The sequence below is a fragment of the Porcipelethomonas ammoniilytica genome (assembly GCF_025567485.1).
In the GTDB taxonomy this organism is placed as follows: Bacteria; Bacillota; Clostridia; order Oscillospirales; family Ruminococcaceae; genus Porcipelethomonas; species Porcipelethomonas ammoniilytica.
Map to the genome: position 1 here is coordinate 1 of NZ_JAOQKH010000001.1, position 57671 is coordinate 57671.

The window sequence follows — 57671 nt, forward strand, 5'->3', positions numbered from 1 at the left end:
AAACAACAGGAATCCATTCTTTGTATAGTATTCGGAATAGAAATATATGTTAAATTACTGCATTTATAAAAACACATTTGACCAATGTTTTGAATTCCTGAAGAAATATAAACTCGTTTAATTGTACTATTCTCTCTGAAAGCATTTTGACCTAAACTTGTAACGGTATATGTTACACCATTGTTAGTGATCGTAGATGGAATAGTAAGATATTCTGATGAGCCTGTGTAACCTGTTATTGTTGCAGTTGTTCCTGAAACAGTGTAAACAAATCCTGAACTGGTCGTTTCCGCACTGGCTGATATTGATAGATTCTTAAATACAAGAATACTATCATTTGATGTAATTGAAAATGCAGCAATAAAAACAATGGAAAGCAAAGCGGATATAATTTTTTTCGTTTTTTTCATAATGATTCTCCTTAAATTAATTTTTTTAAGCATGCTTATAAACACATTATATACCAATAATTTACAAAAATCAACATATAAATATAAAATTAATCAAATATTTACATTATGTCTATATTTTGTATAAATATAAAGTGTAAAATATAAATGTAGTTTATGACTGTTTACCATCTTCTCATTATAAGTCCCCACTTGACTTATTAAGTTCAAGTGGGGATTTTAATTTTTAAGACTTTATGTTGTATATCTGACAGAGCGATAAAGGTCACATTTGAAATGTTACCTTTTGTAAAAACATCAAAAGCCCGGTTATTCACCGAGCTTTAATGTGTGGTAGGTAAAGTGTAAATTTGTTTTTAGGTACACATGGAACAGTGTGAAAGCCTAATTGAAAAAATTATAGTAAAGAATCAAACAAAGTTTGAATTTAACTTAATTGGTGGTATAAATTTTACGGAGAAAATAATTAAGTGAAGAATGGAATTGAAAAAATGAAGAAAAACCGAAATATTCCCTTTGGATATACCATGCAAAAGGGGGAAATAATAGCAGAACCTACAGAGAGTCAAGCGGTTAAGGATATATTTATCCTTATTTTTGACGAAAAGAAAGTATGATAAAAATGAATAAGCCGAAATAGCGGTATAACCGCTGTCTGCCGGAGATGGTTTACCGGGACTGAAGAGTTAGACCGAAAAGAAGGTGAATGTAATGGAACTGGAAAAATTCAAGTATGAAGTGAGGCTTCAGGTTTTAAGATTGAGCAAAGCTTATGACGGAAACTGCTGAGGACGAGAGTATAAAAAAGAGCCGCAGATTCAACATAAAATTGTTTCTACGGCACTCACACTGTTGATCTACGTATAATCTTTTTTGCAGTTAATGACCATCTGTGCAAAATCTTCTAATGAATCACCATTTCGTTTCTCTGCATTCGAGGTGAGATTAAAAAAGCAATTTGGTATTTCTTTCAAACGCAGATTTTTGCTAATACATGGGGCGCAACCCTTGTTATGCTTTGTAGGGTGTAAGGGGCAATTCAAATTTTCGCATGTGCAAAACGGACTGATATTCCCCATTAATACTGCCTCTATTTTAAGCGGTCAACTTTTCAAAGACAGATACAACATACTCGGCAATATCGCAATCTTGTGTCTCTGAACCACCGCCGACACCGATCCCGCCGACAATTTTACCATTCACAAACAAAGGATAGCCACCGGCAACGAGAGTGATTCGTGGGTCATTTGTTTGAATTGCCATAAGCGGAGCGCCCTCTGCGGCAGCACCGGCTACATCTTTTGTTTTACATTGTGTTACAGCGGCGGTATAAGCCTTGCCCGGTACGAGTGTGATACTCAGCACCAGAGCCTCGCCGTATCTACGATATGCCCTCGGAAGTCCGTTTTCATCGCTGATTGCAAAGCTAATGTCAATACCTAACTCTTTGCTTTTTTCCCTCGCAGAAGCACACAGCTTATCGCACAATTCGTCTGTTAAAATCATTTGAGATTCCTCCATACTTTTAGATTGATACGAGAAATAATATTTCTCTATACCAATTATAGTATATCAGAACACTATGTACGATTGCTTGCCTGCTTCTATGAAAAACTTGCCTATTTCTTTAAATGCTTTTGAATATTCAAAATATCCTCTTTCGGTGCAGCCCTGAAAATTCTTCGATAGTCCCGGATAAATTGTGATAAACTTTCGTAGCCGACTTCAACGGACGCTTCCGTAACATTCTTGCTTTCGTCCAGCATAAGCCGCCTTGCTTCTGTAAGTCGCAGCCGTTTTTGACATTGCAGCGGACCCATGCCAACTGCACTTTTGAACTTTTGGTGAAATAACGATACGCTCATATTCTGCCTCTTCGCTAAATCTTCTACTGCGAAAGAGTTATGAAAATTTTTCTTGATCCAACTGTTCGCCTGATAGATTTTCTCTGCCTGTCCGATACCTGCAATACTTTGAATAAACTGCTTTCCACAGGAGCCGCAAAGGACATAATAGGTAATTTCCTGCATGATATTCTTTCGGATAAATTCTGAGGGAAAGGTTTGGTGGTTCATTACAGAAAAAAGTCTGCTGACAGATTGAAGTACCTCGCTGTCTGATAAAGTCATTTCTTGTTCTGATAACTGTTCAGACATAATTCGTTCCGTAAGTTCGTTTTCTAACTGTAAAATTGTATGAATGATATCACTCGGAAAAAACTCAATAGAAATTGCCAAAAAATCCTGCTGCTCTGAAAAAGCAAGCACTGTCCCGGATAAGGGGGTATCAATTTTCGATACAGAATACTGTCCGGCCATATAATCCATAATTCCTGATGGGGTGTAAAGTCTTAACATTCCATCAAGCACAATGTAAAGATACGGATTATCCGTTTGGGGCATTTCTATTCTTTCGTCAGTGAAACGGTAAACTTTTACGGCTGATATCTTTGGATGATTTTCACCATCCATAAAGAAACGAGTGCGCAACTCGTTTTGTAATTCTTTAATAATATTCTCCATATTTCCTCCGTTCAGTTTTAAGTCTGCTGATTTAATTTTAGCTGCTTTCTTGTATCTAACGGCTTTTCTTCCTTTGGGAATCAGTCAATCGAATCAACCTTATATCTATATTATACTTCGTTTTTACGTAGGATACAAGCGTGCGGAGTTTTTTGTGGTTTAAGCCTTTGCAAGTAATGAGTATTTTACCGCCGTGCTATCCTGAAAATCGTGATAACAATAGCCTGAAATTAACAAAACGGCAGGGATTTTGTTCCTGCCGTAAAACTTGTTAGGGTATGGAAAAACCGCATAAACACTGTGTCTATGCGGTTTCTCAACGAGGAATGCATTTAATGTGTAAAATGAGAATAATATTTCAAAAATTATCCCTGTAAACCACATGATATAATTTCTCCTGAAATATTTGCAGTGATTCCTAAGCCATGATCAGTAAACATTTCGTCTAAATTATAATCAAAGTAAACTTCTCCGTCTGGGTATATCCACATAAATCCAAGTGATATTCGATTGATAAATTCGTCTTTGGTGATGGTTTGAGGTAAACTATCATTGTTATTTTCGTCATTTCCCCATATCTCGATCATTCCGTTATCATCAGAAAACTCATCTGCACCATATTGTCTAAGCTTTTTATCCCACTCAGTGGCATTTTCAGCAATTTTGCAGAGAATTTCTAATGACTTGTCAGCCATAAGTGACTCTGTGCTGCTTGTATGCAATGAAACGTCAACAATATCATCAAGCCAATTTATTTTGCCATCAAAAACTACTCCATTTTTTCCGAATTTATGTGATGTGAATATACCATACTTGCTCTCTATAACAATTGATTTATGCTTTGTCTTTGATCTAGACTTAAATAAACTGAATATTGACATAAAAGTTCCTCCAATTAAATTTTTTTGTAGTTCAAGTTTGCAATGTATCATAATACGGGAATTTTGTTACTGCTGTAAAACTTGTTAAGGTATGAAAAATCCGTATAAACACTGCGTCTATGCGGTTTTCCGATGTTAGAAGCACATGAAAAAGATATTTTAGCGTTTTTAGCGGAGAGATTTAAACCCTAAGTAACACGCAAAAAAAATTGGCAGTGGCAGAGAGCCGCTGAGGTGTACACGAGCGATGATACTAGGCAATTTATTGACTTACTAACAGCCGAGGCATCGAAGCAAACGCCGAATCTCCAGCACCCCTTTTTCCTGCGACGTAATAATGGCTTGCAGAATAGAGTCAAGTTCCGGGCAGATGGGATACTGAAGCACATTCTTTGACATCTTAATAGCGCCTTGATGGTGTGGGATCATTTCCCTCATAAAGTCCGCATTTATATTATTGTCGGAGCAGGCATTGCACATTTGTGAAAACATTGTTTGCGTAATTTGGCGGAACCGTCTGTCATATAGGCACAGATCCTGTTCCGAGTTTGAAAGCCGTGCACAATGAGACAAGACTTTTTGCATGTTTTCAATACTTTTGGTTTGTTCATTTATGATATTTTGCGCGATATGCTGCAAAGGGACAAAGGTAGTAAACTGCAGAAGATTTTCCGACATTTCGATAGCTGCCCGGTGATGCGGGATCATCTGCACGATAAAATTATGGGATAAGCTGTTTGTAAGTTCCGCATTGGTCATCCCTTCGATCATTTCATCGAGTATTTTATAGAAACGGCATAAATAATTTTTGGTAACATCGCTAAACTGTTGAATGCAACTCATTCAGTATTCCTCCTATTCTTTCATAGTTTATGCACTGAATGTAAAATATGTGATTCTGAAAATATGCCGCCTATGGTTAAACAGCAACAAAGGCGTGGTGTAATCTTTTTCTAAAAAGAAGACGCTGAGGAATAAGCATGCCGGTGACTTTGGTAAAAAAAGTCGGAGCAAACGATATAAAACTTGCTCCGACATGGCGGAAGCGGTGGGATTCGAACCCACGAGCCCGTGAGGACTACCTGATTTCGAGTCAGGCCCGTTATGACCACTTCGATACGCTTCCATATTAAATTTTAAGTAAGGAGAGTAAGAATAATTCAATGTCGCTCCGCAATAAAAATATTATAACATAAAATGAAAAAAAAATCAAGAATTTTTTTCTGAACTCTTGACTATAACTGTACTACATGATACAATACAATATAGGAATATAATTGAGTATAAAAGAGGCAAGAAATGAAAAAGGAAACAAAAAGAGCAAATAGTACTATATTTTGGCTTTTAATAATGATCGTATTGCTGCTTATTATAGCTTTCGGCATAACTTTACTTACTAAAAACACTGAAACTTCTGCCGGAAGTAATAATATTGAAGCTTCTGACAATAACAGTGAATCGATAGCAGAATCGGAAACATATGAAACTGAACCGTCTGCTGAACCGGAAACAGAACCTTTAGCTGAACTTAATATATATGATTCTGAAATTTACAGTGATACTGCGTTGCTTATAAATCTGAACGGTGAAATTCTATACAGTAAAAATGGAAGCAAACAAATATATCCGGCATCTTTAACAAAAATTATGACTGTGATTGTAGCGTTGGAAAATATAAATTATCTTGATGAAAGCGTTGTGATCCCGGGAGATATATTTGATTATCTGTCCTCTGAAGGAGCGTCGACTGCCGGATTTTCCGCATATGAAAGCGTTACATACAGAGATTTGCTTTATGGTGCTCTGTTATCCTCAGGAGCTGAATGCTGTTTGACTTTGTCTTCTTACCTTGGGGGTTCTGAAGAAATGTATGTACAGATGATGAACGAAAAAGCAGTGGAATTGGAAATGAATAATACGCATTTTACAAATTCCATAGGTCTTCATAATTACAATCACTATTCTACTGCTGAAGATATTGCAAAGCTTTTAATTTATGCACTTGATAATGAAGAATTTCGTGAGATTTTTACAAGTCAGAGTTACTATACCGAAACAGATTATCAGCCTTATGGCATAACGCTCAGTAGTACAATGTTTTCAGAACTGGATTCAGAATACTTTACTGGCGGAGTTTTCCTGGGAGGTAAAACCGGATATACAAGTGAAGCCGGAAATTGTCTTGCTTCACTGGCAAGAGTAAACGGAAAGGAATATATACTGATTACAACAGGGGCAGAAAGTTCTGATTACATGGGTTCGCTGCGTATTGCCGATGCGGTAAATATTTATGAAACACTTGCAAAAAATACATAAATAAAAAAGCGGTTTTTACCGCTTTTTTATTTTTATTCATACAGTAGACAGGCAGTGAGAATTAGGTCAACACACCTTAGTACCGTCATTATCAATATGAAATTCTCTTACTTCCCATCCGGTCAATCCTGCATTATCGAGAGAAAACTTCATTTTTCCGGCAAAATATGTATTATTTTCATCTACAATTGCCACAATTGTCGGTCCGGCGCCGCTTATATATGAAGCATATGCTCCATGATTATACGCAATATCAAATACTTCTCTTGCATTCGGAATAAGCTCCATTCTATAGGGCTGATGCAGCTTATCATGCACACCGGTTCTCAGATTTTCAAATTTACCTGTCAGCAGCGATGCTGAAAACAATGCGGCTCGGGACAGATTATAAACAGCGTCTTTATGTGAAACCTCTGTTGGAAGGCATGCCCTTGCTTTTTCAGTTTTCAGTTCAAAATCCGGTATAATTGCCGCAAATTTAAGCTTGGTATAAACTTCCTGTTTGACCCAATGTACTTTTTTACCGTCAAATACAGCAGTTACAATACCGCCTAGCAAAGCGGGAGCCGTATTATCAGGATGTCCTTCAATTTGCGCTGCAAGATCAACAAGATCGTCCGCTGTAAGCGGATTTCCAAGCAATGTGTTTGCACCCACAAGTCCTGCAACAATACATGCTGAGCTTGAACCAAGTCCTCTTGCCATAGGTATATTATTTGTCTGGCGGATTTTTAATCCGTTTATTTTTTTGCCGCATACATTAAACAGATCCTTAGCGGAAATATATATCAGATTATTTTCATCAACAGGAACTTCTACATCATCAAGAGAAGAAATGTCAATTTTATCAGATTCTTCCATTTCTACGTAATTATAATAAGTTAATGCAAGACCAAGTGCGTCAAATCCTGCACCAAGATTTGCTGATGTTGCAGGAATTTGTATTTTAATCATATTATTTTGACTCCATTCGTGTAATATATAATAATATTCTATCATATTTCAATATTTTTTTCAATATAAAAAGTGTCCGTTATAACGGACACTAATTTTATTAGATCTTTGGAAGCTTGTTAATACTATCTTCCAGTTCCTTATCAGTCGGAATATAATCTGACATAGCTCCGTCATTATACTTCTGATAAGCAACCATATCAAAATAACCAGTACCGGTAAGTCCGAACAGAATAGTTTTTTCCTCTCCGGTTTCTTTACATTTCAGCGCTTCATCAATCGCTACTCTTATAGCATGACTGCTTTCCGGTGCAGGAAGAGTTCCTTCAATTCTAGCAAACATAGTTGCTGCATCAAATACAGAAGTTTGTTCAACTGATCTTGCTTCTATCAAACCTTCATCGTATAATTCAGAAACAACACTGCTCATGCCGTGATAACGCAATCCGCCTGCATGATTAGCTGACGGAATAAAACCGCTGCCAAGAGTATACATCTTTGAAAGCGGACATACCATTCCCGTATCGCAGAAGTCATAGGCATATTTGCCTCTTGTCATTGAGGGGCATGAAGCAGGTTCAACAGCAATAAATTTATAATCTGCCTCGCCTCTGAGTTTACGTCCCATAAATGGTGAGATCAGACCGCCGAGATTTGAGCCGCCACCTGCACAGCCGATAATAACGTCAGGTTTAATATCATACTTATCACATGCTGCCATTGATTCAAGTCCTATAATTGATTGATGAAGCAGAACCTGAGATAATACTGAACCCAGTACATATCTGTAACCCTCGCTGGAAACGGCAGTCTCTACAGCTTCTGAAATTGCACAGCCCAGTGAACCTGTTGTACCTGGGAATTGTTCAAGAATTTTTCTTCCTACATTTGTAGTATTTGAAGGCGACGGTGTAACAGAAGCTCCATAGGTTCTCATTACTTCACGTCTGAAAGGTTTCTGTTCATAAGATACTTTAACCATGTAAACCTTACAGTCAAGGTCAAAATATGAACAAGCCATCGACAAAGCAGTACCCCATTGTCCTGCGCCTGTTTCAGTAGTTACACCTTTAAGTCCCTGCTTTTTTGCATAATATGCCTGAGCGATAGCGCTGTTAAGCTTATGACTTCCGGAAGTATTGTTACCCTCAAATTTATAATAAATTTTTGCCGGTGTATCTAAGGCCTTTTCAAGAAAATATGCACGTACCAACGGTGACGGACGGTACATTTTATAAAAGTCACATATTTCTTCCGGAATGTCAAAATAAGGAGTTTCGTTATCAAGCTCCTGTTTTGCCAGTTCTGTACAGAAAACTCCACTCAGTTCCTCAAGGGTCATTGGTTGTAACGTACCGGGATTTAAAAGTGGTGCAGGTTTAGTTTTCATATCTGCTCTGACATTATACCATTGCTTTGGCATTTCATTTTCATCAAGATAAATTTTATATGGGATTTTATTTTCCATTAATTTCATACCTCGCAATCAAATTTTTATATCTAATTTTAACACTATTTGTGCATTTTGTCAATAAGTAAAAATCGGCGAATTATTCCGCCGATTTCATAATATTACTTCATTGATGAAATTTTAATTCTATTCAATGCACGTTTTAGCTTTAATTCCGCCAAACGATGTTCAAAATCACTCTTGCTTTCATTAAGCCTTTTCAATGCATTTTCCTGAGAACGCTTAGCCCAATCCGGATCAATATCTTCTGCCCATTCAGCAGCCATTGCCAGAATAGTTACAGCTTCCTTTGAAACCTTGAGCGCTCCTCCTGAAATTGCCGCAACTTTAAATTTGCCGTCTATTTTTACACGAAAAGGTCCGGCTGGCAAATCTGCAACATAATTTTCATGACCTGCCAAAATACCGATATCGCCCTCAGTAGTACGGACAATAATCTGTTCTGTTTCTTCATCAAAAAAAACTTTTTCAGGTGTAATAATTTTTAATTTAAAAGACTTCATCAGCTTTCACCTTTTTTAGCCTTTTCAATTGCTTCGTCAATAGTACCTACAAACAGGAATGCAGATTCCGGAAGATCGTCATGCTTTCCTTCGATAATTTCTTTAAATCCTCTTATAGTTTCCTTGATAGGTACATATTTACCCTTCATACCCGTAAACTGTTCTGCAACAGTAAACGGCTGTGACAGGAATCTCTGAATTTTTCTTGCACGGTTAACCGTCAGCTTATCCTCATCGGAAAGCTCGTCCATACCCATAATCGCAATAATATCCTGAAGCTCCGTATAACGCTGAAGAATTGTCTGAACAGATCTGGCAACTTCATAATGCTCATATCCGACTATTTCAGGAGACAGAATTCTTGAATTACTCTCCAGCGGATCAACTGCCGGATAAATACCCAAAGACGAAATTTGTCTGGAAAGTACAGTTGTTGCATCCAGATGAGCAAAAGTCGTTGCAGGGGCAGGGTCAGTGAGGTCGTCAGCCGGCACATATACTGCCTGAACTGATGTAATTGAACCCTTATTTGTTGATGTAATACGTTCCTGTAATGCACCCATCTCCGTAGCCAGCGTCGGTTGATAACCAACGGCGGAAGGCATACGTCCCAGAAGTGCTGAAACCTCTGAACCTGCCTGAGTAAAACGGAAAATATTATCAATAAATAATAATACGTCCTGACCTTCAACGTCACGGAAATATTCTGCCATAGTAAGTCCCGAAAGACCGACTCTCATTCTGGCGCCCGGCGGTTCGTTCATCTGACCGTAAACCAGAACAGTTTTATCAATAACTCCGCTTTCTTTCATTTCATTGTAAAGATCGTTACCCTCTCTTGTACGCTCACCAACACCGGTAAAAACGGAAATACCGCCGTGCTGATTTGCAACGTTGTTAATAAGTTCCTGAATAAGTACTGTTTTACCTACTCCGGCGCCTCCGAAAAGACCGATTTTACCGCCTTTAAGGTAAGGGGCGATAAGATCTATAACCTTAATCCCTGTTTCAAGTACTTCACTTGAAGCTGTTTGTTCTTCATAACTCGGAGCTTCTCTGTGAATGCTCCATTTTTCCTTTGTTTCAACAGGAGCCCCTTCGTCAACAGGTTCTCCAAGCAGATTAAAAATTCTGCCCAAAGTTTCCTTACCGACCGGTACTTTAATCGGCGAACCGGTATCAATTGCCTCCATACCTCTGACCAGTCCGTCAGTACTGCTCATAGCGATACATCTTACAATATCGTCGCCTATGTGCTGTGCTACTTCAAGTACCAGCTTTTTTCCCTGATTATCAACTTCTATAGCGTTAAGCAAATTCGGAAGACAATCCTTAGAGAACTGAATGTCAACGACAGCACCGATTATCTGTACTATTTTTCCGGTATTCTGCATAATTTCCTCCGTATAAAAGCGATTTAAACCGCATTAATATTTGCACTATTCCTGTGCATTTGCACCACTTACAATCTCAGTAATTTCCTGAGTAATTGCAGCCTGACGAGCCCTGTTATACACAAGTGAAAGATTGCTTATCATTTCATTTGCATTATCAGTTGCATTTTCCATTGCTGTTCGTCTTGCTGCCTGTTCAGCCGCAAATGAATCTACAATCGCTCCAAACAGAACGCCTGCTATATATCTGGGGATAAGAGAATCGAACACCGCTTCCGGCGACGGTTCATAATTTGTCAGACTGACATTGCTTCTGTCCACTTCAATATCAAGAGGAATAATAGGAATATGTTTTTCTTCCTGTACAAGAGGAGAAATACAGTCTGTATAGAACAGCTCTACTCTGTCTATTTTATCCTTATTGTAAACATCAATTATTTTATCCGCAATACTCATTGCACCGTAGATAGAAATGCTTTCAGATATATTTTCATATCTGGTCATAATTCTGAAATTTCTCTTTTCAAAATACTCAACTGCTTTTCTTCCGATCGGCAGTATTACAACTTCCGAATTCACAGAAAGCTCATCGTATCTGCTCTGAGCAAGCTTTAAAACATTTGCGTTAAAGCCTCCGGCAAGACCTCTGTCACCGCCTATAACAATCAGCAATGTGACATTATTTTTTCTTTTCCTGGTATAAATAGAATTAAATGTTGCGTCTTCTTTTACAATTTCGCACATTGTATCATACAAGGTATTGAAAAACGGTTTTGCATTATCTGCTTTTTCTTTTGCTTTTCTCAGCTTTGATGAAGCAACGAGTTCCATAGCTTTGGTGATCTGCTTGGTGCTTTCAACACTTTTTATGCGGCGCTTTATATCTTTCATGTTTGATGAAGCCATATATATCTCCATTCATGCCGCCTAGCCTGCGGGCGGCACGCCGTATTTTATCAGTGTAAACGCTTTACAGCGTATAACTATTATTTATTTGACATATATTTTTCAGTGAAATCTGAAAGCACTTCTTTTAAAGCATTTTCATTATCACTGGTTAAGTCTTTAGTTTCAGAAATTGATTTGATAATATCAGGATACGAATTATCAATATGATCAAATAATTCCTCCTGAAATTCAGATATAAGATCTACAGGAACATCTTTAAGATAATTATTTACAACTGCATATATTATAATAACCTGATGCTCTACTGTCAAAGGTGAATTTCTGTTTTGTTTTAAAACCTCCACAACTCGTTCACCTTTAGCAAGTCTTGCTTTTGTATCTGCGTCAAGATCCGAACCGAACTGCGAGAAGGACTGAAGTTCACGGTACTGTGAATACGTCAGCTTAAGCGAGGACGAAACCTTTTTCATAGCTTTGATCTGTGCAGCGCTTCCCACTCGTGATACAGAGATACCGGGGTTTACTGCCGGACGTACGCCTGAATTGAACAGGTCTGTTTCAAGGAATATCTGACCGTCAGTAATTGAAATTACATTAGTCGGAATGTAAGCGGAAACATCGCCTGCCTGAGTCTCAATAATTGGGAGAGCTGTAAGACTTCCGCCTCCGTAATTTTCATTCAGACTGCATGCTCTTTCAAGGAGTCTTGAGTGCAGATAGAATACATCGCCCGGGTAAGCCTCACGTCCCGGGGGACGTTTAAGCAGCAACGACAAAGCACGGTAAGCAACCGCATGCTTTGAAAGATCGTCATAAATGCAAAGTACATCCTTGCCTTGGTTCAGAAAGTATTCACCCATAGCGCATCCCGAATAAGGAGCGATATACTGTAACGGTGCAAGCTCCGAAGCACTGGCTGACACTACAATCGTATATCTCATAGCTCCTGCTTTTTCAAGGGTTTCAACAACGTTTGCAACAGTTGAACGTTTCTGACCGATTGCAACGTAAATACATATTACGTCCTGATCCTTCTGATTAATAATGGTATCAAGCGCAATAGCCGTTTTACCTGTTTGTCTGTCGCCTATAATCAACTCACGCTGACCTCTTCCGATAGGAATCATTGAGTCAATAGCCTTGATACCAGTCTGAAGCGGCTTATGAACAGATTTTCTTGTAATAATACCAGGGGCTATTTTTTCAATCGGTTCAGTTTTATCTGTAACGATTGTACCTTTACCGTCGATAGGCTGTCCCAAAGCGTTAACGACTCTTCCGAGAAGTTCTTCACCTACAGGAACTGATACGATTCTATTAGTTCTTTTGACGGAATCGCCTTCTTTAATTGCAGAGTCGGAGTCCAGCATAACCGCACCGACAAAATCCTGTTCCAGGTTCAGCGCCATACCGTAAATACCGCCTTCAAATTCAAGAAGCTCACCGGACATACAGTTTTCAAGACCGTGTACTGTTGCGATACCGTCGCCGACGGTAACAACTGTACCGATATCTTTAAGTTCCAGCTTGGAACTGTAATTTTTTATTTGTTCTTTAATTATACCAGTTATTTCATCCGGGCGTAAATTCATTAATACACCTTCTTCTAATTATTGTATTTTAAGCTGCTGTGCAACAGCTTCAAGTCTGCCTTTAATACTGTTATCAATCTGAGAATTACCCATTCTGAGTATAATTCCTCCGATTATAGACGGATCAACCTTTTCGTTAAGTTTAACAGTCTTTCCGGACTTCTGTTCAAGCTTTTTTATCAGTCTGGCTTTAAGATCCGGTTTTAGTGGTATGCTTGTAATTACGGTCATTTCAGTAATATTATTATGCTGATTGTAATGTTCAATAAAAGCGTCTGTTATCTTGTCGAAGTAAGATATTCTGTTTTTATCCGTAACCAGACAAATAAAGTCGTGAACCATTCCGCTTTCACCGAAGATCTTATTAATTACCTCATGCTTTTCCGTTTTCAGGATTACAGGAGAACTAAGAAGCTTGACAAGCTGCGGATTTTCATCAAAAATTTCACGGCACTGTTTCAGCTCAGAGCAGACATTTTCTAAACTTTCCGATTCAAGACTTAGTTCAAAAAGCGCCTGAGCATATAATTTTCCTACGTCGCCCGTCATTTCAAATCACCCACATTTTCAATAAAGTCATTGATAAATCGTTCGTGATCAGCTTCGGTAATTTCCTTTTCAACAACTTGCTGTGCCACTAAAACTGCAAGCTCAGAGATTTCTCCCCTTAGATCATTCTGCGCACGTTTCTTTTCTCTTTCAACATCTTCACCGGCTTTTGCCAATATTGCGGACGCTTCGCTTTTTGCATCGGAAATGATCTCATCTGAACGCTGCTGCGCTTTTTTGGATGCTGCTTTGATCATTTCAGCGGATTCTTCTTTTGCACCTTCCATTAATCCGGTATACTCAGATTCTAAAGATTTAGCATGCTCCATAGCTTCATCAGCCTTTGCGTATGTTTCAGATACGTCGTTTTGACGCTCGTCTAAAATCTTATACACTCTTCCGAACAGAAAATGCTTAAACACCCAGACAAGAATCAGCAAATTGCATATTGTAAAAAGTATCGTGCCGATGTCGATGGATAAAAATTCCAGCATTTATATTCCTCCAGCTTTATTATTTTATTTTTCAGCTTAGAGTTTACCCAAAAACGGATTGATGAACATAAGTATAAGCGCTACAACGAAAGCATAAATACCTGTAGATTCTGCAACCGCACAGCCTATAAACATTGTTCTTGTTACTGCTCCTGAAGATTCAGGCTGTCTGCCGATAGCTTCACAGGCTTTACCTACTGCAAAACCTTCGCCTATACCAGGACCAATACCGGCAATCATAGCCAGTCCTGCGCCGATAGCCGATGCTGCTAATACTATTGCTTTTTCCATAATTTACTCCATTTCTCCTCCGGATTGAATTAAACTAAATAAATTCACCTCTTCCGGGGCAGAGGCAATTAATCTTCTGTTGTTTTTGCACTTGCAATATAAATCATTGTAAGCATAATAAAAATAAATGCCTGCATAAATCCTGAAAACAAATCAAAATACAGTGACAGTACTGCCGGAAGTCCAATTGTAAAAATCGGAATATCACAGTAAAGCGCAGTTGAAAGTCCTGTAAGAGCAAAATAAATAAGGGTAGTAATAATCATACCTCCGGCAATGTTTCCGAAATGACGGAATGACATAGACACCGGCGTTGAGATCTCGCTTACAATATTCAGCGGATTAATAAAGCTTTTTAAATATCCGCCAACTCCGTTCGCCTTGATTTTAGCTGCTTCAATCATTACAAAGCTCATCAAAGCCCAGCTCAGCGTAGTACTGTAATCAGCCGTTGTAGATCTCAGACCTATCAGGCTTACCAGACTGCCGAATATTGATGAAGCAAACAGTGCGGCAATATACGGTCCAAACGATTTATAACCTTTACCCATTGTATCTTTAACAAGATTATCTACAGTTTCAACAATAAATTCCGCTATTACCTGTCGTTTCTTTTCAGGTTTTTTCTTCATGTTATGAGTCAAGAAAAGTACAAGGAGCGTTAATCCAATAACAATACCCCAGCTTATAATTATTGTTTCAGTAATATTAATGTTAATACCAAACAATTTGAAAGAACAAGCTATTTTAGGACCGCCTACTTCAACTTCTTTTACACCCTGAAAAAAATCAGACACTTTCATTAAGTCTTTCCCCCTTTCCCGAATAATGTTTTTCCCGCATAAATCAGTTTAGGATAAAAATAAGGAATAACCGCACCGATGGTGCAAGACAGTTCAAAAAACATCGTAACGGAAATTAATGCCATAATTATAAACATTCTGGCAATGTATCCGCCGAACATTCTGCTGCTGCTCTTTATTCCTCCGCTTTTTACAATTTTGTTTACTGACATATTCAGCAGAAAAAGATTAAAAAGCATACCGGATGTTCCCAGAAGTAATCCGGCTGCCATTGAAAAGGTAAAACCAATAAATACAACTGAAATCAGGTATGCCGCTAAATTCAAAAATAACGATCTAATAAAAATAAATAATAATTCTTTTTTCAAATCCTCTTTTTCCAAAAGCGTCCTCCGATTTATAATTTTACCCTTTTTATTTACAATTATTATTATAACATATTTTTTTTAAAAATCAATAAATTTTTTTCTTGTATTTACTTTTTATTATGTTCAAACTACATATTTAACAATCGTAATTTTCATTAAAACTCTTACATTTTTCACGAAATTTGCAATGAAAATGGCTGCTAATTTAATTTCATAAAGTATTTGATTGTAAATATTATTAATTTTTATTTAGTATATCAGTTAAAATTTGTGTAAAATAAGAAAATTTATTTAAATGTAGAAATTTAATTGAATTTTTCATTATTATAGTATAAAATAATATTATAAAACGAACCGCAGTATGTTACATACGCTTTAAGGATGTAATATGCATTTTTATTTATTTTTGGACAGAATGGAGAAAGTAATGAATACTTTTGACAGATTTTATAAAAAAACAGTAATACCAATTCTTTTTATATATGTTTTATCATATATTGTCTGCTATAATGTCATCGCTTACGATACTTCGATTGAAAATGGAATATATATTATTTCTGATGCAAACGACCTGCAAAGCTTTGCTGAATATGTGTCAGACGGACATGCCGGTAGTAATGCAAAATTAATTGATGATATTGATTTATCAGATATATGCAGTCAGACGACTGAAGGCTGGATTCCTATAGGTTCCGAATCTGAGCCGTATACGGGTACATTTGACGGTCAGGGTTACTCAATAAGCGGTCTTTACATTAATTGCTCGCTTAATTACTGCGGATTATTTGGAAGTCTTGAAGGAACGGTCAAAAATCTTTCAGTTGAAGGCGAAATAAAAACATCATCAGGCAGTGCCGGAGGTATTGCAGGATATAACGGAAATGCGGGAATAATTGAAAATTGTATATTTATCGGAAGTACCTGCGGCAGCATTTATTCATGCGGTATTGCAGGAAGCAACTATTCAAACGGTCTGATATCAAATTGCTGTGTGAAAATGCAGGCAAACGCAACGATAAATCAATACCCTATATCAAGTCCGGATGGCGGCGGACGTTTTAAAAACTGTTATTATAATGATGAACTGAACGACGATGGCATATCAAGAACCACTTCAGTATCCTCATATGCTTTTTCATCCGGAGAGCTTTGCTGGCTTTTAAATAACAGTATCGGTAAAACAATATGGTATCAGGATATAGACTGCGGAACAGAAAATGATTATCCGATTCCGTCACCGAGATTCCATGAAGTTTATAAAACAACGTATTGCACATCTGAAGACACTTATTATTCAAATTATAATATGATTCACCATAATTTTTTGTCGGACAAATGCAGTGAATGCGGATTATCCGGTATAACCACTGAAAGCGCCAGCATAATTTTAAATGATTCTATAGATATGAAGTACTATTTAACGGTAAATAATCCTGATTATTTAGACAATAACATTGCTTTATGCTACTCATACGATAATGATAATACTGACTTGTCAGTATTATGCAAAAATGAATATAATAACATTTTCTCAGCTGTTATACCGTGTAAAACAGATAAAATGAACAGTAATATTTATACTCAAGCTAAAGTATTAGAAAACAATCAAATAATATATAAGGATAATTTCTCAACCGAATATTCCATACTCAAATATGCCGATAATATACTGGAAGATACAGACGGCATATACAGCAATGACTGCAAAGTGCTGATTCTTAACATACTTCGATACGGAAGTGAGATACAAAAGTATTTTTCAAATGATAATACTATGGAAAATATTATAAATGATGAATACATACGCTTTTTTGAACAATATGATGTAACTTGTGCCGATGCTGATAATCCTGATTTATCTTACCTTTTTCAGTCTGCCGATTCTCCGCATACGTCTATTGATTCAGTATATCTTACGGTTGATTCAAAAATTACTATAAATATAAAGGTAAAGGCAGAGTCTACAGGATATTTTCTTCAATTTACTGATACAATAACAGGTGAAAGCAGAACAATACCTCTTGTTCAGACAAGCGAATCAGGTAAATACCTTGCTAAAATTAAAGATGTATCTGCTGAAAGTCTTTTGCATGACTTTACATTAGCTGTTATAGATGAAAATAATAATGTTTTAAGCCATACTTTAGGATATAATATTGAAAAATATATTTATGCAGTAGAAAATTCAAGTAATGAACAGATAAACAAAGCTTCAGACGTATGTCTTGCTTTGCTGGGATATGCACGGTCAGTAAAAAATTACTGTGAAAATTTAAACAGTTAAAACGGAGAAAAAACTATGAAATCAAGAATAAAAAAAGAATCACCGCTTTTGATAGGATACATGATAAAAGAAAACAAAATCGAAGTGCTTTCTAAAATAGCATACGCTGTGAAAGCAACTTTAAAGCTATACTCAAGAGAGTCTGCCGGGGAAAAAATTGGATTTCTTGCAGGTTTTACCGGATTTGAAAAATCTGGTAAAATCCCTCAAAGCATTAATGAAGACGAATGTCTTATAATATCTGGATTTAATAATAAAAGTATTGATAAGCTTTTATATGAACTGAGATTGAATAATATTACTTTTCCGCTTAAATGTATTGTAACTCAGCATAATCAAAGCTGGACGCTTAACAATTTAATTGAAGAACTGAAAAAAGAACATAAACAAATGAATAGGTAAGTTGTTTAAAAGTAAAATATAAGAAAAAAAGTAAAGCCCGGTAAATAACCGGGCTTTTGATATATAATTTTGCAGTAAAGATAAGCGGAAACTGTGTACAGTTTATTCTGTACACAGTTTTCTTAGCTCATTAGATTTAATTTTTTAGAGTTTTTATTTATTATGCAGTTAATCAGTCAAAATCTTCGTCACCGCTTGGAAGCTTTGCGCCGCAAACACCACAGAACTGGAACTTTTCCTGTACTTCTGCCTGACAATTCGGGCATATTTTAAAGCCCTTCATTGTTTGAAGTTCAAAACGCATTTTCTTGATTCTTTTTTTTCTTGTTTCGATATCATCACAGTAGGCTTTAAGTTCATCAACTTTATCAGGTGTTTTATAGTATGTTTTACCAATGTCAGTAAATATTTCCACGATTCTTTCTTCCTCGTACAGAATCTTTCTTTTCAGATTACTCGTGTCTGACATGTTTTTTGTTTTTTCATTTACATTTCTGCTGGCGCTGCTTGCTGCTTCTCCGATTTTATTTAAGATTCCCATGATCTTCCTCCATTACATATCATAAATTTCTTTGCTAGTAAGTAATTTGATACCTGCTGATGTCAGTACATCTGCCGCCCTTTGATTATCTGCAACTCTTAGTATAACATAAGCAATGTCTTCAGATTTACTTACAAAAGCATACATATATTCAACACTTATAGCATTATTGTAAAGTGTATTCATAACAACTGAGAGTCCGCCCGGTTCGTCTGATATTCCAACTGCCAGAACATCTGTTATTGTAACTGTACATTCTGCTCCTTTGAGTACGTTACACGCTTTATCCGGGTCATTGACAATAAGTCTGAGTATACCGAAATCTTTAGTATCAGCAATGGAAAGCGCTCTGATATCAATATCGTTTTGTTTAAGAATATTGGTAATATTACTAAGTCTGCCGGGTTTGTTCTCAACAAAAATTGAAATTTGTTTAATTAACATAAAATCATCTCCCTTTATTTACGTTTATCAATAACTCTTATTGCCTTACCTTCGGTACGTTGAATTGTTTTAGGTTCAACCAAACGGATTTTTGCTGCAATACCCAGAGTAGACTCAACTGCTGATTTAATAATTTTTTCCTGATCCTCAAGACTTTTTACAGTATCAGAGAACATTTCCGGAGAAATTTCCACTTGAATTTCGAGGGTATCGGTATTATTAACTCTGTCGACAATCAATTGATAATATGGAGCTGTATTACCTAATTGTAAAAGGACACTTTCAACCTGTGACGGGAATACATTTACGCCTCTGATGATGAGCATATCATCGGATCTTCCGGCAGGCTTCATCATTTTAATAAGTGTTCTGCCGCATGAGCATTTTTCACGCTTTAGTATTCCTATATCTCTTGTTCGATATCTCAGAAGCGGAAATGCTTCCTTGCTGATACAGGTAAATACTATTTCGCCCTGTGTGCCTTCAGGCAGTACTTCTCCAGTATCTGGGTCAATAGTTTCTGCTATAAAGTGGTCTTCGTTTATATGCATACCGCTTTGTTCGCTGCACTCAAAAGCAACGCCGGGACCAATAATTTCAGTAAGACCATAAATGTCCAGTGCTTTTAATCCCAGTTTTTCTTCAATTTCATGACGCATTTCTTCTGTCCATGGTTCAGCACCGAATAATCCTGCTTTAAGCTTTATATCGTCTTTGGTAATGCCCATTTCTTCCATTGTTTCGGCAAGGTACAGTGCATATGACGGAGTACAGCAAATATATGTAGAACCAAAGTCTTTTATAATATTTATCTGTCTGTTTGTATTGCCTGTAGAAACAGGAATGACGGTCATTCCTACCTTTTCAGCTCCTCCATGAAGTCCCAGACCGCCGGTAAAAAGTCCATATCCGTAAGAAACATGCATAAAATCTTTATTTGTTGCGCCTGCTGCCGTCAGTGCTCTTGCGCAGCATTCCGACCACACGTCAAGGTCATTCTGAGTATATCCTACAACAATTTGCTTTCCTGTAGTACCGCTTGAAGCATGAACTCTTACAACGTCTTCCATAGGAACGGCAAATAAACCGTACGGGTAGGTATCTCTCAGATCCTGTTTCATAGTAAATGGTAATTTTTTCAAGTCCTCAACACTGTGAATATCATCGGGCGTTACTCCTGCTTTTTCCATTCTTTCACGGTAATAGGGGACATTATTGTAAACCTTTCTCACTGTCTGAGAAAGTCTGAAGCTTTGCAGTGCTTTCATTTCATCTTTTGTAGCGCACTCCATGTTTTCATTCCAGTATCTTTCCATTGGTAAAGCTCCTTATATATTTTTTCCTAGATCAAATGCTTTTAGATTGAGTTCAAGAAACCTTTCGGGAACACAGTTTTTTATTGCTTCTTTCCATACACTTTCATCAAAACTCATCTTTGATGCAATGAGTCCCATAAGAACAACGTTTGAAGTCTTAGCATTACCTGCTTCTTCAGCAAGAGCCAATGCGTCTGCGGCTATAATATCAATGCCCAGATTTTTTATTTTTTCTATAATATTTTCAGGATACTTTGCTGCTCCAGTAATTACTGGCATAGGGTCGAGAGTTTGTGTAGAAGTAATCAAATGGCCTCCTTTTTTTAGATATGAGATCCATCTTGCTGCTTCCAGCAGTTCAAATGAAACTATAATATCAGCTTCACCTTTTTCAATTACAGGAGAATAAACCTTATCGCCGTACTTTACGTATGTAACAACAGAACCTCCTCTTTGAGACATTCCGTGAACCTCGCTGACCTTCACATCAAATCCCTGTGACAGCAGAACATTTCCGATAATTCTTGATGCAAGCAGACTTCCCTGACCGCCGACTCCGACAATCATAATTGATTTTGTTTCCATTTATTTTAAAACCTCCCTGAAGTTAATCTGTGATAGCGTCACATTTACACATTTCTGTACAGATTCCACAGCCTACGCATAAAGTTTTGTCAATTTCCGCACCATTATTTTTTATTGAAATGGCAGGACATCCAATTTTCAGGCACATCTTACATGATTTACATTTATCTGGATCTACTTTCAGAGCTGGTTTGTGTTTTACATATTTAAGCAATGCGCATGGACGTCTGGATATTACTACCGACGGTTCTTCAGCTGAAAGCTCTTCCAGTACTGCTTCTTCTGTTTCCTTCATATTATAAGGATCAACAACTCTTACCCTGTTAATGCCGACAGCCTTACAAAGAGCTTCAAGGGATACCTTTGAGGCGGGATCACCTTTTAAGTTGTAACCTGTTGTAGGATTTTGCTGGTGACCTGTCATACCTGTTATGGAATTATCCAGAATAATAACAGTTGAATTAGTTGCATTGTAAGCAATGTTTATCAGACCTGTAACGCCGCTGTGAATAAATGTAGAGTCACCGATTACAGCTACATTTTTCTTTTCGCCGTCAGACCCCATTATCTTGTTCATACCATGCAGAGCGGAAATAGAAGCACCCATACAAATAGTAGAATCCATAGAATTAAGCGGTGCAGCAGCTCCTAAAGTATAGCAGCCGATATCGCCTGAAACTGTAATTTTATTTTTTGCCAGCACATAAAACAAACCTCTGTGAGGACATCCTGCACACATAACAGGAGGTCTTACAGGTACAGATTCTGAAAAATCAATATAGTCGTTTTTCTTGCCGATTATTTTTTCAGCAATAATTGACTGTGAAAGCTCTCCGATAAATCCGAAAAGTTCTTTTCCGATAACATTGATACCAAGTTTTTTGCAGTGAGTTTCAATAATATCGTCAAGTTCTTCAATTACGTAAACAGTTTCGCATTTTGCTGCAAAATCCTTAATAAGATCAACAGGAAGAGGATTTACAACACCAAGCTTGAGATATGAAACATCATCGCCCAGTGCTTCTTTTGCATACTGGTAGGCAATACCGCTTGTAATAACGCCGATTTTTCCGCCGTTTAATTCTATTTTATTTAAAGTAGAAGTTTCAGCATATTCAATAAGTTTTTTTGTTCTTTCTTCAACAAATACATGTCTTGCCTTTGCAAATGCCGGCATCATAACATATTTCTGAGGATTTTTTACATAAGGTTTTGTTTCAGCATTTTCTCTTTCACATAATTCAACAGAACTTTGTGAATGAGAAACTCTTGTAGAAAGTCTTACGATAACAGGAGTATCATATTTTTCAGAAAGCTTGAATGATTCCTTTACAAAATCCTTACACTCAGCCGAGTCGGAAGGCTCTACCATAAGAACCTTTGACGCAATAGCGTGATGGCGACTATCCTGTTCGTTTTGCGAGGAATGCATGCCCGGATCGTCTGCCACGGCGATGACCATACCGCCTGTAACCCCTGTATATGCAGCAGTATAAAGGGGATCTGCCGCAACGTTAAGTCCTACATGCTTCATTCCGCAGAAACTTCTTGCGCCTGCAATTGATGCTCCAAGTGCGGTTTCCATTGCCACTTTTTCATTAGGCGCCCATTCTGCGTACATTTCTTCGTATTTTGCACCGAATTCTGTAATTTCTGTTGAAGGAGTACCAGGATAGCTGGAAATCAACTGACATCCTCCTTCATACAAACCTCTTGCAAAGGCTTCATTGCCAAGCATTAATTTGTTCATTTATTCAAATCCTTTCATATAATTTTTCTTTATCCAGAAAGCCACTGAATCCGCATTATTACAGTCTATAACTTCATCAGCAGCAGATTTTACTTCTTCCTTTGCATTTCCTACCGCTATGCATTTATCGCATATGTGAAACATAGGAAGATCATTTAGATTGTCTCCAAAGCATGTCACATAATCAAATGTGCCGTATTTCTTTAAAAACTTTATGCCATTTGATTTTGAGGCACGGTTTGAGAAAACTTCCAGAAACCATAGTCCTTTATTGTAAACGTCCTTGTAAAATGCACTACTAATATTATTAATTTTATCAAGGCGGTTTTTTACTGGTGCAAGACTTTCATACTCTCCCAGAGTTGTAAAATAAACAACGCTTTCATCAGCTTCACATGCTAAATCAGAACATTTTATAAAGGGCTTGTCATATTTGTCACGTCTTAAAAGAAAAAATTCATACATTTGCTTGTTTTCAAATCCCGTATATAATGCAAAAAGTCTGTTGTTTTTAATTTTATACATAAACGGCTTTATATTACACTGCTTAAAAATAGCAGCCACAGTTACAGCAGTGCCGTTATTTATATACTCATTTTTTATATATTTTTTCTTTTGTATATCGTAAATGCTGACGCCGTTCATAAGTACGCATGGAGTATTTATGTTTATTTTTTCAGTTATTTTTACTGCCGATGAAGCAGTGCGGGCAGTAGCAAATGTAAACGCTCCGCCTGTTGAAATAAATTGATTTATTATTTCTGCGGAAATATCAGATAGTTTGCCGTTTGAGTCGAGCAGTGTTCCGTCCAGATCGGTAATAAGAAGTTCTTTCATTATTGTTTTCTCAGATCAATTATTCTTTTTGCCTTGCCCTGGAATCTTTCCAGCGACTTATGTTCTACCAGTGAAACCTTAGTATCAATTCCGAGAACTGTTTTAAGATTATGGTGAATTAAATTACGCAGCTGTTCAAGTCCGGCATAATTTTCGAGGAGCGATCCATCAGCTAGTTCAACCTTGACCTCAAGACGGTCAGAGAAATTTTCTCTTGTAATCACTAGCTGATAATGGGGAGCGATCTGATCAAATCCCATAAGTACGCTTTCAATCTGAGATGGAAAGACATTTACGCCTCTGATCTTAAGCATATCATCGGTTCTGCCCATAATTTTAGCCATCCTTGCAAAAGTTCTGCCGCATTTACACGGTTCATAGTCAATTTTAGTAATATCCTTAGTACGGTATCTGAGCATAGGAATGCCTTCTTTTGTAAGGGTTGTTACAACAAGTTCTCCCTGCGAACCCCTTGGCAGAACTTCAAGAGTGGTCGGATCAATAATTTCGGCAATGAAATGATCTTCATTAATATGCATACCGCATCTTAAATGACATTCACCTGAGACCCCGGGACCCATAAGTTCGCTCATGCCGTAATTGTCTGTAGCGAACAGTCCGAGAGTTTTTTCCACCTGATTTCTCATTTCTTCCGTACAGCCTTCTGAACCAAACAAACCGAGCTTTAAATTCAGATTGTCTATTACACCCATTTCTTTTGCTGTTTCACCGATAAACTGTGCATATGAAGGCGTAGCGACCAGTGCGGTAGTCTGAAAATCCTGCATCAGCATAATTTGTTTTTCAGTATTGCCGCTTGATGTGGGGACAACTGTGGCTCCAATTTTTTCAAGTCCGTAATGAAGACCCAGAGCACCCGTAAAAAGTCCATATCCAAAGGCAATCTGAACTATATCTTCATCAGTTGCGCCTGCTGCCATGCAAAGTCTTGCCATACAGTCGCTCCAGTTGTCAAGATCGTTTTTTGTATATCCGACTACAGTCGGTTTTCCTGTAGTACCGCTTGAAGCATGAATTCTTACGATATTTTTTATTGGCTGTCCAAAGAGACCAAAAGGATAATTATCACGTATATCGTCCTTGGTTGTGTATGGTATGTACTGTATATCGTCCAGAGTTTTTATTTTTTCAGCAGTTACTCCTGCTTTTTCAAGTCTGTCGTGATAAAACGGTATGTTTTTACAGCAATAATCCACCAGCCATTTTAGTCTGTTAAGCTGAATTTCTTCAATTTGTTTTCTTGACATTGTTTCAGCGTCTTTTTGAAAAAACATTTTATACATCCTTTCCGAGTAAACGAATGAATAATCATTCTAAAAACTTATTATATCATTTTTTTTGACAAAAGTACATAGTTTAATAGATTACATTTATTTATTTGTGAAATTCCTTGTAAATCCAAGGCTAAGTTTTGTACATATTTAACAAAAAGAGGGAAGTGTTTTTTATTATATAGAACATTGATAAATTTTTCCGAATATAGTATAATATAAATACTTTAAATTTATGAAAGGTTTATGATATGAAATACGTTAAAACAGATTCTCTCAATAGGATTATAACTGAAAATCCACGTAAGCTTGTAAATGATTCGGAGGGAAATTATTATTGTCAGCTTAATAATGTGTGTGGAGAAATATCGAAAAAACGCAATACTCATCCTGTTATTTTAATTTCCGGTCCTTCGGGTTCGGGAAAAACTTCAGCTGCAAATGAAATGTCCAGAATTTTAAAAAAGAATTATAACTGTGACAGCAATGTTATTTCACTTGATAATTACTTTCGCTCAAATACTTCGCCGGATATGCCAAGAGATAAAAATGGCAATATAGATCTGGAGTCTCCGTTATGTACAGATTTAAAACTGCTTCAAGAGCATCTGGTGCTTATGAATGAAGGCAAAGAATTTATGATGCCGGTATTCGATTTTAAAAAACAGTCGCGCAGCAGTTATGTTCCGTTTAAAAGAGAGGCGGATTCTTTAGTAATCATGGAAGGGATTCATGCGCTGAACCCTCTTGTGACCGGTGAAAACAATTTTGCGACCTGTATTTATATAAGCGTACGTACAAGACTGAAAGACCGTAACAACAAGATTCTTCATCCTCGCATCATACGGCTTATAAGGCGGCTTTGCAGAGACAGTCTTTTCAGAGGAAGGAATCTGGAATCAATTTTTTCTTATTTTGAAAGCGTATCGGAGGGAGAAGATAAATATATTTTTCCGTTTAAACGTCGTGCTGATTTTCAGATAGATACGTTTATGTCTTATGAAGTGTCGGTTTATAAAAGCTTTCTTTATAGAAAGCTGTCAGAGGCAGAGCAGATATTACGCAATAATCATTATTATAATAATATTATTGAATTTTTTAATATATTACTTCCTGTCAGTGAAAAGGAAGTACCGTCAGATTCTTTGATTCGTGAATTTATAGGGTGAGATCTAATATTACTTTTATACGTATATTTTAAATTATATTCGGCGGAACTAATTTATTATAACATTTTTATATTATGCATGTAAACATAAAAACGGCTGTACAGAATTTCTGTACAGCCGTAAATTTTAATTATTTAAAGTATCTTACACCGTTTTCAAAAATTCCCTGATCCTTGATGCCTGTAACATTTTTGCATACATCAAATCCGATACGTTCACTGTGTCCCATTTTACCGAGTACACGTCCGTCAGGGGAGGTTATGCCTTCGATGGCTTCCATAGAAGTATTAGGATTAAATCTGATATCCATTGACGGTTTTCCGTTCAGATCAACATATTGTGTTGCTATTTGACCGTTGTTTGCAAGCTGTACTATTAAAGATTGAGGAGCTACAAATCTTCCTTCGCCGTGTGAGATCGGGATAGCATGAATATCGCCTACATTACTGTTTGCAAGCCATGGAGATTTGTTAGACGCAATTCTGGTATTTACCATCATTGACTGGTGTCTTGCAATGGTATTGAAAGTAAGGGTAGGGGATTCGTTGGTCATATCGGTAATTTCACCGTAAGGAACAAGACCTAGCTTGATAAGAGCCTGGAATCCGTTACAGATACCCAACATAAGACCGTCTCTTTTTTTGAGAAGTTCATGTACGGCGTCCTTAACCTTTGGATTTCTGAAAAATGCAGTAATAAATTTACCGCTTCCGTCAGGTTCGTCGCCGCCGCTGAATCCTCCGGGAATCATAATAATTTGTGACTGTTTAATGATTTTTGCAGCTTCTTCAATTGAATCTTCAATATCAGAAGCGCTGAGATTCTTGACTACCATTATCTGTGCTTCAGCTCCGGCACGTTCAAATGCTCTTGCGGTATCGTATTCACAGTTAGTACCCGGGAAAACCGGAATAAATACCTTAGGAACAGCAGCTTTAATTGATGGGAATGCACGTTTAGCAGCATTGAACTCATAAGCTTCAACTGCCGAAAGAGTAGTTTTTATTCTGCAAGGGAATACAGGTTCAAGTTTGTTTTCCCATGTTTTCTGGAGCGAGTCAAGAGAAAGAGTATAGCTCTTTGTAAAGATATTATATTCTTGTTTTGTTTTACCCAGAACAATTTCATTTTCCAGTGCTTCGCCGTCAATTTCAATAATGAATGAGCCGTAGTGAGGCAGGAACAGTTCTTCTTCGGAAAGTTTGTTTTCAAATGCGAAACCGATCCTGTTACCGAAACACATTTTAGCGATACCTTCGGCAACACCGCCGCCTGAAACAGTCCAGACTGCTTTTGCTCTGCCGTTTTCAATCATGTCTTCTACATAAGCAAAGCAGTTCTTTACGCTTTCAAATACCGGCAGACTGTTTTCGTCGTAATCAGGCTTGATCATGATTACTGTACTGTCAGTGTCCTTAAATTCAGGTGAAACGATTTTTCTGCTTGAAGCAGTGGAAACAGCAAAGGAAACCAGAGTAGGAGGAACGTCTATGTTTTCAAATGTACCGGACATGGAATCCTTACCGCCGATAGCTCCGCATCCCATTTCCAGCTGAGCCTTGAATGCGCCGAGAAGGGCTGCCATAGGCTTGCCCCAGCGTTCCGGATTGTTCTGAGTTCTTTCAAAATATTCTTGGAATGTCAGCCAACAGTGTTCATATTTACCGCCTGCGGCAACGACTTTGGCAATTGATTCAACAACAGCAAGCATTGCTCCGTGATATGGACTTTTTTCACTGATAAATGGGTTGTATCCCCAGCCCATAATCGAACATGTATCTGTCTGACCCTTGAGTACAGGAATTTTTGCAGCCATAGCCTGAGTTGGTGTAAGCTGATATTTTCCGCCAAAAGGCATAAGCACAGTTGAAGCGCCGATTGTAGAGTCGAACTTTTCAACCAATCCTTTCTGTGAGCACACATTAAGGTTAGCCATAAGAGCGTCCCAGCCTTCAGGATTGTCCGTATAAGTATTGAGAACTTTGATGTCAGGCTTTTTGATTTTAATATCTGTATATTTAGGTGCACCGTTGGAGTTTAAAAATTCTCTTGAAAGATCAACGATTGTAACGCCGTTCCAGTTCATTTTAAGACGTGGTTCTTCCATAACATCTGCAACGACTGTAGCTTCAAGATTTTCTTTGTGTGCTTCATTTAAGAATCTTTCCACATCTTCCTTAGCGATCACAACAGCCATTCTTTCCTGTGATTCGCTGATTGCAATTTCTGTACCGTCCAGTCCCTCATACTTTTTCGGAACGGCATTGAGGTCGATTACAAGACCGTCGGTCAGCTCGCCTATTGCCACAGATACACCGCCTGCACCGAAATCGTTACAGCGTTTGATCATTTTTGTAACGTCAGGATTTCTGAAGAGTCTCTGTAATTTTCTTTCCTCAGGAGGATTACCTTTTTGTACTTCAGCTCCGCAGTGTTCAAGAGATTCAAGAGTATGAGATTTTGAAGAGCCTGTTGCGCCTCCGCAGCCGTCACGACCTGTTTTACCGCCCAGCAGAACTACAACATCTCCCGGAGCAGGCGCTTCACGTCTGATATTTTCAGCAGGAGCCGCACCTACAACAGCGCCGATCTCAAGTCTTTTGGCAACATATCCCGGGTGATAGATTTCAGATACATGTCCTGTAGCAAGACCGATCTGATTACCGTATGAACTATAACCGTTTGCAGCGCCCAAAGTGATTTTTCTCTGAGGAAGCTTACCGGAAATAGTGTCTTCAACGGGAACAAGAGGATTTGCCGCACCTGTTACTCTCATTGCCTGATATACGTAAGAACGTCCTGACAGCGGATCACGGATCGCTCCGCCCAAGCAAGTAGCTGCACCGCCGAACGGTTCGATTTCTGTAGGGTGATTATGAGTTTCATTTTTGAACATCAGAATCCAGTCTTCTTCACCGTTTTCAGTATTTACTTTTATTTTAACGGAGCATGCATTGATTTCTTCACTTTCGTCAAGATCGTTTAGCTTACCGTCAGCCTTAAGCTTTTTAACGGCAAGAGTAGCCATGTCCATAAGTGTTACAGGTTTTTCTTCTCTTCCAAGCTCAGAACGAATTTCGAGATATTCATCATAAGTTTCCTTAATATAAGGAGTTTCAATATCCACGTTTTCAATATTTGTAGAAAAAGTTGTATGACGGCAGTGATCAGACCAGTAGGTATCGATCATTCTGATTTCCGTAATTGTAGGATCACGCTTTTCAGTATCCTTGAAATATGACTGACAGAACTTAATATCATCAAAATCCATTGCCAGACCGAATTCCTTGATAAATGCATTCAGTCCTTTGTCATTAAGTCTGATAAAGTTTTCAAGGACTTCGACCTTTTCAGGAATCTCATAATCTGTATCAAGTGTTTTTACGATATTCAGCGAAGCTTCACGGCTTTCAACTGGGTTGATAAGATAGGATTTAAGTCTGGTGAATTCATCGTCTGTAAGACTGCCTTCAATAATATATATTTTTGTGTTTTTGACACGGCAGCGGTCTTTCTGTGTAAGTATCTGTATGCACTGCTCACAGCTGTCTGCACGTTGATCAAACTGTCCCGGCAGAAATTCAACTGCAAATATTCTTTCATTATTTATAAGAACAGGCAGTTCAGAATAAGTAACGTCTACGGCAGGCTCTGAAAATACAGTGTTTACGGACATTTCAAAGTCCTCACGGCTGAGTTTGTCAGCATCGTAACGGTTTAAAATCCTGACTCCTGAAATATTCAGACGAAGAGCTGTCTGAATATCGTTTAAAACAGATTTTGCTTCAACAGCATATTCAGGTTTCTTTTCAACATAAATTCGGAATACAGACATATTATGCTCCATTCTCCGCAATTAAAGTGTATTGTATATATTTAAACGGTATACTTGCGGAAAATACCGTTTCAGACTGTCGGTAGATTTAATTAAACCAATTCACCTATACAACAGTCTTTTTTACTTTCTACTATTTTAACATAAAAAATCATTCTGCGCAAACTTTTTTCGGATTTTTTTGCCGGAATTTTTATTAATGTGTAATTTGGTGTAAATCCTTGGTGAAATTCAGGAGAGCTTTCACGCTCAAAAAGTACCGGAACTGTCATTCCGACTTGCGTTTTCATAAATCTTTCCGTTAGCTGTGATCCGGCTGATTTCATTATTTTAGCTCTTTGAGCTTTGATATTTTCGGAAACCTGATTTTTCATTTCTGCGGCTTTTGTGCCCGGTCTTACAGAATATGGAAAAACATGTATTTTTGAAAATCCTATTTTTTCTGCAAATTTCAAAGATTCTTCAAAATCTTTATCGGTTTCGTCCGGAAAACCGACCATTATATCGGTGGTAAATGACGCATTGCTAAAATATTTTCTTATTCTGCATACAAGGTCGTAGTATTGTTCACAATTATAATGACGGTTCATATTTTTCAGCGTTTTGTCACAGCCGCTTTGTAGAGATAAATGAAAATGAGGACAGAATTGAGGAAGCTTTGACAGACGTTCAAGGTCGCTGTCAGTAATGATTTCCGGTTCAAGAGAGCCGAGCCTTACACGTTCTACGCCTTTTATTTTACAGCATACTTCAACTGCATCTGCTAGGCAGAGGTCAAATTCTTTTCCGTAAAAGGCAAGATTTATCCCTACAAGAACAATTTCCTTATGACCGTTTGCAGCTAGTTCTTTTATTTCTTCTTTTAAGGTTTCAATAGGTTTAGAACGGCATCTTCCTCGTGCATAAGGAATAATGCAGTAGCTGCAAAATTGATTACAGCCGTCCTGTATTTTGACAAATGCTCTTGTTTTATTTTTAAATTCGCTGCATTTGATATTTTCAAAATCATCGCATTTTTCGTATGATGTAATGTGAATGATCTGCTCTTTTTTTTCAATGTGCCGTTTTACAAGCTCCGGAATTTTATTTCTGTTTCTTGTTCCGGTTACTATATCTGCTTCCGGAAGCTTGTCTGCTATATCCGGAGAAGCCTGAGGGAGACAGCCGGTAAGAACTATAACGGCATCCGGATTCAATTTTCTTATACGTTTTAAAGTATGAATCGTTTTGCTGTCTCCCGAGGAGGTTACAGTACAGGAATTAATTATGATTACGTCGGCATCGGCAGGAGTATCCGAAATATCGTAATTTTCCGATATAAAGATTTCTTTAATGCTTTCGGTTTCATATTGATTTACTTTACAGCCGAAGCTGATAAAATGAGCATTCATATTTTTTACCTTTCGTTAAATAATGTGTTTATGTTTAACAAATTTAAACAATGTATATTGTGCAGACATTACAAAATAATCAAGGTGAATAAAAACAGACTGAATGTCAGCTTATTCATTATACTAAATTTACGAAAATATTTCAATTGTATTGACTTTATTTTTTAAGAGTGGTATTATTTATACAGCGGAAAGAAATTATAAAAATTCCGCATGAAGTAATTGCTTGTAATTTAGGAGGTATAATTATGGTAACTTATAAGATTTCTCTGGCAGCAATCAATGATGTAAAAGATTTTGTGAACATGGTAATGAGATATGACTTTGACGTTGATTTGATTTCAGGCAGATATGCTGTAGATGCAAAGTCAATTATGGGTATTTTCAGTCTTGATCTTTCAAAGCCTATCGAACTTAAGGCTCATACAGATGAACCCGGTGATTTTGCAAAGGATATTGAAAAATATATTGTAAAATAATAGTAAAGTAATATTGTGGAATTTGCTTTTAAGCGCAGATAGTAAAAGCCGTCGGTAAAAGAACTGACGGCTTTAATTTTTTTTAAAATATTTGCATATAATTTCCATAATAATACTTTTTTGGGAGAGTTGTTATGAAAAAAATCATATCATTGTGTATATCTGCGCTTTTATTTATTATTACTCCCTGTACTTGCTTTGCGGAGGAAGAAACCAAGAACTATGTACAGTGTACTCTGCTTATGGAAGCTTCCACAGGGACTGTAATAAGTGAGGAAAATGGCTATAAACGTGTTCCTCAGGGTACGCTTAACAAGCTTATGACTGTTCTTCTTACAGCTGAGGAAATTGAATGCGGTAAGATATCGGTTGATACGAAGCTTACAGCCAGCGCTAATGCAAATCAACAGCAGGGAGCGGTAGTATGGCTTATGCAAGGAGAAACAATAACTGTTGACGAATTGCTTAAAGCCGTTATAATCGGAAATGCAAATGATGCGTCAATGGTGCTGGCGGAAGAGATCGGCGGAGATGAAAATGAATTTGTCGGCATGATGAATGCCAGAGCATTTGAACTGGGGATGAGAGATACTGTATTTAAAAACTGTGCCGGATATGATGCGCAGGGGCAGTATTCTACCGCCTATGACACAGCTTTGCTTACACGTGAACTTTTAAAGTATGATTTTCTTAAAAATTATATGACTTCCTGGATGGATAGTGTACGAAACGGTCAGACAGAACTTGTAAATGAAAACAGACTGGTGAGAACATATGAAGGTATTCTGGGAGTTAAGGCGGGGCATTCTGAGGAATCAGGATATACTTTATCACTTGCGGCAGAAAGGGACGGTCAGGTATATATATCAGTTGTTATGGGATGTTCGGACAAGGATGAAAGATTTGCTGTGGGGAAATCGCTTTTAGCGGCAGGATTTTCTTCGTATAAGGTAACTACTCCGGCGTTCTCAAATGAATTTTTAAAGCCGCTTTCAGTTCATCACGGCGTTGACGATGCTGTTGAAATTGAAGCAGAGGATCTGACGGGATTGGTCGTTCCTAAAAGCGGCGATGAGCTAAGTTCTGTTATTTTTATACCGGAATATGTTGAAGCACCTGTAAAAAAAGGTCAGAAAATTGGTACGGTAGGCTTTTACAACGGAGACGCATTGCTTTATGAAACCAATCTTATTGCTTCGGAATCAGTTGAATGTATGACCTTTTCAATAGCATTGAAAAAATATTTGTACATTATGTATAAATAAATCGCTTGATAATTGTAAGTAATAAACAATAATGAAGTTATGTCTTGAAAATAAAAAGGAAATATAGTAAAATGATAAGGGTAAGAATATATTGAGAAAAATTTTAATTATGCTTATTATTGACTGGAGGAAACTGAAATGTCTTTGAAGTTGAACGGCAAATATGTTCAGAAATTTGTTAACGAAGATGAAATGAGCGGTATCAAGGCTCAGGTGGAAACTGCGGCTAAGGTTCTGCATGACAGAACAGGTCTTGGCAATGATTTTCTTGGCTGGCTTGATCTGCCGGTAGATTACGATAAGGAAGAATTTTCCAGAATTAAGGCTGCCGCTGAAAAGATTAATAAAACAGCCGATGTTCTTATTGTAATCGGTATCGGCGGTTCTTATCTTGGAGCCAGAGCAGCTATTGAACTGCTGAAATCTCCATTCTATAATAATATGAAAAAAGATACTCCTGATATTTATTATGTCGGCAACAATATTAATCCGACATACCTTCAGGAAATTCTTTCTATTTGTGAGGGTAGGGATATTGCGGTAAATGTTATATCAAAATCCGGTACAACTACCGAACCTGCACTTGCTTTCAGAATCTTCAAAAAGCTTGTTGAAGATAAGTATGGACGTGATGAAGCAAAGGAAAGAATTTTCTGTACCACAGACAAGGCGAGGGGAACACTTAAAAATCTTGCCGATGCCGAAGGATATGAAACATTTGTTATTCCTGATGATGTAGGCGGACGTTATTCAGTGCTTACAGCAGTAGGACTTCTTCCAATTGCAGTGGCAGGCTGTGACATTGACGGACTTATGAAGGGTGCAGCACAGGCAAGAGAAGATTTTTCAGCTGATTTTGACAATAACGACTGTTATAAATATGCGGCTCTTAGAAATATTCTTTATCGTAAGGGTAAAGCAGTTGAGCTTATGGTTTCATATGATCCTGCATTCTGCATGATGTTAGAATGGTATAAGCAGCTCTTTGGTGAAAGTGAAGGTAAGGATAACAAGGGTATTTTACCGGATTCAGTTGTATTCTCAACAGATTTGCATTCAATGGGTCAGTTTATTCAGGACGGTTCCAGAATTATGTTTGAAACTGTTATTGATATTAAAAATCCTAAGCAGGATCTTTTCCTTGAAGACGATGCTGAAAATATTGACGGTTTGAATTTCCTGACAAATCAGAATATGTCAGTAGTAAACAGAAAGGCTTTTGAAGGTACTGTATTAGCTCATACAGAAGGCGGCGTTCCTAATATTATTCTGGAGCTTGACAAGATAGATGAAGAAAATCTCGGATATATGATTTATTTCTTTGAAAAGGCTTGTGCAGTATCAGGATATGTTATGGGGGTAAATCCGTTTAATCAGCCGGGCGTTGAAAGCTATAAATCCAATATGTTTGCACTTCTCGGCAAGCCGGGTTATGAAGATCAGAAAGAGGCACTGGAGGCTAAGCTGAGATAATTAAAAAACACTTATATGAGTGTCCTTGAGGATATTCATTTAAGAATGCTGTGACCTGATTTAAGGTCCTGCAATAAAACGCATTATACAATGCAGCAATATTTATGTCATGCGTATGACGGAAGGAGTTTATAAATGATTAAGTTAATAACAGGCAAAAAGGGTACAGGTAAAACAAAAGTTCTTATCGATATGATCAATGATGCAGTTAAGTCAACAAACGGCGATCTAATCTGTATTGAAAAGGGAGCTAAGCTTACTTATGACATCAGCTATAAGGTAAGACTTGTTGATGCAGAACGTTTTAATGTTTCAGGTTACGATTCATTCTATGGTTTTGTTGCCGGAATGCTCGCAGGAAATTACGATATCAAGGAAATCTTTGTTGATTCAATTCTTAAAATCGGCGGTACTGATTTTGATGAATTCGGCATTATGCTTGATAAGCTGGACAAGCTTACAGGCGATGACACACAGGTTATTTTCACAGTTTCAGCTGATAATGAAGAACTGCCTGCAAGTGTTACAAAATTTGCCGATTAATAAAAAAAGTATTGACAATAAGCGACGTTTTGTATATAATAGAATTTGTGATGCTTGTAAGGGAGTAAATTTATGACAGCGGATTTACGTCAGGTTTTTAATATAATCGGAGAGCGTAAGGAATTTGAGTTTGAAATTCCTCTTGCCGAATTGGAACAGTCATGCGGCTATGATTTTGCAGGATCTGTAACAGTTTCCGGAAGCTTTTATAATCGTGCTGACGTTGTTCATATGGATTATTCCGTAAAGTTTACATTAAATATCGTCTGTGACAGATGCTTGAAAGAATTGAAAAGGGATTATTTCTATGAATTTAAGCATGTAATTGTCAGTGCCTTAAATTCTGACAACGATGAATATATTGTTGCGGAAAATTATAGGGTCGATGTAAATGAGATTGCTCTTTCGGACTTGCTTCTTGAACTGCCAACCAAACTGCTTTGCAGTGATGATTGCATGGGACTTTGCCCTGTGTGCGGCTGTGACTTGAACGAATCCGAGTGTAATTGCCAAAAAAACTGAGCTTTGTTGAAGCAAAGCTGTAAGGAGGTGCCGGAATGGCTGTACCAAAGAGAAAAACTTCCAAGGCTAGACGTGATAAAAGACGTTCTGCTGTTTGGAAGCTGGATGCACCTGCGTTCAGCAGATGCGATAACTGCGGTGAATTAAAGGCTCCGCATAAGGTTTGTAAGAATTGTGGATTCTACAAGGGCGTTGAGGTTATCAAAATGGATGCCGAATAATGCTTGAGAGGAGGAGAGGAGGAGCAATCTTCCTCTCCTTTCCGTTTATATAAGATTTTTTATGTTAAAACTAAATAAAGAAAGGGGATGTTTAAATGTCATTGCCTGTAGTTGCAGTGGTTGGACGTCCAAATGTCGGAAAATCAACACTGTTTAATAAATTGGTAGGTCAGCGGATTTCTATAGTTGAGGATACTCCCGGCGTTACCAGAGATAGAATTTATTCAAAATGCGAGTGGCGTGCCAGAGAATTTATGGTAGTCGATACCGGAGGTATTGAACCGGCGTCCGACGATATTATCCTGTCCCAGATGAGACGTCAGGCAGAGCTTGCTATTGAAAGAGCTGATGTTATTGTTCTGGTAACGGATGTCAGGTGCGGAGTGACTTCAACTGATCATGAGGTTGCTTTAATGCTTCAAAAAAGCGGGAAACCTGTGGTGCTTGCAGTAAACAAATGTGATACTATCGGTGAAACTCCTGTTGAAATATATGAATTTTATAATCTTGGTCTGGGAGATCCTTTTCCGATCTCTTCTCAGCATGGTCATGGAACAGGAGATCTGCTTGATGAAATATTTAAATATTTTCCTGATGATAAAACAGAGGATTACGAAGAGGATTACATTAAGGTTGCTATTATAGGAAAACCGAATGTGGGTAAGTCTTCTTTGATAAATAAAATAGCAGGTGAAGAACGGGTAATCGTTTCAAATATTGCCGGTACTACCCGTGACGCAACGGATACTGTCATTGAAAATGATGAAGGTAAATTTGTATTTATTGATACGGCAGGAATCAGAAAAAAATCAAAGGTAAATGAAAGAATAGAACATTACAGTGTGCTGCGTGCATATATGGCTGTTGACAGAGCTGACGTATGCGTTATCGTCATTGATGCTGAAGTGGGATTTACTGAACAGGATTCAAAAATTGCCGGTTATGCTCATGAACAGGGAAAAGCGTCAATAATTGCTGTAAATAAATGGGATGCAATTGAAAAAGGCGATAATACAATGAAGGAATTTCAGACGAAATTGGAAAATGACTTTAGCTTTATGTCATATGTTCCTTTTATTTTCATATCTGCTAAGACCGGACAAAGAGTGAATAAGCTGTTTGAGATGATAAAATATGTCAATGAGCAGAATTGTATGAGAATTTCAACAGGTATGCTAAACGATGTTCTTGCATATGCTACTACAAGAGTACAGCCGCCTTCGGATAAAGGCAGAAGACTGAAAATTTATTATATGACGCAGGCGTCTACTAAACCGCCTACATTTGTAACTTTTGTAAATCGTTCTGATTTATTCCACTTTTCATATCAGCGTTATCTTGAAAATCAGATAAGAGGCACATTCGGACTTTCCGGTACGCCTGTAAGATTTGTAGTAAGGGAACGAGGAGACAAATAATGGTTTTACAGATTCTTATGGCAGTTGTATTTTCAGCAGTAGTTTCATATCTTTTGGGCAGCTGTAATTCTTCGATTATAGTAGTAAAGCTTTTGAAGGGTGAGGATATCAGAAAGTTCGGCAGCTTTAATGCCGGACTTACCAATACACTAAGATGCTTTGGCAAGCTTCCGGCAGCGTTTACTCTTATAGGAGATCTGCTTAAAGGTATTATAGCTGTTATTATCTGTAAGCTTATATGCGGCTTGTTAGGAGTGGGACTTGGACCTGATAATGACGTGCATTTTATCGGTTATATTGCCGGCTTTTTTGCGGTTATCGGTCATATTTTTCCGCTTTATTACGGATTTAAGGGCGGTAAAGGCGTACTTGTAGGAGTTTCAGTATTTTTAGTAATAGATCCGATTGTATTCGGAATATTAATTTTGATTTTTGCAGTTATTCTGGCATTTAGTAAATATGTTTCTTTATCGTCAATTATTGCTACGATTTGCTGTCCGTTTATTACTTTTTTAATGCAATATTTTGCTGAGGGTACTGCTTTAAAATTGTCTGTTGTTTATGCAGTATTAACGCTGCCTATATGTATACTGGTAATATTTATGCACAGAACCAATATTACCAGACTGAAAAATGGAACTGAAAATAGATTTTCATTTCATAAAAAGGAGGAATAAATATGGCAAAGATAACAATACTGGGTTCCGGAGGATTCGGAATGTCTCTTGCTGTTATGCTGAACCGTATAGGTCATAAGGTTACAGTCTGGTCGGCATTTCAGAAAGAACTTGATAATATAAAAGCCGACGGAGAACATAAGTCAAAGCTGCCGGGAGTAAAGATTCCTGAATCAATTGAGCTTAATGCAGATATTTCATGCGTAATAGGCAGCGACATTGTTCTTCTTGGAATACCGTCTCCTTATGTGAGAGACGTGGTCAGAAAAGCATCACCTTTTATAACTGAAGAAATGGTAGTTGTCAATACCAGCAAAGGACTGGAAAACGGTACTCATAAGCTTATCAGCGATGTTATCCGAGAAGAAGTAAAGAAATCGCCTATTGTAATTCTCTCCGGACCGTCTCATGCCGAGGAGGTTGCTCTTGGTATTCCAACAACCGTGGTGGCAGCTTCGGAAGATATGGAAGCGGCGGCTTATATTCAGGATACGATGAGCAGTAATGTTTTCAGAATTTATATAAATAGTGATGTGGTAGGCTGTGAAATAGGCGGAGCTCTAAAAAATATAATTGCGGTCTGCGCCGGAATATGCGACGGTTTAAATTACGGCGACAATACCAAAGCTGCTCTCATGACAAGAGGTATCACTGAAATCGGAAGACTTGGCGTAGCCCTTGGAGCGTCTGCCTCAACCTTTGCAGGACTTACCGGAATAGGCGACCTTATTGTTACATGTACCAGTATGCACAGCAGAAACAGACGTGCGGGGATTCTTATCGGTCAGGGAGTAAGCCCCGAAGAGGCGGTAAAGCTTGTAGGTACGGTTGAAGGCTATAACTGCTGTAAAGTGGCTCTTGAGCTTGCAAATAAAGTAGGAGTTTCCATGCCGATTACCGAGCAGCTCAATAACGTACTTTTTAATAAAGGCAATGTTAAAGAAGCTTTGGGAAAACTTATGTCAAGACCTAAAAAATGTGAAACAGAGGAAATTATTTAATTTAATCCCTTTCAGAAAGTAATTTTCTGGAAGGGATTTTTTTGTGTTGAAAAATTAATAAAAAAATGTTAAAATTATAATATACTTTTTTGAAAGGCAGTAAATTATGGACATTAATAAAAAATTAGCGGAAGAATTCAAATTAAGACAGGAACAGGTTGACAATACTGTAACACTTATTGATGAAGGTAAAACGATACCTTTTATTGCAAGATACAGAAAAGAGCTTACAGGTTCGCTTGACGATCAGATTCTCAGGGAACTGAATGACAGACTTTCATATCTGCGTAATCTGGAAAACAGAAAAAATGAAGTAAGTTCGTCAATTGAAGAACAGGGTAAGCTGACTGAAGAAATTTCAGAGGCACTTGAAAAAGCTATAACGCTTGTTGAAGTTGAGGATATATATAGACCATTCAAGCCCAAAAGAAAAACCAGAGCAAGCGTAGCCCGTGACAAGGGACTTGAACCTCTTGCAGAATTTATTATTGAACAGAATATCGACAGCGATCCGGAATCAGAAGCTGAAAAGTATATAAATTCTGAAAAGGAAATTGAAACGGCAGACGCCGCATTGCAGGGCGCAATGGATATAATTGCGGAGGACATTTCAGATAATGCGGAACTCAGAAAGAAAATCAGAGCGCTTTATGAAAAAGCGGCAAAAATAGAATCCAGGGCAACAGATGAGGAAGCAGAAACAGTATATCAGAATTATTATGAATTCAGCGAGGGCGTATCCAGAGTTGCCGGACACAGAATCCTTGCCCTTGACAGAGGTGAAAAAGAGGGAGCATTAAAGGTTTCTGTAGTAATTGACGAGGAATTTTGTTTTTCTGTTGCTGAAAAAATGTTTGTTAAAAATAACAGCAGGTGCGGAGAACTTGTTAAAACTGCCGCACAGGATAGCTGTAAGCGTCTTATAATGCCGTCTGTGGAACGTGAGATCAGGTCGGAATTGACTGCTAAAGCCGCTGAGGGAGCAATAAAAGTATTTTCTTCTAATCTGAGACAGCTGCTTTTACAGCCGCCTGTTAAAAATCAGATTACTCTGGGCTTTGACCCGGGTTATTCTCATGGATGTAAGATGGCAGTTGTTGACAGTACTGGTAAGGTTCTTGATTCGGCGATAGTATATCCTACGTTCCGTAAGGATAAGGACAATGCTGCAAAAGCCAAAATAAAAGCTATTATTGAGAAAAACGGCGTAACTGCTATTGCTATCGGTAATGGTACGGCTTCAAGGGAAAGCGAAGCTCTTATCGCTGAAATTCTTCATGAAATACCGCAGAAGGTAAGTTATATGGTTGTCAGTGAAGCAGGAGCTTCTGTTTACTCCGCTTCTAAGCTTGCAGCGGAGGAATTTCCGGAATTTGACGTATCTATTAGGGGTGCAATTTCAATTGCAAGACGTTTACAGGATCCTTTAGCAGAACTTGTAAAAATTGATCCCAAGGCTATCGGCGTAGGGCAGTATCAGCACGATATGCCCAAAGCAAGGATGAACGAGGCTCTTTGCGGTGTTGTTGAGGATTGTGTGAATTCCGTAGGCGTTGATCTTAATACCGCTTCTCATTCTCTGCTTTCATATATATCGGGAATCAATGGAACAGTGGCTAAAAATATTGTGTCATACCGTGAAGAAAACGGTGCATTTACCGATAGAAAACAGCTTTTGAAAGTGCCTAAGCTGGGTAAAAAGGCATTTGAGCAGTGCGCCGGATTTTTAAGGGTAAGGGACGGAAAAAATCCGCTGGACAATACAGCTGTTCATCCAGAGAGCTATGAGGCTGCAAAAGGACTTATGGAACAGTGCGGATTTAAGCTTACTGATATTGGTACATCCGAAATGGGAAAAATCAAAGATACAGTTAATCAAAGGGGCAGAAAATCAGTATGTGAAAAACTTGGAATCGGTGTGCCGACTCTTACGGACATAATTGAAGAATTGCAGAAACCGGGACGGGATCCCCGTGACGAGTTGCCTACACCGCTTATGAGAAGCGGCGATATTATGGAAATTAAGGATTTGAAGCCTGGTATGGAGCTTGTGGGAACGGTTAGAAATGTTATAGACTTTGGAGCGTTTGTTGATATCGGAGTGCACGAAGACGGTCTTGTGCACATTTCACAGATATGCGACCGCTTTATAAAGCATCCGCTGGAGGCTGTCAAGGTAGGAGAAATCGTAAAGGTCAGGGTTATGGATGTTGACGTTAAAAGAAAAAGAATTTCTCTGACAATGAAAATATAGGAGGGTATTTTGAAGAAAATTGACAATGGAAATGCTTTTGATTTTGGACTTGCTGCCGAAGATTATGCAAAGTACAGAGATATTTATCCTGAGGAATTTTATAATAAAATATATGAATTAGGTTTTTATCGTAAATTCCAAAGGGTTTTGGATATGGGAACTGGTTCAGGTGTTCTGCCGAGAAACATGTATAAATACGGTTCTGATATAACTGCTGCTGATATCTCAGAAAATCAAATTAAATATGCTGAAATTTTATCAGAAAATATGGGTATTAAATATTTGACAGGTTCTGATTTGAATCTGAAATTTGATGACAATACTTTTGACTGTATTACTGCTTGTCAGTGTTATTTTTATTTTAATCATGATATCTTTGCTGAAAAAGCGTCACGATGGCTGAACCCAAATGGTAAATTAGGTATGTTTTACATGGGTTGGCTGCCGGAAGAAGACCGTATTGCGCAGATGAGTGAAAATTTAATCAGGAAATATAATCCGGACTGGAGTGGATACGGTGACTACAGACACAAAATAAAACTTCCGGAAATTTATGATGATTATTTCAAGACTGAATGCAGTGAAATTTTTGATGTAAGAGTACCCTTTACAAGAGAAAGCTGGAATGGAAGAATTAAAGCATGCCGTGGAATAGGTGCATCACTTTCCAAAAACCTGATTAAAGAATTTGAAAATGAGCATATGGAGATGCTTAGAAAAAATGCAGAAGAAAAATTTAGTGTCCTTCATTATTGTGCGGTATTATCGCTTAAAAATAGAAAATAGGAGATTTATATGAAAATAACAAAAGGAAAGCTTATAAAAAGGATAGTTATTATTTTTATTTGTGCTGTTATTCTGATTTTCTGTATAGGTTCATTTTTTGCAGTAAAATCAGTTTTCAGGAAAAACTTTGAACGGAGAGATATTTCGTATTTTACTGCATTTTTAAGATTTGATGATATTGAGGATATATATAAAAAAGTTGTACAGTTTGATTCAGGAGAAAATACTTTGGTCGGATATGTTTTCGGCAGTGAAAACAGTCATGGATTGGTTGTAATGTCTCATGGAATGGGCGGAGGAGCGGAAAGCTATACTTCTGAAATAGTGTATTTTGTTGAAAATGGATATCGTGTATTTGCTTTTGACAATACAGGCTGTTATAACAGTGAGGGAGAAAGTATGATGGGTATGGCACAGTCTGCTATAGATCTTGATGCTGCACTTACATATATTGAATCAAATGATGAACTGAACGGGCTTCCGGTATTGCTTTACGGTCATAGCTGGGGAGGATATGCCGCAGCGGCGGTTCTTGGATCTGATCATGATATTAAAGCTTCGGTCAGTATTTCCGGATATGACACTCCTATGGGAATAACGGCAGAGTTTTCTGAAAATATGATGGGAAAACCTCTTACCTATATTGAATATCCTTTTATTTGGCTTAATAATAAGCTTACCTTTGGAAGTAAAGCTAATATTTCAGCGGTAGATTCTATAAATTCTTCAGACGCTCATGTAATGATTATTCATGGTACGGGGGATGAAGTGGTAAAATTTGACGGCGCTTCAATTATTTCACATAAAGATGAAATTACAAATCCGAATGTTGTATATAAGGAAATTGACGGTAAATTAAACGGTCATAGTAATATTTTTATGACGGAAGAAGGTGAGGAATATTTAGAGGAATTGAATGAGGAGTATGATGAGCTGGATAAGCAGTATAACGGTGAAATCCCTCATGATATTGAAAAGGATTTTTATGATAAAATTGATAAAAATTTGACAAGTCAGCTTTCAAGGCAGTTTATGAACGATGTAAATGATTTTTATATGAATGCTTTGGAATTATCTAACTGAAATATTATAAAATTTCTTTTTTCCCCTTTACATTTTTGAAAAAATGTATTAAAGTAATATTATTGAAACAGGAGGGAATACAATGACCAAAAATAAAATAAAAAAATCACTTTCATTAATAGCGGTTTCTGCTGCAACAGCTTTAAGCTTAGTCGGTATGTCGATTACACCGTCAACATTTGTGTCTGCCGGTCAGCAGCTGGGACAGACTGATTTTGAAAATGGCGTCGGACTTCCATGGCACGTATGTGAGTCTGCTCCGGGAAAAATGGAATTTGAAATTTCCGGAGGCGTTTATAAAATAACAATTGTAAATCCGGGCGGAGCTTCAAAAGGCGGTGAGGACAGATGGGACTGTCAATTTCGTCACAGAGGACTTACGATTGTAAGCGGCAATACATATAAGGTTTCTTTTGAAATAACTGCAAGCAACGATTGTACTTATTATACAAAAATAGGAGATATGGCAGAGCCTTTTGCCGAGGACTGGCACGGCGAACCTGATCCGTCTCAGCACGAAGCGTTTTGGAATGTTCAGCAGCTTCAGGCAAATCAGACCAAAAAAGTAGAGGGAACATTTACCGCCAACAGAACTGCTGAAGTGGAATGGGCATTCCATATCGGCGGAGATACTGTTTCGGAGGGAACGGTTTTTACATTTGATAATATGTCATTGGAATGTACTACAAGTGATGAATATGATTATCAGCCGGAAGAAGAATGGGTAAGATCTGATATTCTTACAAATCAGTTGGGGTATTTTCCGCAGATGAATAAAAAGGCTACGCTCCTTTCAGATTCAACATCTCCTGTAAAATTTGAATTGAAGGATTCCGGCGGTCAGACTGTTTATGAGGGTGAGTCAGAGCCTAAAGGACTAGATGCCGATTCAATAGATAATGTTCATGAACTGGATTTTTCTGATTATGATCAGCAAGGTACTTACTACATTGAAGCTGAAGATGGCGCTAAAAGCCGTGAATTTCAGATAGGAAACGGCGAGATGTATTCTTATATGCTTTACGACTCTCTCAACTATTTTTATCAAAACAGAAGCGGTATTGATATAGAGAGTCAATATATAATTTCCGGAGACAGTTCTTCTCTGGCACGAGCAGCAGGGCATCCGTCCGATGTTGCAACAATTGAACAGACATGGGGTTATTCCGGCAGCAGCGGAACTCAGGACGTGACCGGAGGCTGGTATGATGCCGGAGATCACGGCAAATATGTTGTAAATGGTGGTATTTCACTCTGGACAATGCAAAATCAATATGAGATGGCTCTGAAAAACGGAAGTGAAGCTGTTTATGCGGACGGAACTATGAGTATACCGGAAAATGCAAATGGTTATCCTGATCTTCTTGATGAAGCAAGATATGAGATGGAATGGATGTTCAAAATGATGGTTACAAGCGGAGATTATGCTGGAATGGTATATCATAAGGTACATGATGCAAAATGGACTGCCCTTGCTCTTGCACCTGCCGATGATCCGGAAGAGCGTATTATTAAACCGCCCACGACTGCTGCAACACTTAATATGGCGGCATGTGCGGCACAGGCTTACCGTCTCTGGAAGAATATTGATCCTCAGTTTGCAGAACAGTGTCTCACAAATGCTGAAACTGCTTATGAGGCTGCAAAAAAGCATCCTGATATGTATGCTCCTCTTGACGAATCAGTCGGCGGCGGTCCTTATGGTGATGACGATGCAACAGATGAGTTTTACTGGGCAGCATGTGAGCTTTTTCTTGCTACAGGTGATCTTGCATATCAGAAAGATATTGAATCGTCGCCTCATTATCTGAAAATGGAAGTAAAGCTATCCGGCGGAGAAGATGTTGACAGTTCAGGCAGCTTTAACTGGGCTCATGTTGCCGCACTGGGTAATCTTTCAATGGCTTTGAATACAGATAAGATGGGTACTCAGGCGAAGGAACAGCTTACTAAAAGTATTTCTGACGCAGCCGATTATTATGAAGAACTTACTGAAAAGCAGGGGTATGGTCAGCCGTATGAACCGGGAACTATTAACTATAAAATTGACAAACATGGTTATATCTGGGGTTCAAATTCATTTATCATGAATAATAATATAGTAATGGCTTATGCTTATGAGCTTACCGGAGATGATGATTATCTTGACGGAGTGGTAAGCGGTATGGATTATATTCTCGGTAGAAATCCAATGGACTATTCCTATGTTACAGGTTATGGAACTCATGCTGTTGAGAATCCTCATCATAGATGGTGGTCATATCAGGCTGATTCAACTTTTCCGAAAGCGCCTAACGGTGTGCTTGTAGGCGGACCTAATTCGGGTATGCAGGATCCGTGGGTGAGGGGATCAGGCTGGAAGTTGGGAGAAAGAGCGCCGGCAAAGTGCTATATGGATAATATTGAAGCATGGTCTGTAAATGAATGTACTATTAACTGGAATACTCCGCTTGCATGGGTCAGTGCTTACCTTGCTGATAAAAACGGCGGTGTTATTGTAACAAAAGGAAGCAGCGATGCTAATGCTAACAAGTCTGATAATGAGATCGTTCAAAATTCCGCAGCAGGAAAAAATCAGCAGAACAGTAATAACGATCTCGGAAAAAAAGCTGATACGCTAAGAAGTGAAAGCAGCGGCGGTTGGGGATTAGTTCCGTTTTTCATTGCAATAACCTCAGCAGTTTTGGTAATAGAGTGTGTAATTTATTTTGTAAAGCGTTCAAGGAAGGAGAAAATTTCGATGAAATAATTGCAGTAAGGTATGCGTTAAATCAAAAATTATTAAAAATGGTTGTATTTATGCAGCCATTTTTTTATTTTTTATGTAATCTTTTTGTAATATATAGCTGCTTTAATGTAATTTTGTTATATTATTAGTAAAATGTTACAAAAAGCAGAGTGAAATATGGACAATATTATGGATTGAAAAACCATTAAAGTCATGTTATAATAAATAAGTAATTATAAAAGTTACATTTTGGTTAAACGTAACGATTTTGGATGAAAATAAGATTACATTTTAATTAAGAAAAAGAGGAACGGTTATGGTCAGAAAATTTAATAAAATAATTGCATCATTTATAGCCGTAATTTTTATGTTTTGCACGTCTTTTACAGTTTTTGCTGCTGACGGCTATAAGGATTGGACTCAAGGCGATTCCAGATGGGGAAATAAAACGTTAGGCTCATGCGGCGACACAATGGCGGAAATCGGATGTGCAGTTACTTCAATTGCAATTTTAGTTGTTCATTCAGGTTCAAAGAGTGAAAGTTCCTTTAATCCGGGAACCTTGTGTGATTATCTCAGTAAAAACGGAGGATTTGATAATTATGGAAATGTATATTGGGGCGCAGTTTCAGGATTAGTGCCGAATTTTACTTTTGAAAAGAAAGCGTCATTTTCTTCTAATACTAAATCAAGCATAACAAATGAACTGAAAAATTACATAAATCAAGGGTATTATATTGTTATGTCTGTTAAATATGACGGACATTGGATTGCTATAGATACTATTAAAAACGGTGAAGTTTATATGATAGATCCGGCGCAGAATAAAACGGACAAGCTGTTTGATTATTATGATGCTGCCGGAATGCTTCAGGTAAGGCTTTACAAGGGTAAAAACCTTCCTTCAAAGATTGACGATACATCGGTTACGACACCTAAATACTTGACCGGACATTATATAACTACTGACGCACTTAATTTAAGGCAGTCTTATAGTACTTCTTCAAATGTACTTTTAACGATTCCAAAGAGTACTACTGTTGTAGTAACACGCGTTTATAATAACGAATGGGGACAGGTTGAGTATAAAGATAAAACAGGCTGGATTTATTTGGAATACACTAAGTATACAGAGAGCTCGTATAGCTATAAGACAGGTAATTATAAAGTGAATTCATCAACCGGAGTCTATATGCGTTCGGGAATAGGAGGACAAAATTCTACGGTATGCCTTGTTCCATATAATGCTGTTGTAAATATAAGCTCTGTAAGCGCTAACTGGGGAAAAGCGGCATATAACAGTAAAAGCGGCTGGATTTGTATGGAATATCTTAATTATTCGGGACCAGCTTCAACTCAGGCTACTACGACTCAAAAAGTTACTACGACTACTACTGTTAAAACTACAGTCAAAACTACAACTACAACCAAACCGGTAACTACTGCTGTTACAACTACAACAAATCCGCTAAAGAAAGGTGATGTAAATCTGGACGGTAAAATTAATAAGACAGATTTAATATGCCTGAACAGATATCTTGCTAAGCCTTATGAAACAGATTTTCCAACAAGTTATAATATGGATGTAAATAATGATAAGATTATAGATGAACGTGACGCAGTGTATTTGTTTAAAAAAATAAATAAAGGAAATTAGAAAATGAACTGGACAGAAGTTAATATATATACGGAAACCGAAGGTATTGATATATTGTGTGCTTCCTTAATGGATATTGGAATAAAGGGATTTGTTATTAAGGATTCAAATGATTTTAAAGAGTTTCTGGAAAATAAGAATGGTAAATGGGATTATATTGACGATGATCTTATGAATCTTAGTAACTGTGAAACATGCCTTACAGTTTATCTTCCTGACAATTCTCAGGGAATGGAAATGATGATATCCTTGAAAACATTGCTTAAGCAAATGAAAAGTAATGATAAAAATAATATTTTCGGACGTCTTGAATTGGAATTGTTACAGGTTAAAGAGGAAGACTGGGCAAATAACTGGAAACAGTATTTTAAACCGTTGAAGGTCGGTAAAAAATTGCTTGTAAAACCGTCATGGGAAGAATGCAGTAACACTGACGGAAGAGTGATATTGGATATTGATCCGGCGTCAAGCTTTGGAACAGGGCAGCACAATACGACAAAGCTTTGTCTTGAGCTTCTTGAAGAATCATTGAATTCCGGAGATAGAGTACTGGATCTTGGTTGCGGCAGCGGGATACTTTCAATAGGTGCAATGCTTCTTGGTGCAAGTGAAGTAACAGCCGTTGATATTGAACAGAATGCCGTTGAAACTGCTATTGAAAATGCCGCAAAAAATAATATTACCAAGGATAAGTATATGGTATATTGCGGAGATGTTATCAGTAATAAGGAACTGTGTGAAAAAATCGGAGGCGGATATGATTTAATTACTGCTAATATTGTTGCGGACGTTTTAATTGCAATGAAGGATATTTTTCATCAAAAGCTTAAAAATAATGGAATCTTGATTATATCTGGTATTATAACCGAGCGTAAGGACGAGGTAGTTAATGCCGTAGTTCACGCTGGATTTGAAGTTATAGATACTGCTGAAGGAGAAGGCTGGGCAGCAGTAAAGCTTAAGGCAATATAAATAAAAAAGCAGGTTTTAAACCCTGCTTTTTTTAATTGCACAAATGTAGTATGAGTGTTATAATATAAATGGAGGCGATAAAATGAAATTAGCAATTTTTGATCTGGACGGAACATTAGTAAATTCACTGGCAGATATTGCCGAGGCAACTAACTATGCAATGCGTATTCTTGGTTTTCCTGAGCATGAGCTTTCGGAATTTAATTATCTGGTAGGAGACGGGGTTGCAAAACTTATTGAACGTGCGCTTCCCGTAGAAAATCAGGATAAATTTGATGAAGCATTGTCATTATATAATAATTATTATAATAAGAATTATACTGTAAAAACATATATCTATGACGGTATTGAAAAAATGCTGAATACGTTGAAAGAAAAAGGTTTTGAACTGGCAGTAGCTTCAAATAAAACTCATGAATTTACAGAAAACGTTATTTCATATTATTTTGGCGATGAACTTTTTTCAGAGGTTTTTGGAAAATCTGAAGGAAATCCTGTAAAGCCCAGTCCGGCAATAGTTGATAATATAATGGATAAGCTCAATATTTCCAAGGAAAATACTGTCATGATCGGTGATACATGTATTGATATAAAAACCGGAAAAAATGCCGGAATTAAAACTATTGGCTGCCTTTGGGGATTCAGGACTCTTGAAGAATTAGTAAATGCAGGAGCAGATTATATTGCTGATAAACCTTTAGACATTGTGAAATATTTATGTGAATAAATAAAAGCGTGCTTTTAAATGAAAAAAGCACGCTTATTAATTTGAATTAACCAACAATACTTCCCATATCGTAAAGACCAGGTTTTTGTGATTTAACAAAAATTGCAGCATTTATAGAACCTTCAGCAAAAACGGTTTTTGATGCGGCAGAATGAGAAATTGTGACAGTTTCATCATTTCCTGCAAACAAAACTTCATGTACACCAACAATAGTACCGCCTCTTACAGCGTGAATACCGATTTCATTCGGTTCACGTTTTTTGCGCTGTGAGTGTCTGTCATAAGTATATTTCATGTCATCGTTTCTGGTCTCATTTATAGCGTTAGCGATCATTAAAGCAGTACCGCTGGGCGCGTCAATTTTTTGATTATGATGCTTTTCAATAATTTCAATATCAAACTGATCTCCTAAAATTGCAGTTGCTTTTTTAGCAAGCTGAACCAGCAGATTAATACCTAATGACATATTCCATGAGAAAAATACCGGAATCTGAGCAGAAGCCTTTTTAATTTCAGAAATTTGTTCGTCACTGTAGCCTGTTGTTGCTAAAACTATAGGAGTTCCTGTTGTCATGCAATATTCCAGAAGAGGTGTAAGGCAGGAAGGATGAGAATAGTCGATAATAGCGTCAGGCTTTTCGGGCAGTTCATTAACAGAACTGTAAATAGGAAAATCAGCATACTGATGAGTATTAATATCAATACCGCCTATAACTTTACAGTCCTTGCGCTCTTTAATACAGCGGTAAATTGTCTGTCCCATTTTGCCGTTTGCACCGCAAATTACAATCTTAGTCATTTTATGATCCTTTCCGTATATATTAAATCAAACCGATTTTTTTCATAGAATTTTTCAATGTTTCGATGTGTTCGTCGGTCATTTCACATAGAGGAAGTCTGCAAGGTCCCGACGGCATTTTCATTTGATTCATAGCTTCCTTTATAGGAATAGGATTGACTTCAATAAACAGGTTATTGATAAGTTCAAGATACTTCATTTGAAGCTTTGCTGCTTCTTCACAGTTGTTTGCAAGACAAAGCTGAGTGATTTCATGTGTTTCCTTTGGCATAATATTTGAAATAACAGATATAACTCCCTTAGCGCCGATAGACATCATAGGAACAATGATATCATCATTACCGCTGTAAACGTCCAGTAGATCGCCGCATTGTGCAATAAGCTTTGAAGTATAGCTTATGTTTCCGCTGGCTTCCTTGACAGCAACGATATTTTTGTGCTGGCCAAGAATTTTATAAGTATTCATGTCAATGCTGACGCCTGTACGGCCTGGAATATTATACAAAATAATTGGAATGTCAACAGCGTCTGCTATTGCTGTAAAATGTGCTACTAGACCTTTTTGCGATGCCTTATTATAATAAGGAGTTACAAGCAGAAGTCCGTCTGCACCCTTTTCCTGAGCAATCTTTGAAAGCTCTACCGCATATTTTGTATCATTGCTGCCTGTTCCGGCAATAACTGGTATTCTTCCGGCAGTTTTTTCAACAGCAAATCTGATGCATTCAATATGTTCGTCATCAGTCATTGTCGATGCTTCGCCGGTTGTACCGCATACGATTATAGCATCAGTGCCGTTAGCAATCTGGTATTCAATATTTTCAGCAAATCCGTCATAATTAATTGAACCGTCTGCATTCATCGGTGTTATAATTGCAACGCCGGCACCGGTAAAAATTGTATTTTTCATTTACTTTGACCTCCTTAATAAAGTCAATCGTATAGTAAGCCATTTATATCAACAGCTAACTTTTAATTATATAATAATGTAAATTAATCAAAATAACCATTAGCAGCCAACAGCTCAGCCAGGAGTACGCCGCCGCCTGCCGCACCTCTAAGCGTATTGTGAGACAGGCATACGAATTTGTAATCATACTGAGTGTCTTCTCTGAGTCTTCCTACAGAAACTGCCATACCGCCTTCAAGATTTCTGTCCAGCTTAGCCTGAGGACGATTATCCTCTTCAAAATAGTGAATAAACTGCTTTGGAGCCGACGGCAGATCAAGCTCCTGCGGAGCGCCCTTGAATGCAGCCCACTTATTAAGAATTTCTTCTTTGGAAGGTTTTTTGTCAAATGATACAAAAACAGCAGCTGTATGACCGTCTGAAACCGGAACTCTAAGGCACTGTGTTGTGATAGAAGGAGTTTGAGCGTTTACGATCTTGTCGCCTTCAATGTGTCCCCATACTTTTAGAGGTTCCTGTTCAGATTTTTCTTCTTCTCCGCCGATAAAAGGAATAAGATTGTCGAGCATTTCAGGCCATGTTTCAAAAGTTTTGCCTGCGCCTGAAATTGCCTGATATGTGCATGCGAGGACTTTTGTAATACCGTATTCCATCAAAGGATTAAGTGCAGGAACATAGCTTTGGATTGAACAGTTTGATTTTACCGCAATAAAACCTTTTTTTGTTCCAAGACGCTTTCTCTGTGATTCTATGATTTGAATATGATCATCGTTTATTTCCGGTACTACCATAGGAACATCTGGAGTACCTCTGTGAGCAGAGTTGTTTGAAACAACGGGAATTTCAGCTTTTGCATATTTTTCTTCAAGAGCTTTTATTTCGTCTTTTTTCATGTCAACTGCACAAAATACAAAGTCAACAAGACCTGCAATTTTTTCAATATCGTCAACGGCATTTAATACAACCATATTCTTCATTTTTTCAGGCATAGGAGAAGTCATAGCCCATCTGTTTCCTACCGCCTCTTCATAGGTTTTTCCGGCAGATCTTGGAGAAGCGGCAAGAGCCGTAACCTCAAACCAAGGGTGATTTTCCAGTAATGTGGCAAATCTCTGACCTACCATACCTGTGGCGCCGATAATACCTGCTTTGTAATGCTTCATTTTTACTAACTCCTTACATAGTTAAAATAGTTAAAAATAATAAATTAAAAAAACCGGTTGAAAACCGGCTCATCATACGATATAATAGAAATATTGACATTACAACTATATTTAAATTGAATGCCGATAGCTCTCCATCAAACGCTGATGACAATCGCAATCCTGTTAAGACTGCAATCAGAACAGATTTTACCGGGATCTGTTCTTCGGCAGCATTGCCTTTTACGTCTGCATAAAAAGTCGGAATGGTTTTCCTGTCAGACGCTACTCATCGCAGCCGCACCTCTACCATAGTTTTTATAATATCATGTTATTCTTGTTATGTCAATACACTTTTTTAAATTTAGGGGAATAAAAATGAAAAAATCTGATTTTTACTATAATTTACCGGAAGAATTAATAGCTCAGACTCCTGCAGAGCCTAGAAATTCATCAAGACTAATGAAAATAGACAGGAAAACTGGAGATATTGTTCATTCCCGTTTCTATAATTTATGCGATTACCTTAAAAAAGGTGATTTATTGGTACTCAATGATTCAAGAGTTTTACCTGCAAGACTTTACGGTGAGAAAAAAGATACGGGAAGCTTTATTGAATTTCTGCTTCTGGAGCAGAAAGGAGATAAGCTTTGGGAAATTATTTGCCGTCCGGGAAAAAAAGCTAAGGTTGGTACAGAATTTTCTTTTGGGAACGGTATACTAACTGCAAAAGTTATTGAAGTAAAAGATGATGGAAACAGAATCGTAAAATTTTCATGTGAAGGGAATTTTTATGCAGTACTTGATGAAATCGGACAAATGCCTTTGCCTCCTTACATAACCGAAAAGCTGGAGGATAAGGAACGTTATCAGACGGTTTATTCTAAAGAGTTGGGTTCTGCCGCTGCTCCTACTGCCGGACTGCATTTTACTAAAGAGCAACTTGAAGAAATCCGGTCAATGGGTGTTGATATTGCTTATGTTACCTTGCATGTAGGACTCGGAACATTCCGTCCGGTAAAAGAGGACGATATATTAAATCATAAAATGCATAGCGAACACTATCATTTAAGTGAGGAAACTGCTGAAAAGATCAATCGCACAAAAGCGTCCGGCGGACGTGTTATAGCTGTAGGTACAACTTCATGCCGTACTCTTGAAAGTATGGAGCTTGAAAACGGTTTGGTAAAGTCCGGAGACGGATATACTGACATTTTCATTTATCCGGGATATAAATTCAAGCTTCTTGACGGACTTATCACTAATTTTCATTTGCCGGAAAGTACGCTGATAATGCTTGTGTCGGCATTTTTAGGTTACGAAAATACTATGAATGCGTATAAAATTGCAGTTGAAGAAAAATATAGATTTTTCAGTTTTGGGGATGCTATGTGTATTTTGTAAGAAGGAGGACTTTATGGAACTTTCAATATATTTTAAAAGTATAATTGATCAGGATATATGTCCGATAGTTATATGTAATCTTTCACATGAAATAATTTATATGAATCCGGAAGCAGTTGAAAGATATGCTAAAAGAGGCGGTATTGAACTGATAGGAAAATCGCTTTTAAATTGTCATAATGAGGATTCAAATTCTAAAATAAAAAAAGTTGTCGATTGGTTCAGTGCAAGCACGGAAAATAACAGAATTTTTACTTTTCATAATCCGAAAGAAAATAAGGACGTATATATGATCGCTCTTAGAGATGATAACGGCATTCTTATCGGATATTATGAAAAGCATGAATATCGTACTCCAGAGAGGATAAACATATGAAAATCAAAAAAGGTAAAACCGTATTTACAATTATAGGTGCTATATTTTTTATAATTGGAATGATACTGGTTGTTATAGGCGGTATATCATTGGCAAGAACATCAGCGTTTATGAATTCCGCTCAAAAGACAAAAGCTGAAATAATAAGTATAAGTGCAGACAGTTACAGAAGAAATGGTAAAAATCATACCCATTATGATGTTTGGATTGAATATACAGTTGACGGCGAGGTCTTAGAAAAAAATATTAATGAATATAATTCAAGCATGTATGAGGGCAAAGAAATTGAAGTGTATTACGATCCTGATGATCCTTCAGATGTAAGAACAGATTCAAAAGTATTTGAGTATATATTTTTAGGAATTGGCGGTTCATTTGCCGTAATCGGAGCAGTATTTCTTATAATAAACATCATAATGGGGCGTCGTATAAAAATCCTAAAGAAATCAGGAGATAAACTAAGCGGAATAATTACTAATGTTACAATGAATTATAACATGACTATTAATAATCGTCATCCATATAAAGCAGAGTGCGAGGTCATAAATCCGTATGATGGTGAAACATATCTTTACAGTTCTGAAAACATCACTGATGATATATCAGGATTAATAGGCATGACGGCAACAGTTTATGTAGACAGAAGTAATAAGAAAAAATATTACGTTGATATTTATGAATTATTGGATAAGTATAACAAGGATAATAGGATTCATGATTATAGATAAATAATTATATTAAATAGTGATTTGTTTAACATAAAGGAGAAATTATGTATACATTATTAAAGAAAGAGGGAAAAGCAAGAAGAGGACAGTTTGAAACGGTACACGGTACTTTTCAGACGCCCTGCTTTATGAATGTAGGAACTGCTGCGGCAATTAAGGGTGGTATTTCCTCTCTTGATCTGGTAGATTTAAAATGTCAGGTAGAGCTTTGCAATACATATCATCTGCATTTGCGTCCTACGGATAAGGTAATAAAGGAAATGGGCGGACTGCATAAATTTATGAACTGGAATCGTCCGATTCTTACCGACAGCGGAGGATTTCAGGTATTTTCTTTAGCCAAGCTGCGTAAGATTAAAGAGGAAGGCGTTTATTTTTCTTCTCATATTGACGGAAGAAAGATTTTTATGGGTCCGGAAGAAAGTATGCAGATACAGTCTAATCTTGCTTCTACTATAGCTATGGCGTTTGATGAGTGCATTGAAAATCCGTCGGAGCATGAATATGCGGCAAATTCAATTGAGCGTACTACACGCTGGCTTTATCGCTGCAAAGAGGAAATGGAAAGACTGAATTCTTTGAGTGATACTATAAATAAGAATCAGATGCTTTTCGGGATCAATCAGGGCAGTACTTATGATGATTTGAGAATTAAACATATGGAGGATATAGCTAAACTTGATCTGGACGGTTATGCCATCGGCGGACTTGCAGTGGGTGAATCCACCGAGGAAATGTACAGAATTATAGATGTTGTCGAGCCTTACATGCCTGTGAACAAGCCGAGATATCTTATGGGAGTAGGAACTCCGTCAAACATTATAGAGGCTGTTGCAAGAGGCGTTGATATGTTTGACTGCGTTATGCCAAGCCGTAATGCAAGGCATGCGACAGTATTTACATGGTCGGGAGTCATGCATCTTACAAATAAGTGCTATGAAACTGACAGCCGTCCAATAGATGAAGAGTGCGGCTGTCCTGTCTGTCGGAACTTTACGAGGGCGTATGTACGCCACCTTTTCAAAGCCGGTGAAATGCTTGCCGGACGCCTTGCAGTTATGCATAATCTATATTTTTACAATACTCTCGCAGAAAAAATAAGAGACGCTTTGGATAACGGTAATTTTAAGGATTTCAGAAAAAAATATTCCGGATTGCTGTCAAAGAGAATTTAGGGGGACAAATAATGAGTATAATTGAATTGATTCTTATTGGAATAGGTCTTTCAATGGACGCTTTTGCGGTATCGGTGACGAATGGGCTTTGCTGTAAGAATATCAAGGCTGGAAAAACGATCATGACGGGGGTCTGTTTCGGAGGATTTCAGGGATTAATGCCTCTTATCGGCTATTTTTTAGGACGTGGTTTTGCGAAGTATATAACGGCTTTTGATCATATTATAGCTCTAATTTTGCTTGGATTTATCGGTGGTCAGATGATATGGGAGTCGTTTAAAAAGGACGAAGAAAAGAATGAAAGCAGTATTCTTACCGGAAAAATGCTGTTTATGCAGGGAATTGCGACCAGTATTGATGCTTTAGCAGTAGGAGTAAGCTTTGCAGCGCTTGAAAATGTAAATATAGCTTTTGCAGCGACTGCCATTTGCAGTATTACATTTATGTTTAGTATTGTTGGAGTACTGATAGGAAAGAAATTCGGAAATATACTTAATAATAAGGCTCAGTTAGTTGGCGGACTGATTCTTGTAGGAATCGGAGTTAAAATTTTTGTGGAGCATACGTTTTTTTAATAATTTATACCGTGTTTATTGTGAGGAACATAAAAAATATGTTCCTCACATTTATTATATCACTATTATATTAAATTGACAGATTTGTCATAATCGAAATTAAATTTGAATATACTGATTTTAGCAAGACAAGTCCGGATAAATCTAATAACGGATTTTGTGTAAATTAGGAGGTATATAAATGGATTTAAAGATTAACCGAGAAATGCTGTCAGTCAGTGAAAAAATATATGATGGTGTTCAGGAACAAAGCGTTGAACTTGATTATATTTTACCTGATTATTATCCCGACATTTTTAAACTAATTAAATGCTGTATTGTTCCGACTATTATTTCCAGTAATATTAACGGTGATTCATTAACATATGAGTTACTTGCTGACGTTAAAATATTATATTGTTCTGAGAAGGATAATAAATTACAATGTATCAATCAAAAAATGACATACTCAAAAACAGTGCAGATGGGAGCAAATGTAAATAAACCCATGGTTTCTCTGATCCCTAAGGCAGATCACATAAATTGCAGAGTTGTAAATCAGAGAAGAATTGATATGCGGGGTGCTGTTTCAATAAAAGTCAAGATTACCGGCGAAACCACTCAGGAAGTAATCTGCGATATATTTGGTATGAATGCACAAATGAAAAAAATACCGGTTGAATATGCCGCTAAAAAAATTATAGAAAATAAAACTATAACAGTTAATGAAGATGTTGAGTTAAACATGTCTAAACCATCGGTTTCAGGTATTGTAAGGTCGGATGTAATTTTGTCTGAACCTGATAAAAAAATTATATCCAATAAACTTGTAGTTAAAGGAGACGCTGAAGTAAAGGTTTTATATACATGCAGCGACGGAATGGAAACTATGAATTTTTCAGTTCCTTACAGTCAGATCGTAGATATGGAAGGTCTTGACGAAAATTATGATTGTTCAGTAAATCTTCGGTTGGTCTCATGCGATATTATTGCAAATACGAACAGTGACGGCGAAAATAAATTATTAAAATGTGAATTAAAAATCGGAATACGCTGCCGTGCAATAAAAACGCTTCCTGTGCAGCTTGTTGCCGACGCATATTCAACTTCTTATCCATGTGAATATGCTTCGTCCAAATTTATGATTGACCAGCCTCCCGTATCAGTAAATGAAATTTTTCAGAATAAAACTTCTATTGAAAATGATGATGGAACAATAGCTTGTGTTTATGATGTTTGGAGTACTGTAAAAAATATTAATATTCAGATAAATTCTGAAGAACGTTCACTGAAAATAAGCGGTATGCTGTGCTTTAGCATTATGATAAAAAATGAGAATAACTTTCCGGCTATACTGGAAAAAGAAGAAGCGTTTGAACATGTAGTGGAAAATGATAAAATAACTGAAAACAGTTTAGCGGAAATAAATGTTGAACCTCTTGGATGTACTTATACTCTTACCTCATCAAACGGT

56 protein-coding genes, 1 tRNA gene and 1 riboswitch (1 of these 58 running past the window's edge) are annotated in these 57671 nt (G+C 37.4%); of the genes, 27 read left to right on the top strand and 30 right to left on the bottom strand.

Features of this window, described 5'->3' with window-relative positions:
• Nucleotides 1-410: leucine-rich repeat protein (locus OCV67_RS00005; protein ID WP_178084936.1), on the bottom strand; the 410-nt coding region annotated here is incomplete at its 3' end.
• A 470-nt stretch (nt 411-880) separates the two neighbouring features.
• On the opposite strand from OCV67_RS00005, the gene OCV67_RS00010 reads away from it, so the two are divergent.
• The gene (locus tag OCV67_RS00010; RefSeq protein ID WP_178084937.1) at nt 881-1027 is read left to right on the top strand and encodes a hypothetical protein; all 147 of its coding nucleotides are present in this window, start codon (nt 881-883) and stop codon (nt 1025-1027) included.
• A gap of 240 nt (nt 1028-1267) precedes the next feature.
• Here the strand turns inward: OCV67_RS00010 and OCV67_RS13680 are convergent, their stop codons facing one another.
• From OCV67_RS13680 to OCV67_RS00035, 6 genes are all read right to left on the bottom strand, one after another.
• On the bottom strand, nt 1268-1489 hold the full coding sequence (locus OCV67_RS13680; RefSeq protein WP_394802673.1) for a DUF6485 family protein: 222 nt from the start codon (nt 1487-1489) through the stop codon (nt 1268-1270).
• Nucleotides 1490-1505: 16 nt separating this feature from the next.
• Nucleotides 1506-1916, bottom strand: a complete 411-nt coding sequence (locus OCV67_RS00015) for a GlcG/HbpS family heme-binding protein (protein WP_262644097.1) — start codon at nt 1914-1916, stop codon at nt 1506-1508.
• 113 nt (nt 1917-2029) lie between these two features.
• Entirely contained in the window at nt 2030-2932 is a 903-nt protein-coding gene (locus OCV67_RS00020; protein ID WP_147641806.1) for a helix-turn-helix domain-containing protein, read from the bottom strand.
• Nucleotides 2933-3297: 365 nt separating this feature from the next.
• The gene (locus OCV67_RS00025) at nt 3298-3813 is read right to left on the bottom strand and encodes a DUF2262 domain-containing protein (RefSeq protein ID WP_178084938.1); all 516 of its coding nucleotides are present in this window, start codon (nt 3811-3813) and stop codon (nt 3298-3300) included.
• A gap of 273 nt (nt 3814-4086) precedes the next feature.
• Nucleotides 4087-4656 carry a DUF305 domain-containing protein gene (locus OCV67_RS00030; RefSeq protein ID WP_147641808.1) on the bottom strand — a complete coding sequence of 190 codons (570 nt, stop codon included), beginning with the start codon at nt 4654-4656 and terminating at the stop codon, nt 4087-4089.
• 194 nt (nt 4657-4850) lie between these two features.
• Nucleotides 4851-4939 (bottom strand) — tRNA-Ser (locus OCV67_RS00035).
• Nucleotides 4940-5112: 173 nt separating this feature from the next.
• Between OCV67_RS00035 and OCV67_RS00040 the strand changes: the two genes are divergently transcribed.
• Nucleotides 5113-6129, top strand: coding sequence for a D-alanyl-D-alanine carboxypeptidase family protein (locus tag OCV67_RS00040; protein WP_147641809.1), 1017 nt, complete (start codon nt 5113-5115; stop codon nt 6127-6129).
• A gap of 66 nt (nt 6130-6195) precedes the next feature.
• On the opposite strand, the gene thrB is transcribed toward OCV67_RS00040, so the two are convergent.
• From thrB to OCV67_RS00095, 11 genes are all read right to left on the bottom strand, one after another.
• Nucleotides 6196-7083, bottom strand: a complete 888-nt coding sequence (gene thrB / locus OCV67_RS00045; RefSeq protein WP_147641810.1) for a homoserine kinase — start codon at nt 7081-7083, stop codon at nt 6196-6198.
• A gap of 100 nt (nt 7084-7183) precedes the next feature.
• Complete coding sequence (locus OCV67_RS00050; protein WP_178084939.1) at nt 7184-8551, bottom strand: TrpB-like pyridoxal phosphate-dependent enzyme; 1368 nt, start codon at nt 8549-8551, stop codon at nt 7184-7186.
• Nucleotides 8552-8655: 104 nt separating this feature from the next.
• Nucleotides 8656-9057 carry an ATP synthase F1 subunit epsilon gene (gene atpC / locus OCV67_RS00055; RefSeq protein WP_147641812.1) on the bottom strand — a complete coding sequence of 134 codons (402 nt, stop codon included), beginning with the start codon at nt 9055-9057 and terminating at the stop codon, nt 8656-8658.
• A complete protein-coding gene (gene atpD, locus OCV67_RS00060) occupies nt 9057-10451 on the bottom strand; it encodes a F0F1 ATP synthase subunit beta (RefSeq protein WP_147641813.1) in 1395 nt (464 codons plus the stop codon). Before atpD ends, atpC begins: the two co-directional genes overlap by 1 nt.
• Nucleotides 10452-10496: 45 nt before the next feature.
• Nucleotides 10497-11369, bottom strand: coding sequence for an ATP synthase F1 subunit gamma (gene atpG, locus OCV67_RS00065; RefSeq protein ID WP_262644103.1), 873 nt, complete (start codon nt 11367-11369; stop codon nt 10497-10499).
• A 68-nt stretch (nt 11370-11437) separates the two neighbouring features.
• The gene (gene atpA, locus OCV67_RS00070) at nt 11438-12952 is read right to left on the bottom strand and encodes a F0F1 ATP synthase subunit alpha (RefSeq protein WP_147641814.1); all 1515 of its coding nucleotides are present in this window, start codon (nt 12950-12952) and stop codon (nt 11438-11440) included.
• An 18-nt stretch (nt 12953-12970) separates the two neighbouring features.
• Nucleotides 12971-13501: an ATP synthase F1 subunit delta gene (gene atpH / locus OCV67_RS00075; protein WP_147641815.1), complete on the bottom strand. Its 531-nt coding sequence runs from the start codon at nt 13499-13501 to the stop codon at nt 12971-12973.
• Nucleotides 13498-13995 carry a F0F1 ATP synthase subunit B gene (locus OCV67_RS00080; RefSeq protein WP_147641816.1) on the bottom strand — a complete coding sequence of 166 codons (498 nt, stop codon included), beginning with the start codon at nt 13993-13995 and terminating at the stop codon, nt 13498-13500. Before OCV67_RS00080 ends, atpH begins: the two co-directional genes overlap by 4 nt.
• Before the next feature lie 36 nt (nt 13996-14031).
• Nucleotides 14032-14286 (bottom strand): ATP synthase F0 subunit C, encoded by a 255-nt coding sequence (atpE, locus tag OCV67_RS00085; protein WP_147641817.1) that lies wholly within the window; start codon nt 14284-14286, stop codon nt 14032-14034.
• 68 nt (nt 14287-14354) lie between these two features.
• Complete coding sequence (locus tag OCV67_RS00090) at nt 14355-15089, bottom strand: F0F1 ATP synthase subunit A (RefSeq protein WP_147641818.1); 735 nt, start codon at nt 15087-15089, stop codon at nt 14355-14357.
• Nucleotides 15089-15472, bottom strand: coding sequence for a hypothetical protein (locus tag OCV67_RS00095; protein WP_147641819.1), 384 nt, complete (start codon nt 15470-15472; stop codon nt 15089-15091). Before OCV67_RS00095 ends, OCV67_RS00090 begins: the two co-directional genes overlap by 1 nt.
• A gap of 412 nt (nt 15473-15884) precedes the next feature.
• Between OCV67_RS00095 and OCV67_RS00100 the strand changes: the two genes are divergently transcribed.
• Nucleotides 15885-17741, top strand: coding sequence for a hypothetical protein (locus OCV67_RS00100; protein ID WP_147641820.1), 1857 nt, complete (start codon nt 15885-15887; stop codon nt 17739-17741).
• Between the two features lie 15 nt (nt 17742-17756).
• Complete coding sequence (locus OCV67_RS00105; protein WP_147641821.1) at nt 17757-18143, top strand: DUF3783 domain-containing protein; 387 nt, start codon at nt 17757-17759, stop codon at nt 18141-18143.
• A gap of 172 nt (nt 18144-18315) precedes the next feature.
• Here OCV67_RS00105 and OCV67_RS00110 read toward each other — a convergent pair whose 3' ends face one another.
• From OCV67_RS00110 to OCV67_RS00140, 7 genes are read right to left on the bottom strand one after another with little or no spacing between them, the layout of a single operon-like run.
• Entirely contained in the window at nt 18316-18684 is a 369-nt protein-coding gene (locus OCV67_RS00110) for a zinc ribbon domain-containing protein (protein ID WP_147641822.1), read from the bottom strand.
• A 12-nt stretch (nt 18685-18696) separates the two neighbouring features.
• Nucleotides 18697-19128, bottom strand: a complete 432-nt coding sequence (locus OCV67_RS00115) for an ACT domain-containing protein (protein ID WP_147641823.1) — start codon at nt 19126-19128, stop codon at nt 18697-18699.
• Between the two features lie 14 nt (nt 19129-19142).
• Nucleotides 19143-20444: a phenylacetate--CoA ligase family protein gene (locus OCV67_RS00120; RefSeq protein ID WP_147641824.1), complete on the bottom strand. Its 1302-nt coding sequence runs from the start codon at nt 20442-20444 to the stop codon at nt 19143-19145.
• Between the two features lie 12 nt (nt 20445-20456).
• Entirely contained in the window at nt 20457-21029 is a 573-nt protein-coding gene (locus OCV67_RS00125) for an indolepyruvate oxidoreductase subunit beta (protein ID WP_147641825.1), read from the bottom strand.
• 22 nt (nt 21030-21051) lie between these two features.
• Nucleotides 21052-22779 carry an indolepyruvate ferredoxin oxidoreductase subunit alpha gene (gene iorA, locus OCV67_RS00130; protein ID WP_147641826.1) on the bottom strand — a complete coding sequence of 576 codons (1728 nt, stop codon included), beginning with the start codon at nt 22777-22779 and terminating at the stop codon, nt 21052-21054.
• Nucleotides 22780-23616: an HAD-IIB family hydrolase gene (locus OCV67_RS00135; RefSeq protein ID WP_147641827.1), complete on the bottom strand. Its 837-nt coding sequence runs from the start codon at nt 23614-23616 to the stop codon at nt 22780-22782. It lies immediately after the preceding gene.
• A complete protein-coding gene (locus tag OCV67_RS00140; protein WP_147641828.1) occupies nt 23616-24911 on the bottom strand; it encodes a phenylacetate--CoA ligase family protein in 1296 nt (431 codons plus the stop codon). Before OCV67_RS00140 ends, OCV67_RS00135 begins: the two co-directional genes overlap by 1 nt.
• 248 nt (nt 24912-25159) lie before the next feature.
• Here OCV67_RS00140 and OCV67_RS00145 point away from each other — a divergent pair, with 248 nt between their 5' ends.
• Nucleotides 25160-26077 carry a uridine kinase family protein gene (locus tag OCV67_RS00145; protein ID WP_147641829.1) on the top strand — a complete coding sequence of 306 codons (918 nt, stop codon included), beginning with the start codon at nt 25160-25162 and terminating at the stop codon, nt 26075-26077.
• Between the two features lie 130 nt (nt 26078-26207).
• On the opposite strand, the gene OCV67_RS00150 is transcribed toward OCV67_RS00145, so the two are convergent.
• Nucleotides 26208-29912, bottom strand: coding sequence for a phosphoribosylformylglycinamidine synthase (locus tag OCV67_RS00150; RefSeq protein WP_147642091.1), 3705 nt, complete (start codon nt 29910-29912; stop codon nt 26208-26210).
• Nucleotides 29913-30004: 92 nt separating this feature from the next.
• Nucleotides 30005-31303, bottom strand: coding sequence for a tRNA (N(6)-L-threonylcarbamoyladenosine(37)-C(2))-methylthiotransferase MtaB (mtaB, locus tag OCV67_RS00155; protein WP_147641830.1), 1299 nt, complete (start codon nt 31301-31303; stop codon nt 30005-30007).
• 248 nt (nt 31304-31551) lie between these two features.
• Between mtaB and OCV67_RS00160 the strand changes: the two genes are divergently transcribed.
• The 16 genes from OCV67_RS00160 to OCV67_RS00235 all read left to right on the top strand — a co-directional run bounded on the left by OCV67_RS00160 (nt 31552) and on the right by OCV67_RS00235 (nt 49109).
• Complete coding sequence (locus tag OCV67_RS00160; protein WP_147641831.1) at nt 31552-31782, top strand: HPr family phosphocarrier protein; 231 nt, start codon at nt 31552-31554, stop codon at nt 31780-31782.
• 134 nt (nt 31783-31916) lie between these two features.
• The gene (locus OCV67_RS00165; RefSeq protein ID WP_147641832.1) at nt 31917-33047 is read left to right on the top strand and encodes a D-alanyl-D-alanine carboxypeptidase family protein; all 1131 of its coding nucleotides are present in this window, start codon (nt 31917-31919) and stop codon (nt 33045-33047) included.
• 138 nt (nt 33048-33185) lie between these two features.
• Nucleotides 33186-34520: a glucose-6-phosphate isomerase gene (locus OCV67_RS00170; RefSeq protein WP_147641833.1), complete on the top strand. Its 1335-nt coding sequence runs from the start codon at nt 33186-33188 to the stop codon at nt 34518-34520.
• A gap of 135 nt (nt 34521-34655) precedes the next feature.
• Nucleotides 34656-35063 (top strand): hypothetical protein, encoded by a 408-nt coding sequence (locus OCV67_RS00175; RefSeq protein ID WP_147641834.1) that lies wholly within the window; start codon nt 34656-34658, stop codon nt 35061-35063.
• 72 nt (nt 35064-35135) lie between these two features.
• Nucleotides 35136-35585: a YceD family protein gene (locus OCV67_RS00180; protein WP_147641835.1), complete on the top strand. Its 450-nt coding sequence runs from the start codon at nt 35136-35138 to the stop codon at nt 35583-35585.
• A 35-nt stretch (nt 35586-35620) separates the two neighbouring features.
• On the top strand, nt 35621-35806 hold the full coding sequence (gene rpmF / locus OCV67_RS00185; protein WP_147641836.1) for a 50S ribosomal protein L32: 186 nt from the start codon (nt 35621-35623) through the stop codon (nt 35804-35806).
• A gap of 95 nt (nt 35807-35901) precedes the next feature.
• The gene (gene der / locus OCV67_RS00190) at nt 35902-37224 is read left to right on the top strand and encodes a ribosome biogenesis GTPase Der (RefSeq protein WP_147641837.1); all 1323 of its coding nucleotides are present in this window, start codon (nt 35902-35904) and stop codon (nt 37222-37224) included.
• Entirely contained in the window at nt 37224-37901 is a 678-nt protein-coding gene (gene plsY, locus OCV67_RS00195) for a glycerol-3-phosphate 1-O-acyltransferase PlsY (protein WP_147641838.1), read from the top strand. The genes der and plsY overlap by 1 nt, the downstream gene beginning before the upstream one ends.
• A gap of 2 nt (nt 37902-37903) precedes the next feature.
• Nucleotides 37904-38902, top strand: coding sequence for an NAD(P)H-dependent glycerol-3-phosphate dehydrogenase (locus tag OCV67_RS00200; RefSeq protein WP_147641839.1), 999 nt, complete (start codon nt 37904-37906; stop codon nt 38900-38902).
• Between the two features lie 106 nt (nt 38903-39008).
• Nucleotides 39009-41156, top strand: coding sequence for a Tex family protein (locus tag OCV67_RS00205; protein WP_147641840.1), 2148 nt, complete (start codon nt 39009-39011; stop codon nt 41154-41156).
• 9 nt (nt 41157-41165) lie between these two features.
• Nucleotides 41166-41942, top strand: a complete 777-nt coding sequence (locus OCV67_RS00210; protein ID WP_317235022.1) for a class I SAM-dependent methyltransferase — start codon at nt 41166-41168, stop codon at nt 41940-41942.
• A gap of 9 nt (nt 41943-41951) precedes the next feature.
• Entirely contained in the window at nt 41952-43025 is a 1074-nt protein-coding gene (locus tag OCV67_RS00215; RefSeq protein WP_147641842.1) for an alpha/beta hydrolase family protein, read from the top strand.
• Between the two features lie 82 nt (nt 43026-43107).
• Nucleotides 43108-45774, top strand: a complete 2667-nt coding sequence (locus OCV67_RS00220; RefSeq protein WP_147641843.1) for a glycoside hydrolase family 9 protein — start codon at nt 43108-43110, stop codon at nt 45772-45774.
• A gap of 295 nt (nt 45775-46069) precedes the next feature.
• Nucleotides 46070-47410, top strand: a complete 1341-nt coding sequence (locus OCV67_RS00225) for an SH3 domain-containing protein (RefSeq protein WP_147641844.1) — start codon at nt 46070-46072, stop codon at nt 47408-47410.
• Between the two features lie 3 nt (nt 47411-47413).
• A complete protein-coding gene (prmA, locus tag OCV67_RS00230) occupies nt 47414-48382 on the top strand; it encodes a 50S ribosomal protein L11 methyltransferase (protein WP_147641845.1) in 969 nt (322 codons plus the stop codon).
• Nucleotides 48383-48464: 82 nt separating this feature from the next.
• On the top strand, nt 48465-49109 hold the full coding sequence (locus OCV67_RS00235) for an HAD family hydrolase (protein WP_147641846.1): 645 nt from the start codon (nt 48465-48467) through the stop codon (nt 49107-49109).
• 46 nt (nt 49110-49155) lie between these two features.
• Here OCV67_RS00235 and dapB read toward each other — a convergent pair whose 3' ends face one another.
• From dapB to asd, 3 genes are all read right to left on the bottom strand, one after another.
• A complete protein-coding gene (dapB, locus tag OCV67_RS00240) occupies nt 49156-49908 on the bottom strand; it encodes a 4-hydroxy-tetrahydrodipicolinate reductase (protein ID WP_147641847.1) in 753 nt (250 codons plus the stop codon).
• A gap of 22 nt (nt 49909-49930) precedes the next feature.
• The gene (gene dapA / locus OCV67_RS00245) at nt 49931-50818 is read right to left on the bottom strand and encodes a 4-hydroxy-tetrahydrodipicolinate synthase (protein ID WP_147641848.1); all 888 of its coding nucleotides are present in this window, start codon (nt 50816-50818) and stop codon (nt 49931-49933) included.
• An 83-nt stretch (nt 50819-50901) separates the two neighbouring features.
• Nucleotides 50902-51981 (bottom strand): aspartate-semialdehyde dehydrogenase, encoded by a 1080-nt coding sequence (asd, locus tag OCV67_RS00250; RefSeq protein ID WP_147641849.1) that lies wholly within the window; start codon nt 51979-51981, stop codon nt 50902-50904.
• 119 nt (nt 51982-52100) lie between these two features.
• Nucleotides 52101-52277, bottom strand: a riboswitch (Lysine riboswitch).
• A gap of 61 nt (nt 52278-52338) precedes the next feature.
• On the opposite strand from asd, the gene queA reads away from it, so the two are divergent.
• The 6 genes from queA to OCV67_RS00280 all read left to right on the top strand — a co-directional run.
• On the top strand, nt 52339-53364 hold the full coding sequence (gene queA / locus OCV67_RS00255) for a tRNA preQ1(34) S-adenosylmethionine ribosyltransferase-isomerase QueA (protein ID WP_178084940.1): 1026 nt from the start codon (nt 52339-52341) through the stop codon (nt 53362-53364).
• A gap of 13 nt (nt 53365-53377) precedes the next feature.
• Nucleotides 53378-53740: a PAS domain-containing protein gene (locus tag OCV67_RS00260; protein WP_262644110.1), complete on the top strand. Its 363-nt coding sequence runs from the start codon at nt 53378-53380 to the stop codon at nt 53738-53740.
• Nucleotides 53737-54468, top strand: coding sequence for a DUF3592 domain-containing protein (locus tag OCV67_RS00265; RefSeq protein ID WP_147641851.1), 732 nt, complete (start codon nt 53737-53739; stop codon nt 54466-54468). Before OCV67_RS00260 ends, OCV67_RS00265 begins: the two co-directional genes overlap by 4 nt.
• Before the next feature lie 44 nt (nt 54469-54512).
• Nucleotides 54513-55643, top strand: coding sequence for a tRNA guanosine(34) transglycosylase Tgt (tgt, locus tag OCV67_RS00270; protein ID WP_147641852.1), 1131 nt, complete (start codon nt 54513-54515; stop codon nt 55641-55643).
• Nucleotides 55644-55654: 11 nt separating this feature from the next.
• Entirely contained in the window at nt 55655-56218 is a 564-nt protein-coding gene (locus OCV67_RS00275; protein ID WP_147641853.1) for a manganese efflux pump MntP, read from the top strand.
• Nucleotides 56219-56399: 181 nt separating this feature from the next.
• On the top strand, nt 56400-57671 hold the 5' portion of the coding sequence (locus OCV67_RS00280) for a DUF3794 and LysM peptidoglycan-binding domain-containing protein (protein WP_147641854.1). Its footprint extends 267 nt past the window's final position; only the first 1272 of its 1539 coding nucleotides appear in the window; it begins with the start codon at nt 56400-56402; its stop codon lies beyond the right edge, outside the window.

What these genes read in the sequence shown, in the direction of transcription:
- OCV67_RS13680 (WP_394802673.1), bottom strand. Translation starts at nt 1,489, where the DNA reads ATGGGGAATATCAGTCCGTTTTGCACATGCGAAAATTTGAATTGCCCC.
- OCV67_RS00015 (WP_262644097.1), bottom strand. Translation starts at nt 1,916, where the DNA reads ATGATTTTAACAGACGAATTGTGCGATAAGCTGTGTGCTTCTGCGAGG.
- OCV67_RS00020 (WP_147641806.1), bottom strand. Translation starts at nt 2,932, where the DNA reads ATGGAGAATATTATTAAAGAATTACAAAACGAGTTGCGCACTCGTTTC.
- OCV67_RS00025 (WP_178084938.1), bottom strand. Translation starts at nt 3,813, where the DNA reads ATGTCAATATTCAGTTTATTTAAGTCTAGATCAAAGACAAAGCATAAA.
- OCV67_RS00030 (WP_147641808.1), bottom strand. Translation starts at nt 4,656, where the DNA reads ATGAGTTGCATTCAACAGTTTAGCGATGTTACCAAAAATTATTTATGC.
- OCV67_RS00040 (WP_147641809.1), top strand. Translation starts at nt 5,113, where the DNA reads ATGAAAAAGGAAACAAAAAGAGCAAATAGTACTATATTTTGGCTTTTA.
- thrB (WP_147641810.1), bottom strand. Translation starts at nt 7,083, where the DNA reads ATGATTAAAATACAAATTCCTGCAACATCAGCAAATCTTGGTGCAGGA.
- OCV67_RS00050 (WP_178084939.1), bottom strand. Translation starts at nt 8,551, where the DNA reads ATGGAAAATAAAATCCCATATAAAATTTATCTTGATGAAAATGAAATG.
- atpC (WP_147641812.1), bottom strand. Translation starts at nt 9,057, where the DNA reads ATGAAGTCTTTTAAATTAAAAATTATTACACCTGAAAAAGTTTTTTTT.
- atpD (WP_147641813.1), bottom strand. Translation starts at nt 10,451, where the DNA reads ATGCAGAATACCGGAAAAATAGTACAGATAATCGGTGCTGTCGTTGAC.
- atpG (WP_262644103.1), bottom strand. Translation starts at nt 11,369, where the DNA reads ATGGAGATATATATGGCTTCATCAAACATGAAAGATATAAAGCGCCGC.
- atpA (WP_147641814.1), bottom strand. Translation starts at nt 12,952, where the DNA reads ATGAATTTACGCCCGGATGAAATAACTGGTATAATTAAAGAACAAATA.
- atpH (WP_147641815.1), bottom strand. Translation starts at nt 13,501, where the DNA reads ATGACGGGCGACGTAGGAAAATTATATGCTCAGGCGCTTTTTGAACTA.
- OCV67_RS00080 (WP_147641816.1), bottom strand. Translation starts at nt 13,995, where the DNA reads ATGCTGGAATTTTTATCCATCGACATCGGCACGATACTTTTTACAATA.
- atpE (WP_147641817.1), bottom strand. Translation starts at nt 14,286, where the DNA reads ATGGAAAAAGCAATAGTATTAGCAGCATCGGCTATCGGCGCAGGACTG.
- OCV67_RS00090 (WP_147641818.1), bottom strand. Translation starts at nt 15,089, where the DNA reads ATGAAAGTGTCTGATTTTTTTCAGGGTGTAAAAGAAGTTGAAGTAGGC.
- OCV67_RS00100 (WP_147641820.1), top strand. Translation starts at nt 15,885, where the DNA reads ATGAATACTTTTGACAGATTTTATAAAAAAACAGTAATACCAATTCTT.
- OCV67_RS00105 (WP_147641821.1), top strand. Translation starts at nt 17,757, where the DNA reads ATGAAATCAAGAATAAAAAAAGAATCACCGCTTTTGATAGGATACATG.
- OCV67_RS00110 (WP_147641822.1), bottom strand. Translation starts at nt 18,684, where the DNA reads ATGGGAATCTTAAATAAAATCGGAGAAGCAGCAAGCAGCGCCAGCAGA.
- OCV67_RS00115 (WP_147641823.1), bottom strand. Translation starts at nt 19,128, where the DNA reads ATGTTAATTAAACAAATTTCAATTTTTGTTGAGAACAAACCCGGCAGA.
- OCV67_RS00120 (WP_147641824.1), bottom strand. Translation starts at nt 20,444, where the DNA reads ATGGAAAGATACTGGAATGAAAACATGGAGTGCGCTACAAAAGATGAA.
- OCV67_RS00125 (WP_147641825.1), bottom strand. Translation starts at nt 21,029, where the DNA reads ATGGAAACAAAATCAATTATGATTGTCGGAGTCGGCGGTCAGGGAAGT.
- iorA (WP_147641826.1), bottom strand. Translation starts at nt 22,779, where the DNA reads ATGAACAAATTAATGCTTGGCAATGAAGCCTTTGCAAGAGGTTTGTAT.
- OCV67_RS00135 (WP_147641827.1), bottom strand. Translation starts at nt 23,616, where the DNA reads ATGAAAGAACTTCTTATTACCGATCTGGACGGAACACTGCTCGACTCA.
- OCV67_RS00140 (WP_147641828.1), bottom strand. Translation starts at nt 24,911, where the DNA reads ATGTTTTTTCAAAAAGACGCTGAAACAATGTCAAGAAAACAAATTGAA.
- OCV67_RS00145 (WP_147641829.1), top strand. Translation starts at nt 25,160, where the DNA reads ATGAAATACGTTAAAACAGATTCTCTCAATAGGATTATAACTGAAAAT.
- OCV67_RS00150 (WP_147642091.1), bottom strand. Translation starts at nt 29,912, where the DNA reads ATGTCTGTATTCCGAATTTATGTTGAAAAGAAACCTGAATATGCTGTT.
- mtaB (WP_147641830.1), bottom strand. Translation starts at nt 31,303, where the DNA reads ATGAATGCTCATTTTATCAGCTTCGGCTGTAAAGTAAATCAATATGAA.
- OCV67_RS00160 (WP_147641831.1), top strand. Translation starts at nt 31,552, where the DNA reads ATGGTAACTTATAAGATTTCTCTGGCAGCAATCAATGATGTAAAAGAT.
- OCV67_RS00165 (WP_147641832.1), top strand. Translation starts at nt 31,917, where the DNA reads ATGAAAAAAATCATATCATTGTGTATATCTGCGCTTTTATTTATTATT.
- OCV67_RS00170 (WP_147641833.1), top strand. Translation starts at nt 33,186, where the DNA reads ATGTCTTTGAAGTTGAACGGCAAATATGTTCAGAAATTTGTTAACGAA.
- OCV67_RS00175 (WP_147641834.1), top strand. Translation starts at nt 34,656, where the DNA reads ATGATTAAGTTAATAACAGGCAAAAAGGGTACAGGTAAAACAAAAGTT.
- OCV67_RS00180 (WP_147641835.1), top strand. Translation starts at nt 35,136, where the DNA reads ATGACAGCGGATTTACGTCAGGTTTTTAATATAATCGGAGAGCGTAAG.
- rpmF (WP_147641836.1), top strand. Translation starts at nt 35,621, where the DNA reads ATGGCTGTACCAAAGAGAAAAACTTCCAAGGCTAGACGTGATAAAAGA.
- der (WP_147641837.1), top strand. Translation starts at nt 35,902, where the DNA reads ATGTCATTGCCTGTAGTTGCAGTGGTTGGACGTCCAAATGTCGGAAAA.
- plsY (WP_147641838.1), top strand. Translation starts at nt 37,224, where the DNA reads ATGGTTTTACAGATTCTTATGGCAGTTGTATTTTCAGCAGTAGTTTCA.
- OCV67_RS00200 (WP_147641839.1), top strand. Translation starts at nt 37,904, where the DNA reads ATGGCAAAGATAACAATACTGGGTTCCGGAGGATTCGGAATGTCTCTT.
- OCV67_RS00205 (WP_147641840.1), top strand. Translation starts at nt 39,009, where the DNA reads ATGGACATTAATAAAAAATTAGCGGAAGAATTCAAATTAAGACAGGAA.
- OCV67_RS00215 (WP_147641842.1), top strand. Translation starts at nt 41,952, where the DNA reads ATGAAAATAACAAAAGGAAAGCTTATAAAAAGGATAGTTATTATTTTT.
- OCV67_RS00220 (WP_147641843.1), top strand. Translation starts at nt 43,108, where the DNA reads ATGACCAAAAATAAAATAAAAAAATCACTTTCATTAATAGCGGTTTCT.
- OCV67_RS00225 (WP_147641844.1), top strand. Translation starts at nt 46,070, where the DNA reads ATGGTCAGAAAATTTAATAAAATAATTGCATCATTTATAGCCGTAATT.
- prmA (WP_147641845.1), top strand. Translation starts at nt 47,414, where the DNA reads ATGAACTGGACAGAAGTTAATATATATACGGAAACCGAAGGTATTGAT.
- OCV67_RS00235 (WP_147641846.1), top strand. Translation starts at nt 48,465, where the DNA reads ATGAAATTAGCAATTTTTGATCTGGACGGAACATTAGTAAATTCACTG.
- dapB (WP_147641847.1), bottom strand. Translation starts at nt 49,908, where the DNA reads ATGACTAAGATTGTAATTTGCGGTGCAAACGGCAAAATGGGACAGACA.
- dapA (WP_147641848.1), bottom strand. Translation starts at nt 50,818, where the DNA reads ATGAAAAATACAATTTTTACCGGTGCCGGCGTTGCAATTATAACACCG.
- asd (WP_147641849.1), bottom strand. Translation starts at nt 51,981, where the DNA reads ATGAAGCATTACAAAGCAGGTATTATCGGCGCCACAGGTATGGTAGGT.
- queA (WP_178084940.1), top strand. Translation starts at nt 52,339, where the DNA reads ATGAAAAAATCTGATTTTTACTATAATTTACCGGAAGAATTAATAGCT.
- OCV67_RS00260 (WP_262644110.1), top strand. Translation starts at nt 53,378, where the DNA reads ATGGAACTTTCAATATATTTTAAAAGTATAATTGATCAGGATATATGT.
- OCV67_RS00265 (WP_147641851.1), top strand. Translation starts at nt 53,737, where the DNA reads ATGAAAATCAAAAAAGGTAAAACCGTATTTACAATTATAGGTGCTATA.
- tgt (WP_147641852.1), top strand. Translation starts at nt 54,513, where the DNA reads ATGTATACATTATTAAAGAAAGAGGGAAAAGCAAGAAGAGGACAGTTT.
- OCV67_RS00275 (WP_147641853.1), top strand. Translation starts at nt 55,655, where the DNA reads ATGAGTATAATTGAATTGATTCTTATTGGAATAGGTCTTTCAATGGAC.